The 47,504-nt window shown below is 58.8% G+C and carries 32 protein-coding genes, 1 other RNA gene and 2 pseudogenes (1 of these 35 only partly in view); 14 read left to right on the forward strand and 21 right to left on the reverse strand.

What is annotated here, in order from left to right; all coding sequences use genetic code 11:
• Window positions 1–381, reverse strand: partial view of an ADP-forming succinate--CoA ligase subunit beta gene (sucC, locus tag FHY18_RS05950; RefSeq protein ID WP_039519379.1) — the 5' portion only. Its footprint begins 789 nt before the window's first position; 381 of the gene's 1,170 nt are visible here — the first part of the coding sequence; it begins with the start codon at window positions 379–381; the stop codon falls past the left edge of the window.
• Between the two features lie 232 nt (window positions 382–613).
• Between sucC and FHY18_RS05955 the strand changes: the two genes are divergently transcribed.
• Together FHY18_RS05955 and FHY18_RS05960 are read left to right on the forward strand one after the other, a co-directional pair.
• Window positions 614–2,227, forward strand: coding sequence for a HAMP domain-containing sensor histidine kinase (locus tag FHY18_RS05955; protein WP_259152361.1), 1,614 nt, complete (start codon window positions 614–616; stop codon window positions 2,225–2,227).
• A gap of 357 nt (window positions 2,228–2,584) precedes the next feature.
• Window positions 2,585–3,979 carry a sigma-54 dependent transcriptional regulator gene (locus FHY18_RS05960; RefSeq protein WP_259152362.1) on the forward strand — a complete coding sequence of 465 codons (1,395 nt, stop codon included), beginning with the start codon at window positions 2,585–2,587 and terminating at the stop codon, window positions 3,977–3,979.
• A 324-nt stretch (window positions 3,980–4,303) separates the two neighbouring features.
• Here the strand turns inward: FHY18_RS05960 and pilB are convergent, their stop codons facing one another.
• On the reverse strand, window positions 4,304–6,040 hold the full coding sequence (gene pilB, locus FHY18_RS05965) for a type IV-A pilus assembly ATPase PilB (protein ID WP_259152363.1): 1,737 nt from the start codon (window positions 6,038–6,040) through the stop codon (window positions 4,304–4,306).
• A gap of 125 nt (window positions 6,041–6,165) precedes the next feature.
• The gene (locus FHY18_RS05970; protein ID WP_259152364.1) at window positions 6,166–6,573 is read right to left on the reverse strand and encodes a pilin; all 408 of its coding nucleotides are present in this window, start codon (window positions 6,571–6,573) and stop codon (window positions 6,166–6,168) included.
• 396 nt (window positions 6,574–6,969) lie between these two features.
• On the opposite strand from FHY18_RS05970, the gene FHY18_RS05975 reads away from it, so the two are divergent.
• The 5 genes from FHY18_RS05975 (at window position 6,970) to FHY18_RS05995 (ending at window position 15,449) form a co-directional block, all read left to right on the forward strand.
• Window positions 6,970–8,172, forward strand: a complete 1,203-nt coding sequence (locus tag FHY18_RS05975) for a type II secretion system F family protein (RefSeq protein ID WP_259152563.1) — start codon at window positions 6,970–6,972, stop codon at window positions 8,170–8,172.
• A 6-nt stretch (window positions 8,173–8,178) separates the two neighbouring features.
• Window positions 8,179–9,042 carry an A24 family peptidase gene (locus tag FHY18_RS05980; protein WP_259152365.1) on the forward strand — a complete coding sequence of 288 codons (864 nt, stop codon included), beginning with the start codon at window positions 8,179–8,181 and terminating at the stop codon, window positions 9,040–9,042.
• A 13-nt stretch (window positions 9,043–9,055) separates the two neighbouring features.
• On the forward strand, window positions 9,056–9,700 hold the full coding sequence (coaE, locus tag FHY18_RS05985; RefSeq protein ID WP_259152366.1) for a dephospho-CoA kinase: 645 nt from the start codon (window positions 9,056–9,058) through the stop codon (window positions 9,698–9,700).
• A gap of 710 nt (window positions 9,701–10,410) precedes the next feature.
• Window positions 10,411–14,418, forward strand: coding sequence for an RHS repeat-associated core domain-containing protein (locus tag FHY18_RS05990; protein ID WP_259152368.1), 4,008 nt, complete (start codon window positions 10,411–10,413; stop codon window positions 14,416–14,418).
• A 635-nt stretch (window positions 14,419–15,053) separates the two neighbouring features.
• Complete coding sequence (locus FHY18_RS05995; RefSeq protein WP_259152369.1) at window positions 15,054–15,449, forward strand: type I toxin-antitoxin system SymE family toxin; 396 nt, start codon at window positions 15,054–15,056, stop codon at window positions 15,447–15,449.
• 106 nt (window positions 15,450–15,555) lie between these two features.
• Here FHY18_RS05995 and FHY18_RS06000 read toward each other — a convergent pair whose 3' ends face one another.
• From FHY18_RS06000 to rimK, 4 genes are all read right to left on the reverse strand, one after another.
• The gene (locus tag FHY18_RS06000) at window positions 15,556–16,890 is read right to left on the reverse strand and encodes a HAMP domain-containing sensor histidine kinase (protein WP_259152370.1); all 1,335 of its coding nucleotides are present in this window, start codon (window positions 16,888–16,890) and stop codon (window positions 15,556–15,558) included.
• On the reverse strand, window positions 16,883–17,560 hold the full coding sequence (locus FHY18_RS06005) for a response regulator transcription factor (RefSeq protein ID WP_003490678.1): 678 nt from the start codon (window positions 17,558–17,560) through the stop codon (window positions 16,883–16,885). The genes FHY18_RS06000 and FHY18_RS06005 overlap by 8 nt, the downstream gene beginning before the upstream one ends.
• A gap of 18 nt (window positions 17,561–17,578) precedes the next feature.
• A complete protein-coding gene (locus FHY18_RS06010; protein ID WP_259152415.1) occupies window positions 17,579–18,049 on the reverse strand; it encodes a hypothetical protein in 471 nt (156 codons plus the stop codon).
• Between the two features lie 221 nt (window positions 18,050–18,270).
• Complete coding sequence (rimK, locus tag FHY18_RS06015; RefSeq protein WP_259152416.1) at window positions 18,271–19,176, reverse strand: 30S ribosomal protein S6--L-glutamate ligase; 906 nt, start codon at window positions 19,174–19,176, stop codon at window positions 18,271–18,273.
• A gap of 489 nt (window positions 19,177–19,665) precedes the next feature.
• Here rimK and glgX point away from each other — a divergent pair, with 489 nt between their 5' ends.
• Entirely contained in the window at window positions 19,666–21,798 is a 2,133-nt protein-coding gene (gene glgX / locus FHY18_RS06020) for a glycogen debranching protein GlgX (RefSeq protein ID WP_259152418.1), read from the forward strand.
• Between the two features lie 545 nt (window positions 21,799–22,343).
• Here the strand turns inward: glgX and FHY18_RS06025 are convergent.
• Together FHY18_RS06025 and FHY18_RS06030 are read right to left on the reverse strand one after the other, a co-directional pair.
• Window positions 22,344–22,736, reverse strand: coding sequence for an H-NS family nucleoid-associated regulatory protein (locus FHY18_RS06025; RefSeq protein ID WP_104612064.1), 393 nt, complete (start codon window positions 22,734–22,736; stop codon window positions 22,344–22,346).
• Between the two features lie 89 nt (window positions 22,737–22,825).
• Window positions 22,826–23,218: a hypothetical protein gene (locus tag FHY18_RS06030; RefSeq protein ID WP_259152421.1), complete on the reverse strand. Its 393-nt coding sequence runs from the start codon at window positions 23,216–23,218 to the stop codon at window positions 22,826–22,828.
• A gap of 318 nt (window positions 23,219–23,536) precedes the next feature.
• On the opposite strand from FHY18_RS06030, the gene FHY18_RS06035 reads away from it, so the two are divergent.
• Window positions 23,537–23,612, forward strand: a non-coding RNA gene (locus tag FHY18_RS06035) — sX9 sRNA.
• 122 nt (window positions 23,613–23,734) lie between these two features.
• Here FHY18_RS06035 and FHY18_RS06040 read toward each other — a convergent pair.
• The 4 genes from FHY18_RS06040 to FHY18_RS22055 all read right to left on the reverse strand — a co-directional run bounded on the left by FHY18_RS06040 (window position 23,735) and on the right by FHY18_RS22055 (window position 26,368).
• Window positions 23,735–24,277, reverse strand: a complete 543-nt coding sequence (locus FHY18_RS06040; protein ID WP_259152422.1) for an STN domain-containing protein — start codon at window positions 24,275–24,277, stop codon at window positions 23,735–23,737.
• 137 nt (window positions 24,278–24,414) lie between these two features.
• Complete coding sequence (locus tag FHY18_RS06045; RefSeq protein WP_259152572.1) at window positions 24,415–25,131, reverse strand: hypothetical protein; 717 nt, start codon at window positions 25,129–25,131, stop codon at window positions 24,415–24,417.
• The gene (locus FHY18_RS06050) at window positions 25,104–25,973 is read right to left on the reverse strand and encodes an ImmA/IrrE family metallo-endopeptidase (protein WP_017165042.1); all 870 of its coding nucleotides are present in this window, start codon (window positions 25,971–25,973) and stop codon (window positions 25,104–25,106) included. The genes FHY18_RS06045 and FHY18_RS06050 overlap by 28 nt, the downstream gene beginning before the upstream one ends.
• A gap of 2 nt (window positions 25,974–25,975) precedes the next feature.
• Window positions 25,976–26,368 carry a helix-turn-helix transcriptional regulator gene (locus FHY18_RS22055; protein WP_025989214.1) on the reverse strand — a complete coding sequence of 131 codons (393 nt, stop codon included), beginning with the start codon at window positions 26,366–26,368 and terminating at the stop codon, window positions 25,976–25,978.
• Window positions 26,369–26,640: 272 nt separating this feature from the next.
• Between FHY18_RS22055 and FHY18_RS06065 the strand changes: the two genes are divergently transcribed.
• The 5 genes from FHY18_RS06065 to FHY18_RS06085 are packed head-to-tail and all read left to right on the forward strand — an operon-like array spanning window position 26,641 to window position 31,099.
• On the forward strand, window positions 26,641–26,865 hold the full coding sequence (locus FHY18_RS06065) for a DUF2188 domain-containing protein (RefSeq protein ID WP_046934610.1): 225 nt from the start codon (window positions 26,641–26,643) through the stop codon (window positions 26,863–26,865).
• 6 nt (window positions 26,866–26,871) lie between these two features.
• Window positions 26,872–27,858: a CBASS cGAMP-activated phospholipase gene (locus FHY18_RS06070; RefSeq protein WP_259152425.1), complete on the forward strand. Its 987-nt coding sequence runs from the start codon at window positions 26,872–26,874 to the stop codon at window positions 27,856–27,858.
• A gap of 9 nt (window positions 27,859–27,867) precedes the next feature.
• Window positions 27,868–29,004 (forward strand): CBASS cGAMP synthase, encoded by a 1,137-nt coding sequence (locus FHY18_RS06075; protein WP_259152426.1) that lies wholly within the window; start codon window positions 27,868–27,870, stop codon window positions 29,002–29,004.
• On the forward strand, window positions 29,001–30,635 hold the full coding sequence (locus FHY18_RS06080; RefSeq protein WP_259152427.1) for a ThiF family adenylyltransferase: 1,635 nt from the start codon (window positions 29,001–29,003) through the stop codon (window positions 30,633–30,635). Before FHY18_RS06075 ends, FHY18_RS06080 begins: the two co-directional genes overlap by 4 nt.
• Window positions 30,632–31,099 carry a Mov34/MPN/PAD-1 family protein gene (locus tag FHY18_RS06085; protein ID WP_259152428.1) on the forward strand — a complete coding sequence of 156 codons (468 nt, stop codon included), beginning with the start codon at window positions 30,632–30,634 and terminating at the stop codon, window positions 31,097–31,099. Before FHY18_RS06080 ends, FHY18_RS06085 begins: the two co-directional genes overlap by 4 nt.
• A gap of 68 nt (window positions 31,100–31,167) precedes the next feature.
• On the opposite strand, the gene FHY18_RS06090 is transcribed toward FHY18_RS06085, so the two are convergent.
• The 8 genes and pseudogenes from FHY18_RS06090 to FHY18_RS06125 all read right to left on the reverse strand — a co-directional run.
• Window positions 31,168–31,998: a hypothetical protein gene (locus FHY18_RS06090; protein WP_259152429.1), complete on the reverse strand. Its 831-nt coding sequence runs from the start codon at window positions 31,996–31,998 to the stop codon at window positions 31,168–31,170.
• Between the two features lie 186 nt (window positions 31,999–32,184).
• Window positions 32,185–32,625, reverse strand: a pseudogene (locus FHY18_RS06095) (DUF1629 domain-containing protein); the annotation flags it as partial.
• Window positions 32,626–32,978: 353 nt separating this feature from the next.
• A complete protein-coding gene (locus FHY18_RS06100; RefSeq protein ID WP_259152431.1) occupies window positions 32,979–34,622 on the reverse strand; it encodes a MobA/MobL family protein in 1,644 nt (547 codons plus the stop codon).
• Window positions 34,623–35,315: 693 nt separating this feature from the next.
• Window positions 35,316–37,514: an RHS repeat-associated core domain-containing protein gene (locus tag FHY18_RS06105; protein ID WP_259152432.1), complete on the reverse strand. Its 2,199-nt coding sequence runs from the start codon at window positions 37,512–37,514 to the stop codon at window positions 35,316–35,318.
• Window positions 37,515–37,528: 14 nt separating this feature from the next.
• On the reverse strand, window positions 37,529–41,281 hold the full coding sequence (locus FHY18_RS06110) for a DUF6531 domain-containing protein (protein WP_259152434.1): 3,753 nt from the start codon (window positions 41,279–41,281) through the stop codon (window positions 37,529–37,531).
• 385 nt (window positions 41,282–41,666) lie between these two features.
• The gene (locus FHY18_RS06115; RefSeq protein WP_259152435.1) at window positions 41,667–45,464 is read right to left on the reverse strand and encodes a zeta toxin family protein; all 3,798 of its coding nucleotides are present in this window, start codon (window positions 45,462–45,464) and stop codon (window positions 41,667–41,669) included.
• On the reverse strand, window positions 45,457–45,774 hold the full coding sequence (locus tag FHY18_RS06120; RefSeq protein ID WP_039446097.1) for a hypothetical protein: 318 nt from the start codon (window positions 45,772–45,774) through the stop codon (window positions 45,457–45,459). The genes FHY18_RS06115 and FHY18_RS06120 overlap by 8 nt, the downstream gene beginning before the upstream one ends.
• Window positions 45,775–46,039: 265 nt before the next feature.
• Window positions 46,040–47,410 (reverse strand): annotated as a pseudogene (locus FHY18_RS06125) (type IV secretory system conjugative DNA transfer family protein); the annotation flags it as partial.
• Between the last annotated feature and the right edge of the window lie 94 nt (window positions 47,411–47,504).

The following is a 47,504-nucleotide window of genomic DNA, read 5'->3' on the forward strand; positions in this document are numbered from 1 at the left end:
GCTGGAAGCGATATAGGTGATGGTCTTGGTGCCGCGGTCGACCAGGATCGACAGGTACAGCTCCTTGACGATCTCGCCGGCGGTGGTCACCAGCACCAGATTGATCGGCAGCTCGACGCCGGCGGTCTGGTAGGTGGACATCTTGGTGCCGAGCATCTTGGCCGCTGCGGCCTTCACGTCGTCGGTGGTCTTGCAGAACTTGACGCCGCCAGCCTTACCGCGACCGCCCGCGTGGATCTGCGCTTTCACCATCCAGGGGCCCTTGCCCAGGGAATTGGCGACTTCAACCGCTTCGTCCGGGGTCGCCGCGACCTTGCCGGCCGGAACGGGGATGCCGTACTCGGCAAGCAGCTGTTTTGACTGGTATTCGTGGAAATTCATGCGTCACCGTGGGAAAAGGAAACGACCGCTGCGTGCAACGCAGACCGCCTGAGCGGCACGTCAAGAGACGCGAACGGGCCGCCTATTGTGGCCGACCACGCCGTGCGGCGCAAAATTCGCCGGGATTGGCCGCCCCGTCGCCGCGCTTGCGCGCCGCCCGACACTGTGCGCACGCGCTGTGCGCAGCACCGCAGCTGCCTATACTCGCGGCTTGTTCGGACGGGGAATCGGCTTGGCACCCATCGCATCGCTCATCGCCCGGGTCCAGTCCGCGCCGCAGCGCGAGCTGTACTTTTTTTCGCTCTACCGGGTGCTGGTGGCCGGGTTGATTGCCGCGCTGGTGTTCAGCCCCTTGTCCGACGCAATCCCCGAGCCGCGCTACCCGCGGCTGGCTGCTGCGGTGGCGATCGGCTACCTGTGCATGGCCATCCCGCTGCTGTTCTGGGGCCGCAGCGAACGCCGCCTCACCGCCACCGTGCTGTGCGCGGTGGTGGCCGACATCCTCGCCGCGACCCTGGCCACCCACGCGCTGCCCGGTGCCAGCGCCGGCATCGCGATGATGCTGCTGTTCAATGTCGCTGCCGCCTCGATCCTGCTGCGCCTGCGCTACGGCATGAGCATTGCGGTGCTTGCCAGCGCCGCCATCGTGCTGGAATACCTGTGGACCCTGTTCGAAGGCGGCGGCGCGACCCGCCCGGTGGCCGAGCTGGCCATGTTTGCCACCAGCTACGTCGCAGTGGCCTTCATCTGCGAGCAGATCGCCTCGCGTGCGCGCAGCAACCAGGTCCTGGCCGAAGAACGCGGCGCCCAGGTCGCCAACCTCTACGAGATCAACGAGCTGATCATCCGCCGCATGCGCACCGGCGTGCTGGTGGTCGACACCCACAACCACATCACCCTGGCCAACGAGGCGGCCCTGGCCCTGCTCGGCGATGGCGACCAGCGCAATGCGCCGGCCGACCTGTCGCTGGTCGCGCTGACCCCGGAACTGGCGCGCCGCCTGCAGCGCTGGCGCAGCGGGTGGCGCCAGGAGGAAGCCCCGCTGCAGTTGGGTGCCGACCGCCCGGAAGTGCAGCCGCGCTTCGTGCGCCTGCTGGCCGACAGCGACCTGGTGCTGGTCTTCCTGGACGACGCTTCGGTGGTCTCGCGGCGCGCCGAGTCGCTGACCCTGTCGGCCATGGGGCGCTTTTCGGCCAGCCTGGCGCATGAAATCCGCAACCCGCTGGCAGCGATCAGCTACGCCTCGCAGCTGCTGGAGGAATCGCCCGATATCGGCGATGCCGATCGTCGCCTGCTGCAGATCATTCACCAGCAATGCCAGCGCACCAACGGCATCGTCGAAAGCGTGCTCGGCCTGGCGCGCCGCGAACGCGCCAGCCCGGAAAACCTGGACCTGGCCGCGTTCGTGCGCCGCTTCGTGGTCGAGTACCGGCAGACCCTGTCGATGGAAACCGACATCCTGGAAGCCAGCATCCAGGGCAGCTCGGTGCATGCCCTGGTCGACCCCAAACACCTGCACCAGATTCTCACCGCCCTGGTCCACAACGCGCTCAAGTACGGCCGCGTCATGGACGAACCCGCCCGGGTGAAGTTGCGGGTCGAACGACAGGACCGCATGGCGGTGATCGATGTCATCGATCGTGGCCCCGGCATCCCGGAGACGGTAGCCGCGCAACTATTCCGCCCGTTCTACACCACCTCCGAACACGGCACCGGGCTGGGCCTGTACATCGCCCAGGAGTTGTGCCGCGCCAACCAGGCGCAACTGGACTATGTCTCGGTTCCGGGCGGCGGGGCATGTTTCCGGATTGCATTGCAGGGGCCCAACAGCTTGCTGGGCAAGTAAGTTGGCCGATTCGGGCATTTTGCCAGTGCATGTGTGGGCGGCCGTGGTGCACCGATGTTGCATCGCGTGTGGGCATGCGCTCGATAGGCGGCGTCCAGGCTGTCCTTGTGCCATCGCCGATGGTTTCGAGAGCCGCTTGCCGATGCTCAACCGCTTGAAAAACGGCAGCAAAAGCAGGCATCCATCGACGAGCGGGCCGCGTGCAACTCAGATCACCTGTGACTGGCAACCGCGCCGAGGCCTTGATGGCTGTCCGCCATTTCTGGGCAGCGTTCAAGCAGATCCTTCGACCAGCCGCGCCGCGCCCTTACTGCCGGCAATTGTCGAGTGTCGTCACGCTGGGCTATCGTGCGCGGCATGAACGAACCGAAAAGTGCCCTGGTCGTCGATGACGAGCGTGACATTCGCGAACTGCTTGTCCTCACCCTGGGCCGCATGGGCCTGCGCATCAGCACCGCCGCCAACCTGGCCGAAGCGCGCGAACTGCTGGCCAACAACCCCTACGACCTGTGCCTGACCGACATGCGCTTGCCTGACGGCAACGGCATCGAATTGGTCACCGAAATCGCCAAGCACTACCCGCAGACCCCGGTGGCGATGATCACCGCGTTCGGCAGCATGGACCTGGCGGTGGAAGCGCTGAAGGCAGGCGCCTTCGACTTCGTCAGCAAGCCGGTGGACATCGGCGTGCTGCGCGGCCTGGTCAAGCACGCGCTGGAATTGAACAACCGCGACCGCCCCGCCCCGCCCGCACCGCCACCGGAGCAGGCCAGTCGCCTGTTGGGCGACTCCGGTGCAATGGAAGGCCTGCGCGCCACCATCGGCAAGGTCGCGCGCAGCCAGGCGCCGGTCTACATCGTGGGCGAATCGGGTGTGGGCAAGGAACTGGTCGCCCGCACCATCCATGAGCAAGGCGCCCGTGCGGCCGGCCCGTTCGTGCCGGTCAACTGCGGCGCCATTCCGGCCGAATTGATGGAAAGCGAATTCTTCGGCCACAAGAAGGGCAGCTTCACCGGCGCCCACGCCGACAAGCCCGGCCTGTTCCAGGCCGCGCATGGCGGCACGCTGTTCCTGGACGAAGTGGCCGAGCTGCCGCTGCAGATGCAGGTCAAGCTGCTGCGCGCCATCCAGGAGAAATCGGTGCGTCCGGTCGGCGCTTCCGGCGAAACGCTGGTGGACGTGCGCATCCTGTCGGCCACACACAAGGACCTGGGCGACCTGGTCTCCGACGGCCGCTTCCGGCACGACCTGTACTACCGCATCAACGTGATCGAACTGCGCGTGCCGCCGTTGCGTGAGCGCAACGGCGACCTGCCGCAACTGGCCGCGGCCATCATCGCGCGCCTGGCGCGCAGCCACGGCCGGCCAATCCCGTTGCTGACCCAATCGGCACTGGACGCACTGAATACCTACGGATTTCCGGGCAACGTCCGCGAGCTGGAAAACATCCTCGAACGCGCCCTGGCCCTGGCAGAAGACGACCAGATCAGCGCCAGCGACCTGCGCCTGCCCGCCCACGGCGGCCACCGCCTCGTGGCCACCCCCGGCAGCGCCGCCATCGAACCGCGCGAAGCTGTGGTCGACATCGATCCCGCCTCGGCCGCCCTGCCCTCCTACATCGAGCAACTGGAACGCGCCGCGATCCAGAAGGCGCTGGAAGAAAACCGCTGGAACAAGACCAAGACCGCCGCGCAGCTGGGTATCACGTTTCGGGCGTTGCGTTACAAGTTGAAGAAGCTGGGGATGGAGTAGAGAAGCTGGGATTGGGGATTGGGGATTGGGGATTGGGGATTGGGGATTGGGGATTGGGGGAATCGGGAATCGGGAATCGGGAATCGGGAACACTTTGCAGTTCGATTGCTCTTACAGGGCCGAAGCTAAGTCGATATCAGCACACGCATGGCTCGCCTTCGACTCCCTGATCCCCACTCCGGCTCCCCGCCGCTCAGCCCTTTCACGTCGGTGCAAGAAACTGCACGAGGGCGACTCAAAGCACCACCAACCCGCAACACAAAGCACGCTACATACCCTTCTCCCGCCTGCGGGAGAAGGTGCCCGAAGGGCGGATGAGGGCGCTCAGTCCTTGGTCACGCGATTGATCTCGGCCAGGCTGGTCACCCCGTGCGCCGCCTTGACCAACGCCGACTGACGCAGGTCGCGGATGCCGATACTCTGCGCCGCCTCGGCGATCTGCATCGCGTTGCCACCTTCCAGCACGATCGCACCGATCTCGTCGGTCATCGGCATCACCTGATAGATACCGGTACGGCCCTTGTAGCCTTCGGTGCATTCGTCGCAGCCCACCGCTTCATATAGCTCGATACCGGCAGCGATCTGCGCCGGCGTGAAGCCTTCGGCCAACAACGCATGCTCGGGCAACACCGCCTTGCGCTTGCAGTTGTTGCATAGGCGGCGCGCCAGACGCTGCGCGATCACCAGGGTCACCGACGAGGTGATGTTGTAGGGCGCGATGCCCATGTTCATCAAACGTGCAATGGTCTGTGGCGCATCGTTGGTATGCAGCGTCGACAGCACCATGTGACCGGTCTGCGCCGCCTTGATCGCAATCTCGGCCGTCTCCAGGTCGCGGATTTCGCCGACCATGATGATGTCCGGATCCTGGCGCAGGAACGAGCGCAGGGCCGCCGCAAAGGTCATGCCGCGTTTGTTGTTCTGCTGGACCTGGTTGACGCCGGGCAGGCGGATTTCCACCGGATCCTCGGCAGTTGAGATGTTGCGCGTCTCATCGTTCAGGATGCCCAGCGCCGTATACAACGACACCGTCTTGCCCGAACCGGTTGGCCCCGTCACCAGCACCATGCCGTAAGGTTTGTGGATCGCATCCAGGAACAGCTTCTGCTGATCCGACTCGTAACCCAGCTTCTCAATCCCCAGCTTGGCCGCACTGCCGTCCAGGATACGCAACACCACCTTCTCGCCAAACAAGGTCGGCAAGGTGCTCACACGGAAGTCGATCTGCTTGGTCTTGGACAGGTTGAGCTTGATGCGTCCGTCCTGCGGCACCCGCTTCTCGGCGATATCCAGCTGCGACATCACCTTCAGGCGCGCGGCGATGCGCTGGCTCAGCTTCACCGGTGCCTTGGCCACGTTCTTCAACAGCCCGTCGATGCGCAAGCGCACCCGGTAATCGTCTTCGTAGGGCTCGAAATGGATGTCGGAGGCTCCCCGCCGGATCGCATCCACCAGCACCTTGTTAACGAACTTCACCACCGGCGTGTCGTCGCCTTTCGCATCGACCCCGGAATCCCCGCCGGCGCCCATGTCCTCGTCCCCGGCCGACACGTCCAGGTTGTCCATGCCCTCATCATCGTCACCGAGCGACGACCCAAGCGACGCATTGCTCGCCTGCCACTGCTCAAGCGTGCGACGAATCTGATCCTCATCGACCAGAATTGGCTCGACCACCAGATTCGTATGGAACTTGATGTCATCCAGTGCCCGGGTCTGGGTCGGGTTGCTCACTCCCACGAACAATCGGTTACCGCGCTTGAACAGCGGCAGCACCTGGTACTTCTGCAGCAACTCCTCACTGACCAGCTTGACCGCGTTCTGGTTGGCATCAAATGCCGATACATCCAGCAGCGGCATGCCAAATTCGACCGCGTTGGCGGCGGCGAGCTGGGATGCAGCAACCAACTTTTTCTCGGAGAACCATTGCGGTAAAGGAATCTTTGCCGCCGCAGCTTGGTCCATTGCAGTACGCGCTGCCGCTTCTTCCAAGGCGCCGTCTTGGACCAGCCGCCTGGCAATGCCGGTGATTCCGACCAAATTAGCCGTTCCCATGACACTCATAGCAGTACTCGCGAGCGATATAGCAAAGGATATCCGAAAAAGCCCAACTAATCGGCTCTATTTTCAACAAAAAATGGCCCCACAGGGTGGGGCCATTTCTCATTACTAGACACTAATGCAAAGCATTAGGTGCACTTGCCGGGCTTGTACTTCGCATCCAGATCGGATCCGCAGCTCCACAGCCCAGTCGCGGCATCACGAGTCCAAGTCAGGTTCTTGCCGTTGAACTTCGTTGCGTTTCCTCCCCGAGTAGCACAAACGATGGTGTTTGCAGTCACCGTCACGGTGCAGTAAGAAGTAGTACCGCCCACACCGATGTAACCTGCGTCAGCGGCAGCGGTACTCGGGGTCTTACCCTCATTGGTTGCCTGCTCGAAACCAACCTTTCCGGGTGTGATTTCGGCGAGTGCCGCTGCGGCCTGCGACTTCACAACGTAGTCTTGGTAGGCAGGAAGCGCGATAGCAGCCAGGATGGCAATGATCGCAACAACGATCATCAATTCGATTAGCGTAAAACCTTGTTGCTTCTTCATAGGTATCCCCTAGATTGTTAATTAAGGTTGTCCGCCCGCGGGCCACTCCCCTTGGGCGCCGCGCGGCGGGTGCCACGTGCAGGACCAACCAAGCAGAAAGCATGCCAACTCTGACATGACCCAGCAGGTCCTTGAAGACATGATGCCCCAGATCACCGCAAATGCACGCGGCACGTGATCAGTCTGCTACGGACATCCAACTAGGCCACACTGGGTCACAAGGTGACGCAAAACGACAGTCAAGTCATGACGCTGCCGACCTAAGCACAAAGGTGCCACAAGACGCAGAACCAGCTAACATCGCGGCTGTATTCGCCTGGGGATGGCGGATGGGGATCTCATATGTCAGCAGCACGCAGTGCAACCAAAGGCAGTTCGGCCGCAGCCGTCAACCAGATGAGCCTGTTTGTCTGGGAGGGTACAGACAAGCGCGGCGTGAAGATGAAAGGGGAGCAAAACGCACGCAACGCAAACTTACTGCGTGCCGAGCTTCGTCGTCAGGGAATCACCCCGAGAGTCGTAAAAGCAAAGCCTAAGCCTCTTTTCGGCGCAACTGGCAAGAAAGTTACGGCAAAAGACATTGCGTTTTTCAGTCGTCAAATGGCGACAATGATGAAATCAGGCGTACCTATCGTAGGGGCTCTTGAAATTATTGGCGAAGGCCAGAAAAATCCGCGCATGCGGAACATGGTCGGTCAGATCAGGACCGATATTGAGGGCGGCTCTTCACTTCACGAAGCTATTAGCAAACATCCGGTTCAGTTTGACGAGCTCTATCGAAACCTTGTTCGCGCGGGCGAGAGCGCAGGCGTACTGGAAACGGTGCTAGATACGATAGCCAGCTACAAGGAAAATATAGAAGCACTTAAGGGAAAGATAAGAAAAGCACTGTTCTACCCAGCCATGGTGATGGCAGTGGCATTATTGGTGAGCTCCATTTTGCTGATATGGGTTGTCCCCCAATTTGAAGATGTCTTCAAAGGATTTGGAGCTGAACTTCCTGCATTCACGCAAATGATTGTGAATGCGTCGCGCTTCATGGTCTCTTGGTGGTGGGCACTTTTGATCGCAGTAGTAGGCGCAGTTGTGGGTCTGATTTTTGCCTACAAACGCTCCCCAGCCATGCAGCACAGCATGGACAGATTAATCTTGAAAGTGCCAGTTATTGGCGAAATCATGCACAACAGTTCGGTCGCGCGCTTCGCTAGGACAACTGCTGTCACTTTTAAAGCGGGCGTACCATTGGTTGAAGCGCTCAGCATCGTGGCAGGCGCCACCGGCAACTCTGTTTATGAGGCTGCCGTGTTGCGTATGCGTGATGATGTATCCGTAGGCTACCCCGTAAACGTTGCGATGAAGCAGGTCAACCTGTTCCCGCATATGGTGGTTCAGATGACTGCTATTGGCGAGGAGGCCGGCGCACTGGATGCGATGCTGTTCAAAGTTGCGGAATACTTTGAGCAGGAGGTCAACAATGCTGTAGACGCACTCAGTAGCCTTCTGGAACCTCTCATCATGGTGTTCATTGGTACCATCGTCGGTGGCATGGTCATCGGCATGTACCTGCCTATCTTCAAGCTCGCTTCGGTGGTTGGATAAGACGTAATGGCATTTCTCGACCAGCATCCCGGTCTCGGCTTTCCCGCCGCGGCCGGACTGGGACTGCTGATCGGCAGCTTCCTGAACGTGGTGATCCTGCGCTTGCCCAAGCGCATGGAGTGGCAGTGGCGGCGCGATGCGCGCGAGATCCTGGAGTTGCCGGAGCTGTATGAGCCGCCGCCGCCTGGGATCGTGGTGGAGCCCTCGCACGACCCGGTCACCGGCGACAAGCTCAAGTGGTGGGAGAACATCCCGGTTCTGAGCTGGGTGATGCTGCGCGGCAAGTCGCGCTATAGCGGCAACCCGATCTCGATCCAGTATCCATTGGTGGAGCTGCTCACGGCCTTTTTGTGCGTGGCTAGCGTTTGGCGGTTCGGGTTCGGGTGGCAGGGCTTCGGCGCAATTGTGCTGAGCTGCTTCCTGGTGGCGATGTCCGGCATCGACCTGCGCCACAAGCTGCTGCCGGACCAGCTGACCCTGCCGCTCATGTGGCTGGGCCTGGTCGGCTCGATGGACAACCTCTACATGCCGGCCAAGCCCGCCCTGCTGGGCGCGGCGGTGGGCTATGTCTCGCTGTGGACGGTGTGGTGGCTGTTCAAGCAGCTCACCGGCAAGGAAGGCATGGGCCACGGCGACTTCAAGCTACTGGCCGCGCTCGGCGCCTGGTGCGGGCTAAAAGGCATCCTGCCGATCATCCTGATCTCCTCGCTGGTCGGCGCCATCCTGGGCTCGATCTGGCTGGTGGCCAAGGGCCGCGACCGCGCCACCCCGATCCCGTTCGGCCCCTACCTGGCCATTGCCGGCTGGGTGGTGTTCTTCTGGGGCAACGATCTGGTGGACGGCTACCTGCACTTCGCAGGCTTGCGTTGACAGGGGCGCGGCGATGAGCGACTTCATCGTCGGCCTCACTGGCGGCATTGCCTCCGGCAAGAGCGCCCTGGCCGCTGAGTTCGAGAAGCTGGGCGTGCCGGTTATCGATGCGGATATCGTGGCGCGGAAGTTGGTGGCGCCCGGCCCTGTTCTCGATGCCATTACGGAGCATTTTGGCCAAGGCATCTTATTGCCGAATGGCACGCTAGATCGCCAGGCCTTACGCAAGATCGTCTTCGGTGATACAGCTCAACGAAAAGCGCTAGAGGCGATCACACACCCTGCCATCCGCGCAGAACTGCAGCGCGCCGCGCAGGCGGCCGAGGGCCCTTATGCCATTGTCGCGATCCCCTTACTGGCCGAAGCTGGCGGCCGAGCGACCTATCCTTGGTTGGACCGCGTCTTAGTCGTTGATACGCCGGTCGAACTGCAGCATGCCAGACTTATGCAACGCGATGGCAGCACGGCGGCGCTGGCTGATCAGATGATTGCTGCGCAAGTCTCTCGCGAAGAGCGCCTGGCACTTGCCGATGACGTGGTCAGCAACATTGGTCCGCAAGAATATCTGATAAGCGATACGAAAAAGCTAGAAGCGCTCTATCGTATCCACGCTGCCGCCAAAAAGAACTCGTCATGCACCTTTGAAACAAGAGCCTAGAATTCGAATCCAGCTGTTTTAGATATTTTGCACAGACCGTCAAGCTCAAAACATTGCAAGCAAACGCACCACTGGATATCCGCACAATTATCTCAATAAATTACTAGCCAACAACCGCTATTAGCTTGCAAATAACCACTGAACTCAGGGATAGAGAATGAAAGAATTTGATGGAATAGAAAAGCCAAATTTAACATATTGCAACACCACACCTTTAGGATATTTTACCATTTTATCCTTGATAGCATTATTTTATCTGCTCTCAACTGGAAGTGCTGCGGGAGAAACCATCGTCGACCAATGCCCACCGATGAACTACCCCTACATGGATCGACCGTGCAATGAAGGCCAAGCATATATAGAGGCCAAGCGGCAGTCGATCATATGGCTAAAAGAGCGGAAGGACTTTAAGGGCCCTCCCAGAATAGAAAGGGATTCTGGATATAGTAGATATGATGCTTTCTGCGGAACAGACATTCCGTGGATACCGTTCACAGGTTGCGGCACTGGATATTACAGACCAGGTGCTACCTGCGCATCGTTACCTTTCAAAAATAATCCAAACATTGCAATAAATTCACTCGCCTGCGATCAAGGCTGTGAGTTTTTATCGTCAACGCAAGGAGTCCAATCGCCCACTGGGGAAGTGTGCTCGCCTCCCCCCCCCCATCGATCCAGCCAAAAACAATTGTTGCACTGCGGGTGGCCCAGTGACCGCAGCCAATCCAGTAAACATCTTTACTGGGGTCAAGCTAGAGAGCAGCCTAGATTACCGCTCTCCATTAGGCGGCTTGGAATTTACTCGTTACTACACCAGCGTCGCTGGCTTACGCACAGTCGCCGATCTTGGAAACGGATGGCGACACAGCTATGCAAGAAGCATCGATGCAATCGATGCGTCTACCGTCAAGGTCAATAGGGCCTCTGGCGACTCTTACATTTTCAAGAAAAGAACTGGAGTATGGTTGCGAGACCAAGATGTCCCGTATCAGCTGACTGAGGTCTCAGATCCCGGCTCCACTGGAGCACGCTGGGTGCTGAATACACCTGATCGTACAGTAGAAAGTTTCAACACGGACGGCCACTTAATTCAGATTTCCTGGCCAAACGGCGATATCGTGTCGCTGTCCTATGCAAACGGACTTCTACAATCAGCCACTGACAAGTCAGGACGAATAATCTCGTTTATTTTTCAACAGGAAAAAATCACCACAGTCTCTCTTCCTGATAAAAACAGCCTAAACTATCAGTATGATGACAACAAGAATCTATCGACAGTGTGGCTGACTGATGATCAAGGTGCCAGGCACCTAGTATCTAGATATGGTTACGCCGCATCGGATGTCGGCAACGTATTGACAAAGCATTATGATGAAACAAATACGCTGTACGCTAGCTGGGAGTACGATACCCTTGGCCGGGTAATTCGTAGTGTGCATGGAGATATAGCAGGCAGCATTGACGAAACTACGTTTTCTTATGCGCCAAACGGCACGACACTAAAAGATTCCGCAGGAAACCAAGTGGTAGCTGCGCCCATACTGATGCATGGTCGAGCCCTTGCCGCCAGCTTTACCGGCCTCTGTCCTACATGCAACGGAAAAATCTTCGCTAGTCGCACCTACGATAGCAATGGTTATCCCGACATCGAAATCGATTTAAATGGGATTGCCACCGACTGGGACTACAGTCCGGATGGTCTTGTTATGCGTAAGTCTGAAGCAATCGGCGCAACAAGCAAAGGACAGCGTGTCACTGAGACTACGTGGGATACAGGTCTAAGGATTCCGCTTCAGCAAGAAACTTCAAGTCCTCAGGATGGCGTAAGGCTAAGGGTAAATTTCACATACAACGGTCGTGGGCAGCTGGTCACAACAACGCGTACAAACCCGATCGACAATGTTGTTCGCACGATTGATCAGGCTTACTGTGAGCAGGAAGATGTGAACGCAGGCATCTGCCCTTTGCGGGGCCTGCTGACGTTGGTGGACGGAGCGAAACAGGGCCCGGTTGACGCCGTGACTTATCGCTACTACATGGCCGATAGCGCGGAATGCGCATTTAGCTCTTCCCGTTGCCCGCACCGCAAAGGCGACCTATGGAAAGTCGCCAACGCCCTCGGCCAAGTCATCGAATACCTCGCCTACGACGGCGCCGGCCGGCCGCTGTCCATCAAGGACGCCAACGGCATCGTCACCGACTACAGCTACCACCCGCGCGGTTGGCTGACCGCCACCAAGGTGCGCGGGGCCGACGCGTCCAGCGAGGCCGATGACCGCATCACCCGCATCGACTATTGGCCCACCGGCCTGGTCAAGCAGGTCACCCAGCCCGATGGCGCGTTCACCGCCTTCACCTACGATGCCGCGCATCGGCTGACCGATATCACCGATAACGCGGGCAACACCGTCCACTACACCTTGGACAATGCCGGCAATCGCGTCAAGGAAGACACCAAGGATGCGGCCGGCACGTTGAAACGCACCCTTTCGCGCGTCTACAACGAGCTCGGCCAGCTCAAGACGCAGGCCACCGCCGAGGGCGATCCCACCGACTTCGGCTACGACGCCAATGGCAACACCACCGCCGTGACCGATGCGCTGGGCACTGCCACTCAAAGCGAGTACGACCCGCTCAACCGCCTGTCGCGCACGCTGCAGGATGTAGCCGGCATCAAGGCAGGCACCACCTTCGACTACGACGCGCTGGACAACCTCACCAAGGTCACCGACCCCAAGGGCCTGGACACCAAATACGAGTACAACGGCTTCGGCGATCTGGTGAAGCTCACCAGCCCGGACACCGGCGTCACCAGCTACACCTATGACAGCGCCGGCAACCGCGCCACCCAGACCGATGCGCGCGGCAACACCACTGCTTACGGCTACGACGCGCTCAATCGCCTGACCAAGGTCACCTACCCCACCACCAGCCTCAACGTCATCTATACCTATGACGTGACGCAAACCGCCTGTGCCAGCGGGGAGACCTTCTCCATCGGGCGCCTGACCAAAATGCAGGACGGCGGCGCCATCACCCAGTACTGCTACAACCGCTTCGGCGATCTGGTGCGCAAGGTGCAGACCAGCAACGGCAAGGCGCTGGTGCTGCGTTACGACTACACCGTCGGCGGCCAGCTGCACCGCATGACCTATCCCGACGGTGCAGTGGTCGATTACGTGCGCAACACCCAAGGCCAGACCACCGAGGTCGCCGTGACCCCGGCCGGCGGCAGCCGGCAGGTGCTGCTGGGCAATGTCAGCTACTACCCGTTCGGCCCGGCTGCCGGCTGGACCTACGGCAATGGCCGCACCCTTGCCCGCCAGTACGATCTGGACTACCACCCGCAAGCGATCCAGGACACCCGCCCGGGCGGGCTGGAAGTGGGCTTCGGCTTCGACCCGGTCGGCAATCTCACCGCATTGACGCCCGCCGGCAATGCCACGCCGGAGATCGGCCTGGGCTACGACACCCTGGGCCGCCTCACCGGCCTCAAGGACGGCCGCACCGGCACGCTGATCGACGGCTACAGCTATGACGCCACCGGCAACCGCCTCAGCGCCAAGGTCGGCACCGCCACACAGGCCTACACCTACCCGGCCGACAGCCATCGCCTCAGCGCGGTGGCCGGCGTGGCCCGCAGTTACGATGCCACCGGCAATACCACCGCCATCGGCGGCACCGCGCGCCAGTACACCTACGACACCACCGGCCGCATGACCCAGGCCCGCCGCGCCGGCGCAGTGACCATGAACTACCGCTACAACGGCCGTGGTGAGCAGGTGCGCCGCTTCCTGGGCACCACCAATACCTACACGCTCTATGACGAAGCGGGCCATTGGCTAGGCGACTACGACACCAGTGGCGCGCCCAAGCAGCAGGCGATCTGGCTGGACGATCTACCGGTCGGCCTGCTGGCCAATGCCAACACGCTGCATTACATCGAACCCGACCACCTGGGCAGCCCACGCGTGGTGATCGACCCCACCCGCGATGTTGCGGTGTGGACGTGGAGCTTGAAGGGCGAGGCCTTCGGCAACACCGCGCCGAATCAGGATCCTGATGGAGATGGTGCTGCGCTGGTATTGGATATGCGCTTCCCGGGGCAGCGGTACGATGCGGCGAGTGGGTTGAATCAGAACTACTTCCGGGATTATGAGGCGGCTACCGGGCGGTATGGGCAGAGTGATCCGATTGGCTTGAGAGGTGGCATCAGCACTTTTGGATACGCATTGCAGACTCCTTTTGTCCACATGGATTTTTATGGCTTGGCAACTTGGAAGGGCTCTACTTTTGGAGTTGGTGTCGGGGCAGGAAAGTTCGGCTTGAACATAGACTTCTATCAAGTCACTTCCCCCTGTCCGGGTGGCGGACTCGCATATGCCTATGTGATGGCATTCGGAGGCGCAGGTGGATTAGGGGCACCAATTTCAATGGCTGGTTCGCAAGTAGAACTCACGGACTCCAATGATGTGCCAGACCCTGATGTATTCAACGGTCCTTATGCGAAATTCTCTGCAGGATCAGTTTCATTTGGTTTGGGCTATCAGATGTATCAAAAAATATCGATTGGCGGAGCCTGGTGGAACTTCGGCGCTGGAGCTGAAAGCACAGGATGGCATCAGAGCCAAGGCGGATTTGACGCCACTGTTTATGGCGCTGCCGCAGGCAATGCCGTTGTTATCCAGCAGAAAAAATGTTCATGTGAAGCGCAGTGAAGCTGGCTTATATCCTAGCGATGCTTGCAGGTGGATTTTTTCTTGGGCTAGGGGGCCTGATTCGATGGGGGTCGTTCTTGGCTGCGCCTCAAGCGAAGCCTTTCCGATCAGCATGGGACAAGAGAGGTTTGATAATGGCAATTGCAGGCGCGTCGTGGATGATCTTTGTTACGGTAATTTACGAATCACTTCGCTAGCGTTTTAGTTCTGCATGTCAGTAAAAATGAGCTATTCAATTGCTAACAGAAGTATCTATGTCTAGCCGCTGTGGCGGCTAGACATAGGCAAGACTAATGTCGTCAAACAGTTGACATCCCAAGCAACCAGTAGCAACCTCTGCCTCAAGGAGCGTAGAAACTCCTCTCATAGCGGTACCCACTTCCGTCAAACCGGTGGGTTTTTTGTGCCTGTTCGCAGGCGCAAGCCGACGCGATGCCTGCGTCGGGAGGGCGGCTAATACAACACTCCTTCGGGAGGAATACGCCCGCCGGCTATGAGCGGTTTCTAACCTCCCGACATCCCGTCGCCGGCCGGCGATGGTGCCTGTTCTTTGAAGGAGGCGTTGTAATGGCAAATGTATCGATCGTGCAGATCGTTAGGCGTCGTCGCTCCACAGTGCTGGCGGAGGTGAGGCGATGAGCGGGGCGCCGTCTTCGACCGCCAAGCGGTCCAAGCCGAACGCCAGACGCGCCGCTACCGCAAAGCAAGCAGCCACGCCGGTGAAAGACGCGCAGCCCATGCAGCTAATGCCCTCGCCCGCGTTCGACGTGGACAACCTCGACTTCGACCGTCGCCCCAGGCGCCGCGTGGACGATCTGCCGCCGCGTCCGCCGCGCAAGGCGCGCATGCCCACGCGCTGCACGGTGGGTTACGCGTTCTACGATGCAGAGCCGGGCCGGCCGCATAGCCAGCGGATTCCCAGCGTGCGCTTGCGTGGGTTATGGCTGGAGCAGCTGGGGTTTGCGGTGGGGTGCAAGCTGCAGATCACTGCGCGCGAGGGCGAGTTGGTGGTGACGGTGGTGGAGCGCTGAACTGGGTTTTGGGTGTGGTTGTTGTTTGGAGGCACTGCAGTGGGGAGGACGATACGTGTAACGCCCTCGCGCACGAGTGCGCTCCTACAGAAACGAGCTTGGTTGGTTAGCGGTGGAATGCCAGTGTTGCTATGACGCCGCGCTGCTGGCCTGGGCGTACGCTGACGCGCCAGCCGTATAGGTCGCAGAGGCGGCTGACGATCGACAGGCCGATGCCGCCGCCTTGCGAGTGGCCGGCGTGGGTGCCGCGGTAGCCGCGCTGGAACAGTTTGGCGGCATCCTCTTCGCTCAGGCCGGGGCCGGAGTCGATGACTTCCACGCAGTCGCCGCGCACGCGCACGCGCACCTGGCCGTCCTGGGTGTACTTGACCGCATTGCCGATCAGGTTGCCCAGCGCCACCGACAAGGCGGATTCGGGCGCGTCGATGACCAGGTCGCGCTCGCCTTCCAGCAGCAGCTCCAGCGGTTTGCCGCCGAGCTGGGCGCGGTGCGCGTCGATCAGCTGTTCGGCCACCTTGGCGACATTGCTGCTGCCTTGACCGCGCTCGTTGCGCGAGAGCAGCAGCAACGAGCCGATCAGGTCGCTGCATTGTTGCTCGGCGCGCTGGATACGTTGCAGGCGTTGCAGCATCTTCTCGTCCAGGTTGGGCTTGGTGAGCAGCAGTTCGGTGGCGCCACGGATCACCGCCAGCGGGGTGCGCAGTTCGTGGCTGACGTCGGCGTTGAACTCGCGGTCGCGCTGCACCACTTCGGTGAGGCGGGCCGAATAATCGTCCAGCGCTTCGGCGAGCTGGCCCACTTCGTCGTCCGGGAAATGCGCGGCCAGCGGCTTGGGCTCGCTGGTGCCGCCGCGGTAGGCACGCAGGCGCGCGGCCAGGTCCGACACCGGGCGCATCACCTTGGATGCGGACCACCAGCCGATCAACAACGAGAAGCCGCTGAACACCAGCACCGAGAGCATCAGCGTGCGCTTGAGCTGGATCTCGCCCTTGAGGGTCTGGGTCATGTCGTAGGCGAGGAAGAACCACTCGCTCGGTGTCTTGCGCACCGCCAGTTTGTACGAATACGCGTTGCCGCCGTCGTCCACGCCGGAGATGGTATGGATGCCGTCGGGCAGTTGATACCACTCCGGCTGCTCCAGCCGCAGCGCATCGAACTTGTCGCTTTTGACCACGCGCCCGCGCATCTGCTGCACCGGCAAATCCGGGTTACGCAGCGGGTCGGAATAGAACCGCTGCGCGAAGGCGTCGATATTGCGGTTCATTACGTCTTCGACCAGCTGGTTTTCCACGCGCGCACGCGCCCAGTTGGTGGCGAAGGCGAACAGCGTGGTCAGGCAGAACCCCAACAGCACGAACGACAGAATGATGCGGCTGCGCAGGCGCCGCCGGTAGCGGCCGCGCTTGCGCGCGGGCCGCAGGCCAATGGCACTCTCAGGCATCGGGCGAGGCGATACGGTAGCCAATGCCGTGACGGGTCTGGATCATCGGTACGTCGAAAGGCTTGTCGACCACCGCGCGCAGACCGTGGATGTGCACGCGCAGCGAATCCGAATCCGGCAATTCTTCGCCCCAGACGCGGGTTTCCAGCTCCTGGCGGGTAACCACGGCCGGCGAGGCCTCCATCAACGCCTGCAGGATCTTCAGCGCGGTCGGGTTGAGCTGCAGCAGCTTGCCCCGGCGGCGCACCTCCAGCGTATCCAGGTTGTATTCCAGGTCGCCGGTTTCCAGCACGCGGGTGTGCACGCCCTTGCCACGACGCGACAGCGCGTTGAGGCGCACTTCCACTTCCTGCAGCGCGAACGGCTTGATCAGGTAGTCGTCGGCACCGGAGTCGAAACCGGCCAGCTTGTTGTCCAGCGAATCGCGCGCGGTCAGCATCAGCACCGGCGTCTGCTTGCGCGCTTCGTTGCGCAGCTTGCGACAGACCTCGATGCCATCCATGCCGGGCAGGTTGAGATCGAGCACGATGGCGTCGAACTCGTGCACCACCGCCAAATGCAGGCCAGTGACGCCATCGGCGGCGAAATCCACCGTGTGGCCACGGTCTTCAAGATAGTCGCCCAGATTGGCGGCGATATCGCTGTTGTCTTCAATTACTAGAATTCGCACTGGAACCTCGTTGTTGGGTCATGTACCCGGTTGCTTCAGGACTGGCTGTCGCTGCAGCCGGGTCAATTCGTCTTTATTGCTTTCTCGAAGCCGGCGCCGTTCGGCAGCCGTCATGCATTGCGTCGTGGACAAATGGGACCCCACGGTACGCACACGCTGACAGATCATCCGACTGTCTTCACCAGCCCTGGTCAACAGCGCGTTGACCAATTCCTGATCATTGAACACCGCCACCTTTGACTCGGGCGTGAGTTGCATCGGATTCGGGCTGGATTGCAAAGCCATTTCCATGCGCTGCAAAGCCGACAGCACCTTGCTGCGGTCCTCGTTTCCGATTTGCGAATAGGTGTCGCCGGTACTCAGATCCTGGCGCACCTTCTCGGCCTGTTCGGCGAATGGGCGGGGGTTCTCGACATCCACGGCCTTTTTGTTGCCGGCGAGCGCGGGCACCGCGATACACAGCATCAACAGCAGGAGTGGTCCTTTCATGGCGTTGCTTGTCGTTCCATCGCTGATAAGTAAGGAAAATGTAGACGCGAACCCAGGTCCCGGCAAGCCGTCCATAAAAAGGCCCAAGTGCGACACCGCACTTGGGCCAAAAGTTCATCCCGATCACCGTCACTGCCGAGAGCGGAGCTACGGTCGACAGAGGCTAGCGATCAAAGGATTACATTTTCGTTAATTTTCCGCTAAAAACAGCCTACTGCCGATCAACGGGCCGATTGCTCCAGATGCTGGATGATGCTGGCGGCCACATCGACGCCGCACACGCCCTCCACGCCTTCCAGGCCAGGGGTCGAATTGACCTCCAGTACCAGCGGCCCGCGCTTGGATCGGATGAGATCGACGCCGGCGACCGCCAGGCCCAGCGCGCGCGCCGATCGCACCGCCACCTCCTGCTCCTGCGGAGTGGCCTGGGCCACCGCAGCGGTGCCGCCAAGATGCAGGTTGGAGCGGAAGTCGCCCTCGGCCGCCTGACGGCGCATCGCTGCGACGACGCGGTCACCGACCACGAAGCAGCGCAGGTCGGCGCCTTCGGCTTCGCCGATGAACTCCTGCACGATGAAATTGGCGTACAGCCCGCGCAGCGCTTCGACTACCCCACGCGAGGCGCTGGCCTTCTCGGTCAGAATCACCCCGGCGCCCTGGGCACCCTCGTTCAACTTCACCACATGCGGTGGCGGGCCGAGCATGGAGAGCAGGTCCTGGGTGTCGTCCGGGTTGTCGCCGAACACGGTGACCGGCATGTCGATGCCCTGCGCGGCCAGCAGTTGATGCGCACGCAGCTTGTCGCGCGAACGCAGGATGGCATCGGAGGGATTGGGCGTGTAGGTGCCCATGAACTCGAGCTGGCGCAGCACCGCGGTAGCATAGCGTGTCACCGAGGCGCCGATGCGCGGGATCACCGCATCGAAGCCGGTGATCGGCTTGCCCTTGTAGTGCAGGCTGAAGCCGTCGGCGGCGATGCGCATGTAGCAACGCAACGGGTCGAGGATGCGCACGGTATGGCCACGCTTACGCCCGGCCTCAATGAGCCGTCGGGTCGAATACAGCTTGCTGTTGCGCGAAAGAATGGCGATTTTCATCGCAGCAGGAACACGGCGCGGCCTGGACATGGTCGAAGTCTGATGACGAGGTGACCCAAGTCCGTACGTCTGCCGGCCGACCGCGCGTGCGGGCGCGCTGGACCCTGCTCGCGACGATGGAACTGGTATGCGACGGCCCCGAGGATGGAGAGGCGATGGCGCCTCGGCATGTGTTGCAACAACGCAAGGCTGCGCTGCCCCAACCGGTTCGATGCTAGCAGGGCGTACACGCGGCGCTCAAGCAATCGGCAGCTGCGTTGCATGCGCCAACACGCGTTGTCATGCAGCCAAGGCTCGGACCGAAGGCGCGTCACCGCAGTAATCAGTCATGACCGGCGAACGCTGCGGCCGCGACAAGCGAACGCCGCAGTTGTGCCATGTCATCGCAGCTGCCTCGCGCCATGCCTCGACCTTGCGCCCTCACGCCGCACCCGTGTTGCCGTGACGCGTCTTGCACAGCGGAAACCGCAATGCTTGAGCCCCCTCAATGCCGGCATGCCGGCGCACCCGAGACTCTCAATGCGACGTCCAGCAAGCGCGGCCTATGCCAATCCCTCCCGAATCCGCCAGGGGCGTCCGTTTCCCCGCGGCGCCGTCTTCGATGGCAAGGGCACGAATTTTGCGCTGTTTTCCGCGCATGCCACCCGTGTGGAACTGTGCCTGTTCGACGAACAGGGCAACGAAACACGCGTGGACCTGCCCGAGTACACCAATGAAATCTGGCATGGCTATCTGCCCGATGCCAAGCCGGGGCAGCGCTATGGTTACCGCGTGCATGGCCCGTATGCGCCGACCGAAGGTCACCGCTTCAATCACAACAAGCTGTTGCTGGACCCGTATGCACGCGAGCTCGAAGGCGATCTGATCTGGGCCGACGAGCTCTATGGCTACACCGTCGGCCATCCGGACGGCGACCTGAGCTTCGATGAGCGCGACAGCGCTCCATTCATGCCCAAATGCGTGGTGGTCGAAGACACCTACGATTGGGGCGACGATACGCGCCTGCTCAAGCCGTGGAACGAAACGGTCATCTACGAAACCCACGTGCGCGGCTACACCATGCGTCATGCGCAGGTGCCGGAGGCCGTGCGCGGCACCTTTGCAGGTCTGGCCCAACCGCAGGTACTGCAGTACATCAAGGACCTGGGCATCACTGCCGTCGAGCTCTTGCCGGTACACGCGTATCTGGATGATCAGCATTTGCTGGACAAGGGGCTGCGCAATTACTGGGGCTACAACACCATCGGCTTTTTTGCGCTGAAGTCGCGCTATCTGTCCAGCGGCCACCGCGACGAGTTCCGCGACATGGTCAAGGCCATGCACAAGCAGGGCCTGGAAGTGATCCTGGACGTGGTCTACAACCACACCGCCGAAGGCAGCGAATTGGGGCCAACCCTGTCGTTCAAGGGCATCGACAACGCCAGTTATTACCGGCTTGCCGAAGACAAGCGCTATTACATCAACGACACCGGCACCGGCAACACGCTCAATCTGAGCAACTCGCGGGTGATCCAGTTCGTCAACGATTCGCTGCGCTACTGGGCCGGCGAAATGCACGTGGACGGTTTCCGCTTCGATCTGGCCACCATCCTGGGGCGTGAGCCGAGCGGTTTCGACCAGCGCGGCGGTTTTCTGGACGCCTGCAATCAGGACCCGCTGCTGTCGGAAGTCAAACTCATCGCCGAACCTTGGGATTGCGGCCCGGGCGGCTACCAGGTGGGTCATTTCCCGCCGGGCTGGTCGGAGTGGAACGACAAGTTCCGCGACAATGCGCGCGAGTTCTGGAAGGGCGAGGATGGCAAGCTGGCCGAGTTCGCCACCCGTTTCACCGGCTCGGCCGATCTGTTCGATCGCCGCGGCCGCCGCCCTTGGGCCTCGGTCAACTTCATCACCGCGCATGACGGTTTTACCCTGCGCGATCTGGTGAGCTACAACGAAAAGCACAACAGCGACAACGGCGAAGACAACCGCGACGGATCGTCCAACGACGGCTCCTGCAATTACGGCGAAGAAGGCGAGACCGACAACGCCGACATCCTGCAGATTCGCGAGCGGCAAATGAAGAATCTGCTTGCGACGCTGCTGCTGTCGCAGGGCACGCCGATGATGCTCAGCGGCGATGAGCGCGCACAGTCCCAGGGCGGCAACAACAACACCTATTGCCAGGACAACGAAATCACCTGGCTGGATTGGGAAAACGACCCGACCGATGGCCGGCTCACCCAATTCGTCAAGGCATTGACCGCGCTGCGCAAGCGCTACCCGATCCTGTCGCGTGGCCGCTTCCTCAATGGGCAATACAACGAAGAAGCCGGCCTGCGCGATCTCACCTGGCTCAATCCCGGCGGCACCGAGATGGACGATGCGCATTGGACCGATGCCGGTGCGCGCTCGGTTGGCCTGCTGCTCGAAGGCAAGGCGCAAACCTCGGGCGTCAAGGAACTGGCCAACGACGACACCTTGCTGATCGTCATCAACGCCTATCACGAGGGCGTGACCTTCACCCTGCCCTCCACCGATGAGCCGGTGCATTGGAAGCTGGTGCTATCGACTGATGAAGCGCTGGAAGTGGACATGATGCCGGCGGGCGCCAGCGAATTCCTGGCACCGCCACGCAGCGTGTCGGTCTTCGAGTGCAAGAGCGATCAGTAACGCTTGAACGGTCGACAGGCTCGCTGCCACCAGCATGGTGGACAGCGAGCTTTTTAATGCGCGCCAGGATGCTCGCGGAGCGACAGCGTGCGAGATGCGGTTATCAGATGCGGTGCAACTCCCGCATTGACAGCACCAACATCAATTCCCAAATACAACTGCGACAGCTTTCTTCGCGAATGCGTCAGCCAGGCTATAGCCGAATTCGTTGGAGTCTACATATCTCCCGCGGCCGCCAGACATGCGAGCAACGCGACGGGAAGCGGATCGACACGTCTGGCGACTGACGATTGGCGATCAACAAATGGGCGTAATGCCTCCACGCTGGCCGAATTGCGCCTGCAGCTTGAATCCGTCACCGACTCCCGCCAGGACGATGCGCATCACGATCCGTTCGCTTCCATGCATTGTCTGTGGCCGTGATGACGAACGTACAACCGGACGAACGCGCACGGCGAAACGCTGCATGCAGCAACAAGTGATCACGCGGCTAACCGACTCGACCCGGATCCAAGAACCCACGAACACGCCAAACCGGCGACAACTCACCCTGGATAGAGCGGGAAACGCTTGTCCGGATGCTTGGACTTCCATTCCTTATAAGAGCTGGTGCCTTCCCAGGCCTTGAATGCACGCGGCGTGCGGCCACGGCCGGACCAGGTTTCGCCGGAATGCGGAAGCCAGTATTTGGCAACCACCTCGCCGGTGGACGACAGCGGGCCCTTGGACTTGCCGGTCATGGCAAGCGAGGCGATCTGGGATTTCTGCTTCGCGTTGAAGCGGCTACCGAACTGGGTGAGCACCTCGACGACCTGGTCGAAGGCTTCCAGGGTCTGGGCATACTTGAGCTGCGCCTCTTCCTGCTCGAGCTTGCGCAACTCTTCCAGCAGTTGGGCTTTGGCGGCGGCAGAGGGTGAAGCGGGCGGAACCTGGCGCATTGACGAAACTGAGGTTTGGGCTGGTCAGCGAGTATTGCCCCTGCGCCGGCCAGCGTAAAGCGTCCAGGCCGCGCCGGGTCTGCTGGCGCTCAGCGATGACGCAGCAAGGCGTGCTCGCGGGCCATGGTGAGCACCGGCCCGATGCGCCCTGCCCGGATCAGCTCGCTGCAGTGTTTGCCGACAAATTCGACCCTGGGCGCGGTGAACCACTGCACCACCCGGTCCAGCTGCCCGGCGTTGATCGACCACGCGTGACAGACCGCCTCGCCGAGCTCCTCCACCCCGACCAGGCCGATCTGGCGAATCTGATCGGCGTCGAGCCTGAACATCTCAAGCACCTTACCGGCGTCGTCAGGCGTGCCGCACGTACTCGCCTGATCCGCCGGCCCGGTGCGATAGGCAATGGAGGCCGCGCGCGCCGACTCTGCACGGCGCATGCCTTTCATCAACGCACCGATTAGCTGGGAGTGAGTAGTGGTCATGGTGTCCGCTCAATGATGCAGTCACTATGGTGGACATGCGAAGCGTTCTCAATCAGGAGGTTCCTGACCCTGAGGAAGAAAAAGCCGAAGCTGTGGCGCACTTTTTACAACGAGTAAGCGCCTGCAATCGATGTCATTGGCAGCACCCATCGCAGCGATAGAGACCAGCTTGGGATTGCCGCATCGCGCCAAGCCGGCGACACCGGTCGAATCGTCCCGGCAGGATGCACCGAACTGATAGCCGAGCTAAGAGCGGCCAACAACACTGCTGTGCTCACCGCTAGGCTGGCGCGCGGGCGCGGCCGGTGCTCGCACGGCAGTACTGCTCGTGCATTCGGGTTCTGAGCGCTCCACCCCACACCCACCTGACAACCACTCGCCACGTTTGTTAGCCGCTGCAGAATCAAATAAGCATGTATCTGCCATCGTGATATCCGAGACCGCGCCTGCAGCACGTGCAATGCGGCGAACCGGCCTTGTGGAACCCGCGATATCCCGCATCGTCGTTGCAACGCATCACCGCACCAACGACTGCTCCACATCCTTCAACATGCGTCCGTAAGACGCCCGCTCTGCTGCACTGAGAAAGCCTTGCTCGCGCACGAGCCTGGGAACGTCTGCAGCAATCTTCGACAGGTAAGCGGTCAGTTTTTTCGCGCGTACGGGCGTCATCGACTTGCTCTTGCGCGCATCCGCAATCGCACTGCGCAAGGTCTCCACGCGCTCGGCAAAATACAGTTGCTGCGCCTGATTGACGCGCCAATGGTCATCGGCCGGCCCGGCTTCGAGGCCACTGCCACGCACCGATTGAATGAAAGCCTGATCGGCGCTAAAGGACCCCTCCAATGCAGCGGCATGCCTGCCCTGCAGAAGCGATGGATCCACTTCCACCGCGCATCCGGTTACGTGGGCCAGCTGTTGCAAACGCTCGTCGAGCCGCTGTGCAGGCAGCGAGACGGCAAACGGCCCGGGCTGGCAGGCGGCGGCGACCGGCCCCGCACAAACGATGGAACCCAGCGCAACGATAATTGAGGGCAGCCGATGGCGAACGACAGACATGACAGCATCCGGAGTACACGGACATCCGTGCGTTGCGCACGCTAGACCGGCGATCCCGAACGGCAACGAAACCGGCGTCGTACGGCGCCGCTATCGCCAACGCTTCCGCGGCCGCACATCGGCATAGCGCCGCGAACCTATCTGGCGATCTCCATCAGCACGTATTGAAATGCAACGGCACCGTAGGCCAATGCTGCCGCAACTAGACCGAACCACATCCATCGCCGCGGCCCGCACGCGACGCCCACAACAACCGTGCACAGCGACAACGCAAGCATCACCGCGAACTTCAGCACGTACGCCGAGGAAGGCAACCACGCTGCCAGCGGCAGTCCAACGGCCACACTCGCCATCGCACACTGTTTGATGACCATCGAGGCACGCCCCGACGCATGTCGAACCAGCATCATTGCCACCAGTGAAAAGGCGACAAACCAGATGGCGATTGCCGTTTGACCCGCTATCGCATCCGATGAAGATGCAAACACGCCCTGATGCCTCCCTGCGATCAGAATTGAGCAACGCGGGTCGATAGAGCGAGCCAGCGCCTGACATTGCCACGCAAACGAGCGGGCTGGCGAAGACAGCAAGGATGACGCGGCGAGCGGCGTGGCCGCCTCGACGCGCCCAGGCCGTTGCGGCCATGGAGCGGGCGATGGGAACAGAATCCAAACCACCCTAACCCATTGATCCACCTTAATTTCAGGCAGAACAAGGAACCCCAAAACGACACCTCGAACGATACCCAAACTATCAGGACTCACATCCTGATTCAAGCTGGCAAAGTCGCATCTAGAGTGGTGGCACTTCCTGGGACTGCGCTTGATCAACGACGCTTGCGAGGCTTTTCCCAAGTCAACTCTCCAGTGAGTTCGGGCAAGCCCCCGTCGTCCTGCCAGCGCTTTCCAAAGCGGTCATGCTCAACTTCTGGGAGCTCTTCTTGGTCGAACCACAACAATGATGTTGTGGTGTCCCTCAGCGAAAAGTGCCTGCCGATCTCGCAAAGCTCAAGACCCTTTTCCCAGTTCTCAAACCAAATATCTTGTGGCACCCAATCTGAGTCGGTGCCATTGCCCCCTAACTCGCGTAAGCGATACGCCACAGAACCAGACGGGATGCTGGCCCTTGGCGGGATCCATGCCTTGACCTCACGCAGGGCTTTGGAGAGCACTGAGTAGCGCACGACGCCACGCTCCATGGTGACGAATGCACAGGGATAGTCAGTGAGGCTGGCGTAGCGTGAAGCAGCGGCAGGAAATGATGTGCCAAAGTGCGCGGCCATCTGCTCTATCACCGCAAGCGAGGGCTCGTCCTTGGGGACTGTCGCGAGCCACTCCTTGTAGGGCATCAACAGTTCAGAAGCAAAGACGTCGCAAAAAACCTCGTTGGGGTCGCGCTTGGCGTATCCCCACTGCGGCACTTCTTCGTGCTTTGAGGGAAGCCCCAGCACCACGTGGGCAATTTCGTGGCAGATGGTAAAGCGCTGACGCTCTGCGCTCTCCAACTCATTGACCGTAATGATACTCTTACCGTTCTTGCCGGGAACCGTGTATCCAGACTCCCCATCGTCCAAGGGCTCTCTTCGAAGCTTGGCGTTGGCAGCGATGAGGTAAGGCGATAGATCCTCTCGAATGCTGGAAGTATCCAGGTTCGCAACAAATCTTCGCGCCAGCTGGCGCACGCCCGCCTCATCCATGATCAGCCTTCCTCGTCGTCTTCCTCGAAGATACGCCTGGTCCTAGCAATCAGCACTGCCGGATCGGGCCGCGTCGCTCCTCTATGCCTGACTCCAGCGGCTGCTGTAAAGATATCAAGCTCAACCGATTCGTCTTTAAGGACGAACTCGACCAACAGCGGGTCAGCATCCTCGTGCATTGCGAGCCAATTCACGATCTCGGCATCGCGCGCACTGGGCTTGAGGACCTTAACTAGCTTGCCCAACAGATCCTGGGATGGGCTGGTCTTGTCCCCTGACTCCAGGCGATGGACGTAGGCATGGTCCACCGAGGCTAGTTGACCAACTTCTCGTAGAGAGAGAGTCCTGCGCTCGCGCAAGGTCTTTAGGGCAACGCCCAAGCCTGTTTGAGGCATAAAAAAATCCACTGAGTGACCAAAAGCGGGCCTTCGGACCACCCGCACCAAAATCGCACTAACGCCCCAGACTTTGTGACCGTTGCATCAGTCACAAAGTTCTGCTAGCGTGTTGTCCAGTCAGACAACAGATCGCATCTCTAGCCGCAATCTGCTGGTTTGGCTGCCTTGCTCTTGTTGTCTGAGCAAGCAACCCATTGTGCATTGGGCTTTAGCAATTGACAACCCAGCCGCCTGGTCGGCGGATCCCTTCAAGCAAAAGGAACCAAGCAATGGCAGGCAAGAACCAGCATGTAGTGCCCCACCAGGATGGCTGGGCAGTCAAAGGCGAAGGCAATGGGCGGGCAACTTCTGTCCATGACACCCAACAGGAAGCAATCGATGCAGGGCGGGAGATCGCTCGCAACCAGCAGTCGGAGCTGGTTATCCACCGTCCCAACGGTCAGATCCGTGACAAGGATAGCCACGGCCACGACTCGTTCCCACCCCGGGGGTAAGACGCCATGGACGATATCCCGCCCCTCCACGTGCTGGCCCTTTCGGGCGGCGGCTACCGTGGCCTGTATACCGCCACGGTCTTGGCCGAACTGGAACAGGTGCTCGGGCGCCCGATTGCCCAGCACTTTGATCTGATCTGCGGCACGTCGGCGGGCGGGATGTTGGCCTTAGGGTTGGCCAACGAGATCCCCGCGAGCGAGCTGAAGGACCTTTTCGAAAAGCACGGCGGGCGCATCTTCGGCTCTCGCAGCCTGGCAAGGCGGCTGCTTGGCTTCTGGCTTATCGCCAAGCACAACCCTGGCGGGCTGCGTGAGGTTCTAGCGGAACGCTTTGGCGAGACCACGCTTGGCGACCTCAAGCACCCCGTGCTCATTCCCGCCGTGAACTACTCCACCGGCAAAGGACAGTTCTTTAAAACACCGCATCACCCCAGCTTCGAATTGGACCATCGCCTTAAAGTGATGGATGTGGCCTTGGCAACCGCAGCAGCGCCGGTCTACTTCCCTCTCGCGCGCAACGAGCGAGGGGTGTTTGCTGATGGCGGTCTAGTGGGCAATGCACCCGGCCTGTTTGGTCTTCATGAGGCGCGCCACTTCCTCGCTACCGATCCAGGCGTTCAAGTTCGGGTGCTTTCGATTGGCACCATGACCGTCGGTTCCACCGTGCGGGGGAACGCCAGTCTGGATCGCGGCTTCGGCAAATGGCGTGGTGGGCTGTTCGATCTGGTGATCTCAGCCCAGGAGTCGTCGGTCCATCACTTGCTGGGGCATGCTTTGGGTGCGGACTACTACAAAATCGATGACCAAGCCACTCCGGACCAGAGCAAGGATGTCAAAGCTTTGGATCGAGTCTCGGTTGCTGCGACGAACACGCTGAAAGATCGAGGCAACCACGCAGCGCAGCGCGCCATTGGGGATCTGGCATTCCGGCCATTCCGCGATCACCAAGCCGCCGCGCCGCGCTTCTATCACGGCTCTCACAAGAACGCTTAGGAGGCAACCATGCTGAACTTGAGCCCGCTGTTTTTCACTACTGTCGAAAATCGGACCTGCCTGCATGGTGCGCTGGACTTGGAAGAGGCGCAACGCACCTACATTGCCCAAGCACGCCTAGATGTCCGTAACTGCCTGCGCGCAGGCATCCCGGCGGTCCTCAGAGCACGTGGCTATCCTGGCCAAGTGCCAACCCCTCGATTTTTCACCCAAGGGTCCTGGGCCTACAAGACTCTCAACGCACCTGCCAAGCCCCCACAGCAAGCTGATGTCGATGATGGCTGCTACCTGCCGATGAGCTTTGTCTCGCAGAGCAATCGACCAAGCGTTGCATCCGAGGTGTTCTTCTATGCTGCACAGGAATCTCTGAAACCCTTGGTCGATCGGAACAAGTGGCAGCTCATCACCGATAAGGACACCTGTATCCGGATCGTGATCGCCAAGGACGCCCATATCGACATCCCGCTTTACGCCATTCCTGACGAGGAGTTCGTCACTCTGGCTAAGGCGTTTGAGAGCCGTGGGCTGACCATGGACTCAATCACCTTTGCTGAGGAGGAGGATGTCTGGACGAAGCTACCTCGTGACAAAGTGCTGCTGGCTCATCGCCAAGAGAACTGGAAAGTCTCTGATCCGCGCCCGGTCAAGGAATGGTTCTTGGGCGAAGTCGAGGCGAAGGGGGAGCAGTTCCGTCGCACGGTGCGCTATCTCAAGGCCTATCGTGACTGGCATTGGGAAAGCGGCGGCCCGTCTTCGATCCTTTTGATGGCAGCGGCAGCCCCGCTCTTTGCAAAGCACGATAGTCGTGATGATTTGGCTTTGCTCGCTGTGGTCGAGAGGCTTCCAGACGCTTTGCGCAGCGGAGTGAACAACCCAACAGACGACAGCGAATCTCTGACCGGTCGCCTTGGCGCCGCAGGTGTCGAGAATGCGGCTAAAGCCTTCGATGAGTCCGCTGTCATGCTGCGTGGTGCGATTCACGCATCCAGTGCCTCACAGGCCTGCATCTGGATGCGCCAGGAATTTGGCTCCCGTTTCCCCAATGATCCGGACAGGATCAAGGTCGTCTCTGTCGCGAGCAGCATCGCATCGTCCTCCGCTATCGTTGGCCCAAGCGAACTGATCGGGCGCTCGAAGGCTGGATGAGCGCGAATCAGGTCTATGCAGTGATTGAGGCGTTCGAGCCCCGGGGCTTTGCCTTCGCTGGTAAAGCACCGAACGGCCGATTCCTCCTTCATGGCCACCTGACTTCCCCAGGCAATCAAGACATCCCGTGCGAGGTCCAGCTCGATCCAGACCTGTTCGCCTTGCCCAAGATTGTTTTGCTTGAGCTTCCCAAGGAGCTGTCAGGCCCCACGGTCCCGCACCTCAATGGACAAGGCGAGCTGTGCTATATCGCCGCTGGAACCATCGCTCTGGACATCTTTGACCCAATTGGCCAGTCGCTGGCATGCCTTGATCGCGCCCAGCACGTGCTGACTCGGATCATTAGGGGAGAGATGGTCGATGACCTGGCTGAAGAGTTTTTCGCTTATTGGGAAGGAAACGGCTGGTGCTTTTCTGACATCCAAGGCAATAGCCTCGGCAACATGTGCTGCACGATCATCGAAACGAAAAGTGGCAAAGACCTTTGGTTCGTCACCGATGATCCGGAACGCACAGAGAAAAAGCTCACTGCCATGGGCTACCTAACAAATGCTCCTGAGGCGCGCTGCGTCCGAATCAAGACCGATGCGCAACCTCGCCCATTGGAGGGGAACTGGCCACCCAAGTTTGTGCGCGATGTGCTTGATTGGCAAAGCATGCTCGATACCGCATGTCGACGCAAGATTCATCGGAGCATCTATGCAGCAGAAGCAAGCAAAGCAAACCACTTGCTTGTGATCATCGAGTCGCCGTTGATGACTTATGCTTTCGGGGTGTTCTTTGACCGTGCCCAGCGCGCCGCACCAAAGAAGCTGTCTGATCGTCGAGATCCTACTTATCAACTCAGGGTCAAGCCGCTCTCCATGCTGCGGATTGATGATCGCTATTTGGCTGAGCGCAATACACCCAAGCGCCGGACGCTTGCAGGAAAGAAGATCGCCCTTGTCGGTTGCGGAACCATCGGTGGCTACATGGCCGACATGTTTGTCAAGGCTGGTGCTGGCACCAGTGGTGGTGAGCTAACGCTTATCGACCCTGATCTTTTCCTACCTCAGAACGTCGGGCGACATCGCTTGGGATTTCCAAGCTTGCTCGGCAACAAGGCCACTGCTCTGGCTGCTGAACTTCAGTGCCTGGCACCTGGCGCACTCCTTGCTGCCGTTCCTCGTGACGTCAGGACCGAGCATCTTGAACATCTTGATCTATTGATTGATGCCACGGGCGAGGAAGCGTTAGGCCATTGGTTGAGTGCGCGTTATCGCGATTCCACTGACATCCTGACCGTCTGGATTGAGGGACCAGGAACAGCTGTTCGTGCTCTTTTGGCCAAGCAAGGCACGAGTCCTTGCTATCGCTGCGTTTGGCATCACACTCGCGAAGGTGCTTTCCCATCCGTCAAAGGCGAACTGCCCACCACGCTTGCCGGACAAGGATGCGAAGGCCTTTATGTGCCCTTCCCCGCCACAGTCTCTGTCCAGGCGGCGAGCCTCGGAACCGAACTTGCGATCGATTGGGTTAACGGCGTCTTCAGTCCTTCCTTTCGCACCCGCGTCACCGATCAAGCGTTCGAGTTAGCAACGGCGGATTGCGATCTCCCAGCCCATGAGAGGTGCTCTGTATGCCATTCATGAGCGCATGGGGAACATCCGACCGAAAGATCTTGGTCCATTTCTCCGAAAGCACCCTTGCCATTTTTCAAGATCATATCCAGCGCGAAGCGACTGACCCAGAAGCCGGAGGGCTGCTTCTAGGAACAGTCCATGGCAACCACATGCTCATCGAGCAAGCCACTACCCCGACGAAGTGGGATAAGCGCTTCCGCACGCTGTTCGAGCGCATGCCGTTTGGCCATCAAGCCATCGCCTTGGCCAGATGGAATGCCAGCAAAGGCACTGTGCGCTATCTGGGCGAGTGGCACACGCACCCAGAAGACAACCCTCAACCTTCGGGTCTTGATCGCTCTGAGTGGAATCGCCTGTCCGGTTTACGCCAGGATCATCGCCCTATGCTGGCCGTGATTGTAGGACGATGCGATCTCTATGTTGAGCTGGCACCACAGAAGGGCGTGGGCCCAGAACTTCTCGGAATTGAGTAACTTCCAGACGATGCAGGCCAACCCATTTTTCAAAAAATTTGCTTGCGTGAACTTTCAGAAATCAGATCTTAGCGGTTTGGCGGCGAAGGCAATACAGGATCTGACTTTGGCAGACCAGGGTCCCAATTGCCCATAGGAAAATAGATTCCTTCATATGTCCACGTTCTTTTGAGGCGCTTTTCGATGACTTCTTCAGAGAAGTTCTCGCGCAACAACGCGAATGACAGTGAGGAATCAAGAAAATAAGGCTTGGCGTCAATCATATAGGTGTAGCGAACCTGCTCAATGTCTTCCGAGACCCCTTTAATCGAGGCGACAAGATGGCAGGGAATCATGCCTCCGGGTGGCAAGTAGCCCAAGGGGCACCGCTTGGTCTCGTAAGTCACACTAGGACTTTGTTTGGGAACGAAGCTAAGGCGAATTCTGAGATTTGAAAGCCAAACCCCTCGGGAACCTGTGTTCTTGATGGCAACCGGGATCACCAGTATTCCATCTTCACCCACAGCTGCTGAGGTATCGGCCTGAAGTGAAGGAATGGCAGCATCAAGCAGTTCATCAGCGGATCTAGCGTAGTCAAGCTTGGCTCGCTTGTAGTCAAGTTCAGATGCTGCCTTTTTGTCTGGGTCTCGCAGATCGTGGACGGCCTGCTCCGCTAGAGCCGCCTCAGCGGTCTCTTTACGCTCAGTTGTTCTCAGAGCAATTACCTCAGAATGAAGCTTTTCCAGCTCCGGTCCAGTTCGGAACCACGTAATTCCGCAGCTTGCCGCCGCGACTACAACAGCAAGCAGGGCCGAAATAGTTGCCGGCGACTTCCATCCCCCCTCGTTATACCTCCCGGCGAGATAGTTTTCTTTTTCGCCCTCCAACGCCCGATTACGCAACTTGCGTGACCTATTCATCCGTTCTTGGCCCGACTCATTGATATAAAATAGTATCCAGCGACGCCCCTCAGGGTGGGCACTGACGGTTCTGCATTCCGCTGGCTAACTTCGACCAGCGCTTGGCGGATACCGCCAGGCTGGGTCAGAGCCACCTGGTGGGCTACCCCGTCCGCGCCAGTCTGGTGATGAACGATAGGACTGTCATAGCCGTATTGCCCAGCCTCGTTACGTTGGAGTTGGGCCGAGGGCGTCCAGCTCGCGCACAACGTCGCAGAGGTAGTGGCGCGGGCCTGGCGTTCCGTCGGCTAGACGGTAGTCAACGTCTGCGAGAGCAAACGCCTTCGGATCCACGGCCACCATCGCGTCATGTAGGCGTTCGGACACCAGCCAGTAGCCGCTGAACCCAGCCTCCAAGTCCCGAGGCTTGGGGCCGGCGCTTGGGTCGTAGGTCAGCAGTGGAGTTTCGCGAAGGGGCGGAAACCCATCTTCCTCCGGCCGCAGGATCAGCCTCGGCGGCGAAAGAAGCTGGCGCTCGTTCGTGAACTGAACCCCGCAGACGGGGCGGTTGCTCTCCATGTCAGACACCAACATGAAGAAAGTGCCTGGCGCTGGCTCGTTCGATTCCATGTGTTGCATCCCATCCATTTGGCGCGGCTTCGCTGTGTCTAAGAACAGCTTAACCCCAGGGGTAGACATCCAGTCAACTCCCCAGGCAGAGACCATCACCCGACTCAGATGGCAGAACGCAACCATCAAAAAGCCCCCTTTACAGGGGGCTGTCGCTCCGGCGCTTGATGACGGGGTTTCCCTTCCGCCCCCCCTTCCGGGCCCCACCTGATCTGCAAGCAGACCGGTCGGGATTGGCCTCATCTGATTATGCATCTTGCGGGTGTGGTGGCTTGGGCGGCTGGTTCAGCGTCCTCCTGAACCACCCATCTCAATATCAGACAATGCCTTGCCTACCGGTCAGACTTTTCCGAAAGCAGCTGCGAATACTGTCACATCGATGGCCTGGGTGGCCGAAACTTCAACTCCCAATCCCCGCTCTGTTGTTCTCTCGCAACCACAACCTGCTCGACCTCCGAATTTTCTGTGGGAAAACTTTCATGGGACTGCAACTTGAATTCTTTCTCCAAGGCCTCAGCCGCTTCCACCATCGCCTTTCGAGCCCGCTTGATGCGCCATTGCTGAATGGCTTGGATGCGAGGAGAGACATGCACCTTTGCCCTCCCCAAACGCCGGCGTGCCCTCGCCACCGCTTGCGCGTCTCCGCTGCCTTCTTGCTCAACAAGCTTGGCTTGCGCATCCAGCACGGCCACACGCGCTTTGTAGGGTCGCACCAGCATATGGGCATATTTACTGATTGAGCGAGCCAGCATCTCTGTGTCCTCGAACAGAAACGGCTTGGTGGCATAGCTGTCCACACGCCGGCAGATCAGCGTCCCATACGCTTGCTGAAATTCCTGCTCAATCTGGATCCCTGGGATCTGCCGCAATACTTCGAGAGACTGCTGCGCGACCTCCCGTTGCGCTTCGAGCCAGTCTTCGATGAGCTGAGCCTCCGCATTGAGCACCTCCGCGTCTTTTCGGCCCGAGGAACGAGCCAAACGCGTCACGCGACCAAGATGCCGGGTCTGGCCACTGTAAGGCGTGTAGAGTCCTGAGCTTGGCGCTGGCGCACGCGCCAAACGCTCTTTGATCTGCCGCACCCGCTCTGCGCCTGACAATTTTCCCTGTCCAACCGCTGTGCCCCCTTTCAATCCAGGCTCTTTTGCGTTGGCCCGATCCCGAATTGCGGCCGCATGACTGTGAGATGGTGGCACCTCGTGCACGAAGCTCCCGCTCTTTTTCATATGCTCAGCAACTAGCTTCGAAAGCGCTAATGCCGCAGCTTTCCCACCAGCACCCTTGACTTCTGCGGTGAACTTCGTCTTGCGCATCACCGCGACCTTGGCTTTACCCAAGTGCTTGCCAGGCCGGCGCGTGAGTTCGCGGGCGCGTTCAAACTCCCCATTGCGCGCGGCATCCTGCGCTTGTGCTCGGAGACTGCGATGATCCACACGAGCCGCGTTGCCGGCATTTTTCAGATGCGCATTGATAACCGTTGCGATGTCTTTGCGGATTTGCCGCAACGCTCGCGTTCCTCCGCCTTGTCGGGCGTCAAACTCAGCGCAGGCGCGCTCACCAAGCCCACCCGGACCGACTTTTCTGGCTGACATCAGCAAATGCACATGGTGGTTGCGCTGATCACCCAGCTTGCTTGGCGTGTGCACCGCAACCAGCACGGCGACTTGGAAGCGCTCGACGAGCAATTGACCCAGCGCCAAGGCAAGCACTCTTCGTTGGTGTGGATCGAGTTGATGCGGAAGCGACACCTCGACTTCTCGGCAAACGCGTGCGTTCTTGCGCGTCTCGGCCGCTTCGTTCGCGTTCCAAAAATACTGCGCATCAAAGCACCACTCGGGCGCTCCTTTCGGCGCAAGCATCTGATGGAAATCGACACCGCCTCGGTGGGAATAATTGTGACCAAGCCCCGTGCTTGTATCGAGCAGATCAAACCCTGCGCGGTAGGCTGCTGCTGCGACGGACGAGTCGCCGTTGCCTCGGCTGAAAGACTTCATTGTTGCGTGATAAATCGCCATTTTGTGAAACTCCTGTTTGTGGAGCACACAAAGAAGCGGCACAACATCCCGTGTCGAGAGAAAAGCGAACTCGACAGCAGAGAGACCTTGATCACAGGGTTTTGAAGTGGCTGTGTTGCCTAGCGGAGCATAGGCAACGAGGTGGCGAAGCCACCGCACCGACGCGCAGCGTTGGCGCACGGTTTCTGCAAAGCAGAAACCATAAGTGCGCTCTTGTTGTTAATTCTTAGCTATTCGATAATCCGCACATCAAAAAACAAATTCATGTATAACAATAATTTATAGCAAAATATAAACGTGAACTGTACTGCTACAGATTTTCATACTCACTCCAAATTCGATTATAAAGATCTACGCGCTCAAGAAGCCGACCAACGCACCACAATAATAAATTTTTTGGCGTCATTTCCAAAGTGACCGGAGAAATTGCGAGACGAGTGGCATGATGAAAGCCTTGGATATATCGAAGCCATCAATGGCCGACTATTTTTCTAATGATGCACGCTTTCTCTTCAATCGCCTTAGACATTGAAAACTAAAACAAGCACAAATGATTGCAAAAGGAATTACCAGATAGTCAGCCACCTCAATTTTCTGCCCCACATAAACCTTGCTAAAGAAGTAGAATAAAAATCTTGCTGAGGAAAGCCCAAAAATAAAAGCCCAGAATTTAAGCCAAAATAAGGACATAATTTATCCGCCACAATTACAAGGAGTTGGACCGGCTGCATCTTTAGCACCCTTGATAATATCCATTATATCTTTATCGGTGGCAACGCCCCTCCACCCACCAACAACGCCGCCAAGTGCCCCTTTGAATGTTAAACCCTTAGATAGCATTTCACCAGCGGTAGCCCCAGTACCCCCCAATAAAGCGCCGCCAACCACCTTCATAAGCGGATCACGCTCCTTACCATCTATCGCTGTTCCAATACCAACAACGCCATCATGTAAAGTAGCAATACCCAACATTGAAGCGGCACCTCCGCCAAAAACCAAGCTATTATCATCCAGCGCCAGACCAATCACTAGCGCAGGCCCACCTGCAGCAATTTCATTATATCCCATGTAGACATCCGCAGCGCCCAGGACTAGACCCAGGAAATCAATGCAAGCTTTAAGACCAAGTGGATCAATTGCAGAGATGGGATTTCCACCAACATAGGCGTACGAATTCAAGCCACCCCTGAGGCCGATTGGGTCACTTTGCAGATAACGCCCAACACCCGGGTCATAGTCACGAAAACCGTTATACCAAAGCCCTGTTTCCTTATCGAAATACTGACCTGGAAAACCGATATTGAAACCGCCGATGCTATCTTGCTGCACGGTCCGTCCGTAGGCGTAGTTATACGCCCTCCAAACAACGTCACCAGCATCGTTTGTCAGCACCTCAGGCCTGCCCAAATGATCATTGTGAACAGCATAAACGCCATTTCGTCGAACGATTCCGATCAACTCATCACCCAACCAGATATAGTCGGCAATTGCTCCACTGGGCTCTTGTTCGGACAACAGTTGATTTTGTCCCGCATAGGTAAAGACGCTAGTGCTCGCGCCATTTGCATCCTTCTTACCAATACGCTGACCCAACGCATTTATTTCATATTCCGTGCGTTGACCATTTACAGTTGCGCTAGCCATGCGATTGAACGGGCTATATCCGTAGGTGCGGCTGTCGCCAGCAGCAAACTCTGAGACCCGATTACCAATCGCGTCATATCCATACTGGCGGCTTTCGTCACCAGACTTCGTGCTAGAGTATCCCAGCAGACGATTGTTATTGGCATCAATGTCATACGATCGAACGGAGCGGCTATCATCATAAGAAATCCAGTTCCCATTGCTGTCGTATTTCAATGTGTGTTGCAGCCCTCCTCGTTGAAGTTCTCCAAATCGACCCAACGTGTCATAGTCAATGGTTTGATTTAGGTTGGAATTTATGCCATCAGCGATAGAGCTAATTTCATCGACGCTGTTGTAACCGTAGGTCAGTTGCTGAGTAACGCGGTCTCCCACTTTGACGGCAATATTCGTCAAACGCATATCGGAATCGTAGCCCAATTCTCGCACCACGCCATTTCCTGACGTTCTACGCCAGGGCACGTCGCTCCAAGCTAGATAACTCGCCGAATCGACGAGTCTAGTCACTTGGCCACCCACATTGACACTTACCGCCGATGGTTTGCCGTCGGTGTAACCATAGCCTGCGGTAACGCCACTTGGATAAGTGATACTGCTTAATCGCGCCATTTCATCATAGGCATAACGAGTCCGCATCTCACTGACTGTTCTTCCCATTACGGCCGTATCGACCCGCTCTGCAACTTGCCCTTGCAGCGTATAGCTCATCGCAAGAGTCGTGGTTGGAGTCACTGCACTACACAGCAGACCTATCCCGCCGGCGCAAGAATCATATCCAAACATGTGCTGTTGGCTTCCCGCAGCAATCTGAACCACACGACCAAGGCCGTCATAGGCGTAGTTGGTCACCACGCCGTCAGCTCGAGTCATGCTGGTGCGCTGACCGGCTCCGTCGTATCCAAACACCGTCTGCCCTGTATCGGGACTTACTTGACGACGAAGGCCCCCGAAACCGTCATAGTCGTAAGTTGTTGCTTTCCCGCGTGGATCAACAACCTTGGATAAGCGATCACCCTGGTCGTAGGAAAAATTTGTCGTGTTTCCCGATGCATCGGTGGTGGCGATCAAACGACCACGTGCGTCGTATCGCATCGTCGAACGCCGACCTAAGGCATCGGTCGATGCCGTACGACGCCCTTCGGCGTCATATTCATACTTATAGACCTGTCCATTATTCCCACGCTCAACAATGACACGTCCAAGTTCATCGTATTCAGTAGTGCTGCTAAAAACCAATGCAGCACCCATCAACATCCCTGTAATCACTTGGCATCCCCCTGAATTTTAATCTTATCGCCCACGGACATTGGTTGGGTGCAACGGATGCCTGTGCAACCACCTGCCCCATCAACCGAAATGATCCCCGAAGCTAGGGCACCAAAGGGTGCTCCATCTACAAGCATCTGAGATACCACGTGGTAGCGCGTTGTCGTCACCGGACGAGGTGCCGTGTAGCTCCACGAGAATGACACTCGATCCCCAGGATAGACTGGCCTTGGCAAGCCATGAGTCTGATTAAGACTGTTTGTGGCAGATCCTCTGGCCATGTAAATATTTCCAACGCCAGCAGCTCCCCACACTACGTTCCCGGTGTTCTGGAACGTTGCTGATATCATGCGGGTCTCACCTGGGGCGTAGGGACCGACGTTGTTCCAGCCGACAAAAGCAGAGCTCCGGTCCATGCGAGGCAGCGCGTGCGTTCCCGAGTTGGGAAGCATGTAGTCAGAAAGAGCGCCTCCCGGCGTCAAAGCCACCGCATAGATACGGCGGTCTCCCAGCGAATTCCGGAGATTGAAGTCCAGCGGGAAGCGGAAGGTGCGGCCTTGAGTTGCGGTATCACACTGGGCTGCCGCGCCAGCATCTTCCGCCTGGTTGGCCCACACGGTAGCAAAATGCGTGCCTGCGCCGGGTCCACCGCCGGCATAGAGCAGAACCGCAACGTGGTCGCTTATGCCTAGGCCGCACGCCCACCCCTTCACGGAGTAATTCCAGTTGCTATCGTATTCGACAGCCTGGATATCGCCCCGCATGCCAGTTGCGGGAATAGCAAAAGCGCCAGACCCGGCAATCGTCGAGTGCTCTCTACCCACAGGTGAAATGCCGTGGATGAAGATGCTTTTGCCACCATGATTTTTTCTAACGTCAGCGGGAAGCGGGATATGAAAGCGATAAGCACTTCCTGCGGCTTGGCACTGTTGGGACAGGGACGCATCGCTCCCTTGATTAGCAGTCGCCGCCAGCAAGAAGGAGCCTGCACCGGCTGACCCGCCCACATACATGTGCACATCGATCGATGCTGCTGTGCCAGTCGAGCACGCCCAACCGTCGACATACCAGTTATAGGCGCTATCGCGATAAACCTGATCGATATTGCCAATGACCTTCGGCACTTCGGGAATGAAGTGCTTGCCTGAGCCATTAAGCAAAGAGTGTTCTAAGCCTGCTGGTGAGATGCCATGCACATACAATGGCTTGCCGCCATGCGCATTTCGAACATCACCAGGAAGCGCAATATTAAAGCGATACGCCGACCCGCTTGTTTGGCATTGCTGTGCTACAGCAGGTTCGCTTGCTATGTTTGCAGTAGCCCCGGGTAGTGCTGTTCCGTAGCCTGCGGAGCCGCCGACATAAGGATGCACATCGATCGATCCGGCGTATCCAGTTGAGCATGCCCAGCCCGCAACATACCAATTCCAGGCTGCATCGTGCCAGAGACCATCGATGTTTCCGGTAACATACGTTGAACCGGTATAGGCAGTGTCGAGCACTTCGGTCTTCGTGACCAACGACGCATTGTTGTATTCAAAGCGCTTGCGCTCATACATCCCATCAGACTTGGGTTTGTAAACCTCTTTGACGCGGCGAGCGGCATCGTAGAGATATGTCTGCGAGACTCCATCACCAGTGCGCACCGTTGCAATATTCCCCGCACCATCATAGGCAGTTGTTGTAGCCACCCACGCCCCGTTGATTGAGGTGCGGCGTTCAACCTCGCGTCCGCGCCCGTCATAGCGATACTCCATGACATCACCGTTTGGACCTGTCACGCGGCCAGGTTGTCCAAGAGCGTTGTGCGCAGAGTAGGTGGTCGCTTGGCCGATGCCATTTGCAACACTTGTCAGATCGCCTACTGAAGAGAAAGACTGAATGACGCTGTCTTGAGATCCCGGTAGCGGGCCGTCTACCTTCATGGTGGCCAATAGGCCATTGCTATGCTTGGTGTAGCTATACGTAGTGGCCTTCGTGGGGCCCTGTCCGTAGTCCGTCAAATCAACAAGCGTATGCCTCGAGACACGGCCGTCTGCGTCATATTCAACGCGCGTCTCGTGATCTCCTGCAATGGTTTCACGCACCATCCGATTGGCCTGATCCCATGCGTAGGTCAGCGTGCGTTCGGCACTAGTGCCCTTTGCTTCAACCTTCTTCAGTAGATGGCCTTGGACGTCGTAATCGAAGTCGGTGAGGTTGTCAGCAAAGTCGCTAGCGATGTCCTCATATCCATTCGCATCGTAGGTCTTCGTCTTGTAGCTTGCGGGGCAATGAGGACTCGCAGCCCCTGTAACCTCGGTTTGCCGCCCGTCTTCATAGGTGTAGGTTGTCTGCCGCCCCAGCGGGCTGGTCTCGGTTACCAACATCTTTTTCGGAATGGTGCTGCCTGTCGCCGCCGCCGTTGCCATAGGGCTACCAGCGTTAGTGGACATGCTTTGCGCGGACAGTCGGACGGCACCACCCCCTACCGAAGATGGGCGGACGCAAATTTCTCCACTACCAGGACGCGGGGTGCTACATGATCCACCGGTCTCTCCGCCCGTAAACCCACCAGGTGGAAGTGGCGCAGGAGGTGGCGTGATTGCTTGTGTTGCCGGAACGGAGTAGCTAAACGAAAAGCGCTCAACGCCTCCGGCATGTTCAGTCGACGTCGCCCGACCCTGATCATCATAGGCAAAGGTCGAGTAGCGTTGACCATTGAATGACTTGCCCGTCAGCGCACCAACAAATCGGGCATCTTCATAATGATAGCTGACGACCGTTTCTGGGGCTCCTGGAAGGGTCGCCGACGCAAGCCGGCCTTTGCTCAACCCCAATCCGAAGACGTTCTGCTGGTAGCCATAGCGGTAGACATTTCCAGCAGGATCGGTTGCTTGGGTGACAACGCCATCGGCCCAGGCAAACTTGATGCTGCGCCCGGAAGTGTGTGTGACTTCTTGCAGATATGCGCCGTCGTAACGGAAGCTCCATGCAACTCCTTGCTCATTGCGCCGCTCAGTGATGTAGCCACGCTTGTCATACTTTTCGGTGCCTCGTGTCTCGTTGTAAAGAACGAACGATCCGTCAGCTTGTTTGACAACAAAAGCGACCGGTGAGGCTTTTTCTTCAAGGTAGTGACCGCTGCCCGCGTCTAACAAGAACTTGATACGGCGCCCATCGGGTCGCTGTGCCCAGATGGTATTACCAGCTGGCACAAGGGTGTAGTCGAAGTTGCTGAGCCAATACGTGCCAAAAAGTCCACGTGCGGTCCAAAACGCATTGTAGGTGCGCTCTAAATAAAGACCCATCTCTCCATTGGCGGCGAAGTCCAACTCAGGCTCAACTTTGTTGCCCGTCGAGATGACCACAGGATTGCCACTTTTTTCCCCACTGCAATCCGCGCTATCGCGCTTGTCGTTCGTTGGCTGCTCTTTTGCACCGGGCGATGTGGCAAATCCGCCACTGCCACCACCATCGTTCGCCCGGACGCGCGCCCTACCGTTCGTTGTAGTGCGGGTCGCCTCACCCGCATAGTCTTCCTGAAACCAGCAAACCGGTGAAAACAAACGCGGCCCGCCAGCAATATTAGTGAATCCGCCACTGCAGATGTATCTACCGAAGCTATTTGCATCTTGTGCCGGTGCTAATAGGGCAAGCGCCCCAAGTGACTGCACGCCAAGCACCAAAGCACCCAGACGTCGTTTAACCTCAACACGTGGAGCTGCCTTATCGACGGCCTCCTGCCTTACTACACTTGAATCGTCCATATGTCCTTCGATTTTTGGAAGCTATGCTAACAACGTCAGGCATGCTCGCCGAGCCACAGCGTTCGAAACGCGACGCAGCACAGAAAGCAAGCCTTAAACCTATCAGTATTGTTGTGTCCGCCATCCCCGGCGGCACTGATCCTGCAAGGGGCCGGATCGTAGCGGAGGACATGCGTGGTGTGCAAGTTCTGATATGCCTTTTCAACAAGCTTGCAGAGGATGGCCCACGGTGCACAGCAGATGCACCTGCACCGCCAAATGGTGCGGTTTTCCATGGGGCAGCCTATTATTTCGCTCCGAAGCACGCCCTCAACTTTCAGGAGGAACTGCAAGACTCAGCTCTCTAAGACACGAGCAACAATGAGGTGAAATCTATGCCTCAGCCTCAGCCGCCCCCGCCTCCGTCACCACTGGACGCGCCTGACATCGCCTGTTGCTGAGAGCGAGCGGCCATCGTCATCACGGGGCCCGTTGGGTTCCTGTCGATTTCTTCGCGCTCGCGTTGAAACTGCACCATCTCCTGCGCCCGTTGTTGATCCATTGCCTCTGTCTTCTGCAAGGTCTCATTGATGCCAGGCGATGGCGTGTTGAGGGCGGTTTCCGAGTGAAAGCCGGGCGTCTTGCCAAAGACAAAGGCGACATCATCTTGGATGGTCACTTTCCGGAGTTGATCCGCGCGCTCGATCCCTGACTCTTTGACGGCATGGAACACTTCGGCCGCCTTCTCATCGGAGGTGCCTTTCGGGAGCTGCGCCTGTATGGCGGAGAACAACGCGTAATCCCGATGATCAGAGGGAAACGCCTGCTGAGCGGCATCTTGGGAGGGTCTCGCTTGCTCGACCCGATCCTCATCGTTGATACCTGGGTTTGAACGCCCGCCAGCCCCACCGAAGCTCGGCGATGACGCATAGGAGGACGTGCGCTCAGCCAAGACGATTTGTGCCGGCACTTCGCTCTGCGTTGGCGTTGGCATTGCCGGCGACGACGCCTGCATCGCCTCTTGCTGTTCTGCCTGCAATGGAATAGCCGATGTCGCTTCGTTCTGTGGTGCAACTCCTTGCGCTTGCTGCTCACCGCCCTGCTCCACCGCCGCATTTGCCAATGTCGGCCCTGTCGGTTTCAGAGCTTCTCGGCGCGCGTGTTGTGCCTGGGACAACGCTTCATCCAGGTCTTGCCCGGCAATGCCCGTTGCCGGCAATCCTTGGTCTTGCTGGAACTGCCTTACTGCATGTTCGGTCTCTGGACCGTAGTGCCCGTCTTGCGGCACGGCCTGGCCGTTTGGACCACGCGCGTCCACTTGCTGCAAGCGATACTGCAAGAACTCAACCTCTTGCCCTCGGTCGCCCAGGCGCAGCCCTTCCACTTCCTGAAATGACGGCGGCGTTGGAACAGTTGCCTGGCTTGGGAACGTGAGAGCTGATGAGGGCGATCCGACGCTCGGCGCAGATGCGCTTGCAGAGGCTGGCGCCACTGCCTCTGCCGTCGGTTGGACTGCGCCGGCTGTCGAGGGTGCGGCAACCTCAGATGTTCGGGTTTCTTGGGGTTCGCGCTGTGGGACAGACTCGGGCTTCGGTTCGGTAGGCTTGGCAACCGGACGCACGTCTTCTGGCAGCGGCGCGTTGACGGATGCAGGCATCACGACAAGAGCAGGAGTCGCCGTCTCCGCAACGGCAGGCGCGTCGGTTGTGCGTGCAACGTCTCGATCTCGCTGCACGTCAATGGCTGCCTGAGGCGCTTGGCTTTCGTCTACACGCGGAGCGGTGACGGTCGTTGCGGCGAAGCTTGCGACCTGTTGCGCTTCTTGCGTAGAAACACCTTGCCGATTGGCCTCCAGCAGGGCCTGCTCGTAGGCGTCACGCTCTTGGGGCGATTGCGCGTCAATGCGCAGCTCTGGTGCACCCGTCGAAGGTGGTTGCTCCTGCCGGAGTGACTGCACCTCGCTGAGCGCCTGATGGATCGCATCAGTGCTGGTGGTTGCTGCAACACGCACCACACCATCGGCGTCACGGCTCAAATGCTGGATGGGACTGTCCACCGAGTATTGACCGGACGCATCACGCTCCAATGCCAGAGAGCTGGTCGCTGCATCGATCCCGTTTGCGTCACGAGTCTTTTGCACCGCAAGCTGGATCGCGCCAGCAGTCTGAGCATTGGGCGCAACGCCATAGGCGGCATAAGTCGCCTCGGTATTGGCCTGATCCTGCTGCTGCAGCGCTGGCGTTTGCCTTGCCGGCATCTGTGCCATTGCCTGCGCATGCTGCTCCAAGGCCGGTTGCAAGCGTTCGCGCGTTGCATTGAGTTCCAGCGGGACATTGCCTTCGGCAGCAACGCCGTCATGCCGCCACTGACCTTGCGTATCGCGCTGATACTGCTTGCCGTCCGAGGCTTGCAGTGAGTCGGGGTTTAAGGCGGCTTGCACGGCCGCTGGCACGGGGCCAAAGTCGTCCCAACCATTGCGCTGATAGGCAGCTTGATAGGTTGCCGCAATTGCAGCTGGGCCACGGGCAATGTTGGCGTCCACCACCTGAGCTGCCTGCTGATCCAACGCGGCACTACGCTCAGGATTTGCCGGATCAACCGTCCAGACGGGCCGATCGTTCCGATCAACGTCGTCGGCGACCATCCGTGACCATTGGCCACTCGCTGGATCGTGTCTCCAATCCCGTGCGTAAAGATGCGCCGCATCAGCATCACTGGATGGCTGCACATAAGGATTACTGGGTTGCGCCTTGCCCAGCACCTGCTCGGTCGCTTCGCTACTGGCGTGATAGTTCAGCTCGCGCACTTTTTCTGGCAGCGCGAACATGCCCTGCTTCTGTGGGGTATCCGTGCCATCGTTTTGCAGGTCGGCTTTTTCTTGGCGAAGCCACTGGCTGCCGTTGAACTCCCAGCTCACGCCCTGCTTGTCGGTTTGCGTATAGATCTGGCGGTTATCCCAAAGCGTGACGGCCTTTTCGGCAGCAGCACTGAACAGATAACCATCGGCCACCACCAGCGCGACGGGTCCGGCACCACTTGTGCCAACAACGGCAGCGGCAGCAGCACCTCCCGCCCAGCCGCCCGCGCCTCGGGCAGCAAAGTGCAACGCTTCTGAGCGCGCAGCGGTGAGGTTGTCTTGTGCCAACAGCGTGCCAACACGCTCTCCGGTCTGCGACGCGTCGTAGGCGGTCGCGGCAACGCCCAAGCCCGCAAGCCCTGCTGTCATCCCGGCGCGACGCAAGCCCGGGATCTCCGGCTCGGGCACAGGCACGCGTGCAGGCGGAGCCCCCGGCCGCACGAGTTCATCAATGGTGGCAATGCCTTCCATGCGACTAGCAACTACATCGCTCACCCGGAGCTTGGCATGCTCCTCAAGCAGTTTTGCTTGGACAGCAGGATCAGATTTCGGGATCGCTTGTGCGTGTTCCGGTAGATCACGGTGCCAATCGACTTGCTTTTGCCAGGCATCCCGAAGATGCTCGGTGAAAGCGGGATCTTTAAGCCGCGCGTTGCGCGCTTCCTCCATCGCTTGACCAGGCATGCGTGCGTCGGTGCGACTATCGTAAAGCTCGATGCCCTCACGATTGAAGATGCGGATGGGCACGTTGCTGTTCGTATGGATGGTATCTAAACTGACAGGGAGCTTTCCGTAGATTGCATCACGCGCGCCCTCAGGCACATGGCGACCGTAGCCTTGCCTGTCGGTGTTGGCCGTAAAACGCTCATCGACACCATGCTCACTCTCCAACTTGGGAGAAGCAACAGCACGCACCTCGACCTCATAGCCCTGCTCTTGCAAGCCCTTGATTAGCGTCTCCGATGCCCACTTTCCATCGCTTAACGTGGTGTCGAAGATGAGGTTCTTTTTTTCGGCAGTCGCTGCCATGCGCAGCTCATCGGCCCAAGAGCTCGCGTCCTTGTGGGTTCGACCAGACCATTCATAAGGATTTTCGCGTCGAAAGTCAGCAACGCGCGGGTGGTAGCGGCGCAACTCATCGGGGTCGATTGTGACCGCATTTTGATCAAGCTCGGCCTTCGCCTGAGCGACAAGGCCGCCCTTACCCGCACCAGGCTGGCCGCCCAGAATGACTGCTTTCGGCTGCTGCTGGGCTGTTGAATTGATGAAATCTGGGGCGGTTAGTATTTGCTCGCGTAGGATCTGCTCGTGGATCCCTTTCGGCAGCACATCGCTTTCATCAGCCATGACGATGACTCGAACTTGGGAAACCAAAATAGTCCATTAAATTCTGCTCCTTCCATGTGCCCTTAGCGGCGCTATGAAGCATGAGTAGATGCGTTGCCTTCGCCAGTGCGATTGCTTCTTGGTCGCCCGTTTGTTCTGCAATCCTGAGCTTTTCACGTGATTCGTCGATAAAGGTATCAAGACAGCCCTCGATCGCCCAGATCGCAAACTCCAAGGGGGGGGTAATCGGCGATGGCTTATCGACCGACTCTTGGAGCGCACTTTCCAACCGCGCGATGTGATCGGGGTAATCCTTGAAGCTTTCGCGCAAGCCTTGTGGCACTGGCGGTCTTTTGCCGACCGAATCAGGGGAAGAATCGTTAGTCTGAGTCATAAAAGCATCCTGATTGAGGCGTTGCATTGGACGTGGAAGATTGGGCTTGCGCTTAGGCGTTGCTACGGACGCCCCGGTTGCAATGGCCCTAACTGCTGCACAGTGCGCGCATTGATTAATGCCAGGTCACGCAGAAGCTGTTGACTGTGACTGCCATCAGCCTTCAATCGATTCTGAGGCACATTGGAAGGTGTGCTATCACTCATGCGGGGACCATCTGTAAGGCTTCAATCTTCACCCTTGGCAACAAGCGCTTGGTGAAGTAGGTGTCTTCGTAATACTTAATCTTCTCGCAGAGCACCGGGCTTGGGATGCCTTCATAGAGGAAGACCTCCTTGTCAAAGCCCATCGCCTTCAACTCCTGTGGCAGCATCAATGCGCGACGTTGCTCGGTCTCGGAGTAGGACACACTGCTTTGCTTGCCACTGGTGTGCGACTTGTTCTTCTTGCGCACCGTGGTGTAGCCAAGCATGTCCGAGTAGTCGTTGGCGTCTTGCTGCTCGCGCGGGGCGTAGACGATTTGCAAGGCATGGTTGGTGATGATGGTGCGCGAGACATCCTTGCCATAGGTCGCGTCCAGCTGCGCCATGCTCTGGATGATCGGCAGCAAGCGGATGTTGTAGCCGGCCATGTAGCTCACCGCGCTTGCAATGATGTCGACCCGGCCGATGGACGTGAACTCATCCATCAGCAGCAAACACTGGTGTTTGAGCGCCGGATTGTTCTGCGGCAGCTCTTTGGTGTTGAGGTTGATGAGCTGGCTGAAAAGCAGGTTGATCAACAAGCGGCTTTCGGCCAGCTTGTTCGGCTGGATGCCAATGTAGATGCTCATCTTCTTCTTGCGCACATCCGTCAACAAGAAGTCATTGCCGCTGGTTGATGCATCCAGGATTGGGTTGATGAACTGGTTGAGCGGCTCCTTGAACGTGCCCATGATCGAGGCGAACGTCTCTTCGGCTTGCGAGAGCAAATTGTCGAACGCCATCTTGGCGTCGCGACCCAGGAAGTCGCGCTGCGAGAGCTTTTTGAGGTAGCCCTTCAAGTCGCTTCCATCGCCAGATGACACGCGATAGAGCATCCCAAGGGTTGGGAACATCCAGGTGTCTTTCGGGTGCTTGCGCTTGATCTGATCGTCCAAGCTATCGAACAGATAGAGCGTAAACGCCATGAAGGCGTTGCGCGCTTGGCTCACCCAGAACTTCTGGGCGTTAGAGCCGTCTGGATAGAGCATCGCCGCGATACTCATCAGATCCGACACGCGAAAGGCGGGATCGGGCGAAATGTAGCTCAGGGGGTTCCAGCGGTGGCTGCGCCCGTCTTCGGCAAAGGGGTTGAACAAAAAGACCTCTTGGCCTTGGCTCTTGCGCCAGCCGGAAGTCAGATCGAAGTTTTCCTGCTTGATGTCCAAAACCACCACCGAGCCTTGGTAGTCGAGCAGATTGGGAATGACGATGCCAACACCCTTGCCCGAACGCGTGGGCGCGGCCAGGATCACAAACTGTTGCCCAGGTAGGCGCACCAACTTGCCGCCGTGCTTGCCGACCACGATGCCGGTTGGCGAGGGTTTTAGCATGAGCTACCCCCGATTTCTCGGACAGGTTAATTAGGGAACAACAACCATCTTTTCGAACTCGGCCGGCGAGCGGTAGCCCAGCGCACTGTGCAAC

This window comes from Xanthomonas sp. 3793 (assembly GCF_024806835.1).
Taxonomy (GTDB): domain Bacteria; phylum Pseudomonadota; class Gammaproteobacteria; order Xanthomonadales; family Xanthomonadaceae; genus Xanthomonas; species Xanthomonas arboricola_F.

Coding starts and splice junctions, on each gene's coding strand:
- FHY18_RS06080 (WP_259152427.1), top strand. CDS start 29,001: ATGAGCGCGAATCAGGTCTATGCAGTGATTGAGGCGTTCGAGCCCCGG.
- glgX (WP_259152418.1), top strand. CDS start 19,666: ATGCGACGTCCAGCAAGCGCGGCCTATGCCAATCCCTCCCGAATCCGC.
- FHY18_RS06110 (WP_259152434.1), bottom strand. CDS start 41,281: ATGGACGATTCAAGTGTAGTAAGGCAGGAGGCCGTCGATAAGGCAGCT.
- FHY18_RS06090 (WP_259152429.1), bottom strand. CDS start 31,998: ATGAATAGGTCACGCAAGTTGCGTAATCGGGCGTTGGAGGGCGAAAAA.
- pilB (WP_259152363.1), bottom strand. CDS start 6,040: ATGAGTGTCATGGGAACGGCTAATTTGGTCGGAATCACCGGCATTGCC.
- FHY18_RS05970 (WP_259152364.1), bottom strand. CDS start 6,573: ATGAAGAAGCAACAAGGTTTTACGCTAATCGAATTGATGATCGTTGTT.
- FHY18_RS06030 (WP_259152421.1), bottom strand. CDS start 23,218: ATGACCACTACTCACTCCCAGCTAATCGGTGCGTTGATGAAAGGCATG.
- FHY18_RS06075 (WP_259152426.1), top strand. CDS start 27,868: ATGCTGAACTTGAGCCCGCTGTTTTTCACTACTGTCGAAAATCGGACC.
- rimK (WP_259152416.1), bottom strand. CDS start 19,176: ATGTCCAGGCCGCGCCGTGTTCCTGCTGCGATGAAAATCGCCATTCTT.
- FHY18_RS05975 (WP_259152563.1), top strand. CDS start 6,970: ATGAGCCTGTTTGTCTGGGAGGGTACAGACAAGCGCGGCGTGAAGATG.
- FHY18_RS05995 (WP_259152369.1), top strand. CDS start 15,054: ATGAGCGGGGCGCCGTCTTCGACCGCCAAGCGGTCCAAGCCGAACGCC.
- FHY18_RS06085 (WP_259152428.1), top strand. CDS start 30,632: ATGAGCGCATGGGGAACATCCGACCGAAAGATCTTGGTCCATTTCTCC.
- FHY18_RS06050 (WP_017165042.1), bottom strand. CDS start 25,973: ATGGATGAGGCGGGCGTGCGCCAGCTGGCGCGAAGATTTGTTGCGAAC.
- FHY18_RS06105 (WP_259152432.1), bottom strand. CDS start 37,514: ATGGGTGCTGCATTGGTTTTTAGCAGCACTACTGAATACGATGAACTT.
- FHY18_RS06010 (WP_259152415.1), bottom strand. CDS start 18,049: ATGAAAGGACCACTCCTGCTGTTGATGCTGTGTATCGCGGTGCCCGCG.
- FHY18_RS06025 (WP_104612064.1), bottom strand. CDS start 22,736: ATGCGCCAGGTTCCGCCCGCTTCACCCTCTGCCGCCGCCAAAGCCCAA.
- FHY18_RS22055 (WP_025989214.1), bottom strand. CDS start 26,368: ATGCCTCAAACAGGCTTGGGCGTTGCCCTAAAGACCTTGCGCGAGCGC.
- FHY18_RS05960 (WP_259152362.1), top strand. CDS start 2,585: ATGAACGAACCGAAAAGTGCCCTGGTCGTCGATGACGAGCGTGACATT.
- FHY18_RS05980 (WP_259152365.1), top strand. CDS start 8,179: ATGGCATTTCTCGACCAGCATCCCGGTCTCGGCTTTCCCGCCGCGGCC.
- coaE (WP_259152366.1), top strand. CDS start 9,056: ATGAGCGACTTCATCGTCGGCCTCACTGGCGGCATTGCCTCCGGCAAG.
- FHY18_RS06040 (WP_259152422.1), bottom strand. CDS start 24,277: ATGTCTGTCGTTCGCCATCGGCTGCCCTCAATTATCGTTGCGCTGGGT.
- FHY18_RS06070 (WP_259152425.1), top strand. CDS start 26,872: ATGGACGATATCCCGCCCCTCCACGTGCTGGCCCTTTCGGGCGGCGGC.
- FHY18_RS06100 (WP_259152431.1), bottom strand. CDS start 34,622: ATGGCGATTTATCACGCAACAATGAAGTCTTTCAGCCGAGGCAACGGC.
- FHY18_RS06065 (WP_046934610.1), top strand. CDS start 26,641: ATGGCAGGCAAGAACCAGCATGTAGTGCCCCACCAGGATGGCTGGGCA.
- FHY18_RS06000 (WP_259152370.1), bottom strand. CDS start 16,890: ATGCCTGAGAGTGCCATTGGCCTGCGGCCCGCGCGCAAGCGCGGCCGC.
- FHY18_RS06115 (WP_259152435.1), bottom strand. CDS start 45,464: ATGGCTGATGAAAGCGATGTGCTGCCGAAAGGGATCCACGAGCAGATC.